General features: G+C 66.7%; 51 protein-coding genes and 1 pseudogene (1 of these 52 cut by a window edge). 18 read left to right on the plus strand and 34 right to left on the minus strand.

What is annotated here, in order from left to right; all coding sequences use genetic code 11:
• Window positions 1-143 precede the first annotated feature (143 nt).
• A complete protein-coding gene (locus MT490_RS15300; protein ID WP_363321755.1) occupies window positions 144-3,164 on the minus strand; it encodes a TonB-dependent receptor in 3,021 nt (1,006 codons plus the stop codon).
• A gap of 309 nt (window positions 3,165-3,473) precedes the next feature.
• Here MT490_RS15300 and MT490_RS15305 point away from each other — a divergent pair, with 309 nt between their 5' ends.
• Window positions 3,474-5,828: a penicillin acylase family protein gene (locus MT490_RS15305; RefSeq protein ID WP_297389534.1), complete on the plus strand. Its 2,355-nt coding sequence runs from the start codon at window positions 3,474-3,476 to the stop codon at window positions 5,826-5,828.
• Between the two features lie 13 nt (window positions 5,829-5,841).
• Here MT490_RS15305 and MT490_RS15310 read toward each other — a convergent pair whose 3' ends face one another.
• The 10 genes from MT490_RS15310 to ychF form a co-directional block, all read right to left on the minus strand.
• Window positions 5,842-6,423: an HdeD family acid-resistance protein gene (locus tag MT490_RS15310; RefSeq protein ID WP_297389537.1), complete on the minus strand. Its 582-nt coding sequence runs from the start codon at window positions 6,421-6,423 to the stop codon at window positions 5,842-5,844.
• 13 nt (window positions 6,424-6,436) lie between these two features.
• Window positions 6,437-7,033, minus strand: coding sequence for an HdeD family acid-resistance protein (locus MT490_RS15315; protein WP_297389540.1), 597 nt, complete (start codon window positions 7,031-7,033; stop codon window positions 6,437-6,439).
• A 2-nt stretch (window positions 7,034-7,035) separates the two neighbouring features.
• Complete coding sequence (locus MT490_RS15320; RefSeq protein ID WP_297389543.1) at window positions 7,036-8,277, minus strand: arginine deiminase; 1,242 nt, start codon at window positions 8,275-8,277, stop codon at window positions 7,036-7,038.
• A gap of 27 nt (window positions 8,278-8,304) precedes the next feature.
• Window positions 8,305-9,738 carry a basic amino acid/polyamine antiporter gene (locus tag MT490_RS15325; protein ID WP_297389546.1) on the minus strand — a complete coding sequence of 478 codons (1,434 nt, stop codon included), beginning with the start codon at window positions 9,736-9,738 and terminating at the stop codon, window positions 8,305-8,307.
• 43 nt (window positions 9,739-9,781) lie between these two features.
• Window positions 9,782-10,078 carry a hypothetical protein gene (locus MT490_RS15330; RefSeq protein ID WP_297389549.1) on the minus strand — a complete coding sequence of 99 codons (297 nt, stop codon included), beginning with the start codon at window positions 10,076-10,078 and terminating at the stop codon, window positions 9,782-9,784.
• 25 nt (window positions 10,079-10,103) lie between these two features.
• Window positions 10,104-10,553, minus strand: coding sequence for an META domain-containing protein (locus MT490_RS15335; RefSeq protein WP_297389552.1), 450 nt, complete (start codon window positions 10,551-10,553; stop codon window positions 10,104-10,106).
• A 2-nt stretch (window positions 10,554-10,555) separates the two neighbouring features.
• Window positions 10,556-11,122: a hypothetical protein gene (locus MT490_RS15340; RefSeq protein WP_297389555.1), complete on the minus strand. Its 567-nt coding sequence runs from the start codon at window positions 11,120-11,122 to the stop codon at window positions 10,556-10,558.
• 25 nt (window positions 11,123-11,147) lie between these two features.
• Window positions 11,148-11,546 (minus strand): hypothetical protein, encoded by a 399-nt coding sequence (locus tag MT490_RS15345; RefSeq protein WP_297389558.1) that lies wholly within the window; start codon window positions 11,544-11,546, stop codon window positions 11,148-11,150.
• Between the two features lie 465 nt (window positions 11,547-12,011).
• Window positions 12,012-13,973, minus strand: coding sequence for an ATP-binding protein (locus tag MT490_RS15350; RefSeq protein ID WP_297389561.1), 1,962 nt, complete (start codon window positions 13,971-13,973; stop codon window positions 12,012-12,014).
• A 520-nt stretch (window positions 13,974-14,493) separates the two neighbouring features.
• Entirely contained in the window at window positions 14,494-15,594 is a 1,101-nt protein-coding gene (gene ychF, locus MT490_RS15355; RefSeq protein WP_297389563.1) for a redox-regulated ATPase YchF, read from the minus strand.
• 119 nt (window positions 15,595-15,713) lie between these two features.
• Here ychF and MT490_RS15360 point away from each other — a divergent pair, with 119 nt between their 5' ends.
• Together MT490_RS15360 and MT490_RS15365 are read left to right on the plus strand one after the other, a co-directional pair.
• Complete coding sequence (locus MT490_RS15360; RefSeq protein ID WP_297389566.1) at window positions 15,714-16,601, plus strand: oxygenase MpaB family protein; 888 nt, start codon at window positions 15,714-15,716, stop codon at window positions 16,599-16,601.
• 89 nt (window positions 16,602-16,690) lie between these two features.
• Complete coding sequence (locus MT490_RS15365) at window positions 16,691-17,674, plus strand: hypothetical protein (RefSeq protein ID WP_297389569.1); 984 nt, start codon at window positions 16,691-16,693, stop codon at window positions 17,672-17,674.
• Between the two features lie 58 nt (window positions 17,675-17,732).
• On the opposite strand, the gene pth is transcribed toward MT490_RS15365, so the two are convergent.
• From pth to MT490_RS15380, 3 genes are all read right to left on the minus strand, one after another.
• The gene (pth, locus tag MT490_RS15370; protein ID WP_297389570.1) at window positions 17,733-18,302 is read right to left on the minus strand and encodes an aminoacyl-tRNA hydrolase; all 570 of its coding nucleotides are present in this window, start codon (window positions 18,300-18,302) and stop codon (window positions 17,733-17,735) included.
• Window positions 18,303-18,378: 76 nt separating this feature from the next.
• A complete protein-coding gene (locus MT490_RS15375; RefSeq protein ID WP_297389573.1) occupies window positions 18,379-19,002 on the minus strand; it encodes a 50S ribosomal protein L25/general stress protein Ctc in 624 nt (207 codons plus the stop codon).
• Window positions 19,003-19,267: 265 nt separating this feature from the next.
• Window positions 19,268-20,146, minus strand: coding sequence for a TraB/GumN family protein (locus MT490_RS15380; RefSeq protein ID WP_297389576.1), 879 nt, complete (start codon window positions 20,144-20,146; stop codon window positions 19,268-19,270).
• A gap of 66 nt (window positions 20,147-20,212) precedes the next feature.
• Here MT490_RS15380 and MT490_RS15385 point away from each other — a divergent pair, with 66 nt between their 5' ends.
• The 3 genes from MT490_RS15385 (at window position 20,213) to ppdK (ending at window position 26,484) form a co-directional block, all read left to right on the plus strand.
• On the plus strand, window positions 20,213-21,079 hold the full coding sequence (locus MT490_RS15385) for a glycine--tRNA ligase subunit alpha (protein WP_297389579.1): 867 nt from the start codon (window positions 20,213-20,215) through the stop codon (window positions 21,077-21,079).
• Window positions 21,080-21,314: 235 nt separating this feature from the next.
• Complete coding sequence (glyS, locus tag MT490_RS15390) at window positions 21,315-23,648, plus strand: glycine--tRNA ligase subunit beta (RefSeq protein ID WP_297389582.1); 2,334 nt, start codon at window positions 21,315-21,317, stop codon at window positions 23,646-23,648.
• Window positions 23,649-23,820: 172 nt separating this feature from the next.
• Window positions 23,821-26,484 (plus strand): pyruvate, phosphate dikinase, encoded by a 2,664-nt coding sequence (gene ppdK, locus MT490_RS15395; RefSeq protein WP_297389584.1) that lies wholly within the window; start codon window positions 23,821-23,823, stop codon window positions 26,482-26,484.
• Window positions 26,485-26,539: 55 nt separating this feature from the next.
• On the opposite strand, the gene MT490_RS15400 is transcribed toward ppdK, so the two are convergent.
• The 8 genes and pseudogenes from MT490_RS15400 to MT490_RS15435 form a co-directional block, all read right to left on the minus strand.
• Window positions 26,540-26,797, minus strand: coding sequence for a hypothetical protein (locus MT490_RS15400; protein ID WP_297389587.1), 258 nt, complete (start codon window positions 26,795-26,797; stop codon window positions 26,540-26,542).
• Between the two features lie 76 nt (window positions 26,798-26,873).
• Window positions 26,874-27,869, minus strand: coding sequence for a type II secretion system F family protein (locus MT490_RS15405; protein ID WP_297389590.1), 996 nt, complete (start codon window positions 27,867-27,869; stop codon window positions 26,874-26,876).
• Complete coding sequence (locus MT490_RS15410; RefSeq protein ID WP_297389593.1) at window positions 27,869-28,846, minus strand: type II secretion system F family protein; 978 nt, start codon at window positions 28,844-28,846, stop codon at window positions 27,869-27,871. The genes MT490_RS15405 and MT490_RS15410 overlap by 1 nt, the downstream gene beginning before the upstream one ends.
• A 50-nt stretch (window positions 28,847-28,896) precedes the next feature.
• Entirely contained in the window at window positions 28,897-30,174 is a 1,278-nt protein-coding gene (locus MT490_RS15415; protein WP_297389595.1) for a pilus assembly protein CpaE, read from the minus strand.
• Window positions 30,171-30,803: a CpaD family pilus assembly lipoprotein gene (locus tag MT490_RS15420; protein ID WP_297389598.1), complete on the minus strand. Its 633-nt coding sequence runs from the start codon at window positions 30,801-30,803 to the stop codon at window positions 30,171-30,173. The genes MT490_RS15415 and MT490_RS15420 overlap by 4 nt, the downstream gene beginning before the upstream one ends.
• Before the next feature lie 18 nt (window positions 30,804-30,821).
• Window positions 30,822-32,510, minus strand: a complete 1,689-nt coding sequence (locus MT490_RS15425; RefSeq protein ID WP_363321756.1) for a type II and III secretion system protein family protein — start codon at window positions 32,508-32,510, stop codon at window positions 30,822-30,824.
• A 9-nt stretch (window positions 32,511-32,519) separates the two neighbouring features.
• Window positions 32,520-33,536, minus strand: a complete 1,017-nt coding sequence (gene cpaB / locus MT490_RS15430) for a Flp pilus assembly protein CpaB (RefSeq protein ID WP_297389603.1) — start codon at window positions 33,534-33,536, stop codon at window positions 32,520-32,522.
• A gap of 364 nt (window positions 33,537-33,900) precedes the next feature.
• Window positions 33,901-34,266, minus strand: a pseudogene (locus tag MT490_RS15435) (prepilin peptidase); the annotation flags it as partial.
• 49 nt (window positions 34,267-34,315) lie between these two features.
• Between MT490_RS15435 and MT490_RS15440 the strand changes: the two are divergent.
• The 9 genes from MT490_RS15440 to MT490_RS15480 all read left to right on the plus strand — a co-directional run bounded on the left by MT490_RS15440 (window position 34,316) and on the right by MT490_RS15480 (window position 40,927).
• Window positions 34,316-35,275, plus strand: a complete 960-nt coding sequence (locus MT490_RS15440) for an alpha/beta hydrolase (protein WP_297389606.1) — start codon at window positions 34,316-34,318, stop codon at window positions 35,273-35,275.
• A complete protein-coding gene (locus MT490_RS15445; protein ID WP_297389609.1) occupies window positions 35,272-36,354 on the plus strand; it encodes an FAD-binding oxidoreductase in 1,083 nt (360 codons plus the stop codon). Before MT490_RS15440 ends, MT490_RS15445 begins: the two co-directional genes overlap by 4 nt.
• A 34-nt stretch (window positions 36,355-36,388) precedes the next feature.
• The gene (locus MT490_RS15450; RefSeq protein ID WP_297389612.1) at window positions 36,389-36,562 is read left to right on the plus strand and encodes a DUF1508 domain-containing protein; all 174 of its coding nucleotides are present in this window, start codon (window positions 36,389-36,391) and stop codon (window positions 36,560-36,562) included.
• A 154-nt stretch (window positions 36,563-36,716) separates the two neighbouring features.
• Window positions 36,717-37,124: a thioesterase family protein gene (locus tag MT490_RS15455; RefSeq protein ID WP_297389615.1), complete on the plus strand. Its 408-nt coding sequence runs from the start codon at window positions 36,717-36,719 to the stop codon at window positions 37,122-37,124.
• A 189-nt stretch (window positions 37,125-37,313) separates the two neighbouring features.
• Window positions 37,314-37,889 (plus strand): sigma-70 family RNA polymerase sigma factor, encoded by a 576-nt coding sequence (locus tag MT490_RS15460; RefSeq protein ID WP_363321757.1) that lies wholly within the window; start codon window positions 37,314-37,316, stop codon window positions 37,887-37,889.
• Between the two features lie 8 nt (window positions 37,890-37,897).
• Window positions 37,898-38,524, plus strand: a complete 627-nt coding sequence (locus MT490_RS15465) for a zf-HC2 domain-containing protein (protein ID WP_297389620.1) — start codon at window positions 37,898-37,900, stop codon at window positions 38,522-38,524.
• Window positions 38,521-39,765 (plus strand): S8 family serine peptidase, encoded by a 1,245-nt coding sequence (locus MT490_RS15470; protein WP_297389623.1) that lies wholly within the window; start codon window positions 38,521-38,523, stop codon window positions 39,763-39,765. The genes MT490_RS15465 and MT490_RS15470 overlap by 4 nt, the downstream gene beginning before the upstream one ends.
• A 61-nt stretch (window positions 39,766-39,826) precedes the next feature.
• Window positions 39,827-40,471, plus strand: a complete 645-nt coding sequence (locus MT490_RS15475) for a TorF family putative porin (protein ID WP_297389626.1) — start codon at window positions 39,827-39,829, stop codon at window positions 40,469-40,471.
• Between the two features lie 189 nt (window positions 40,472-40,660).
• The gene (locus MT490_RS15480; RefSeq protein WP_297389629.1) at window positions 40,661-40,927 is read left to right on the plus strand and encodes a cupredoxin domain-containing protein; all 267 of its coding nucleotides are present in this window, start codon (window positions 40,661-40,663) and stop codon (window positions 40,925-40,927) included.
• Between the two features lie 35 nt (window positions 40,928-40,962).
• Here MT490_RS15480 and MT490_RS15485 read toward each other — a convergent pair whose 3' ends face one another.
• Genes MT490_RS15485 through MT490_RS15515 form a run of 7 tightly spaced genes read right to left on the minus strand, consistent with a single transcriptional unit; the run spans window position 40,963 to window position 48,594 of the window.
• The gene (locus MT490_RS15485; RefSeq protein ID WP_297389631.1) at window positions 40,963-42,351 is read right to left on the minus strand and encodes a hypothetical protein; all 1,389 of its coding nucleotides are present in this window, start codon (window positions 42,349-42,351) and stop codon (window positions 40,963-40,965) included.
• Complete coding sequence (locus MT490_RS15490) at window positions 42,351-43,448, minus strand: amidohydrolase family protein (RefSeq protein WP_297389633.1); 1,098 nt, start codon at window positions 43,446-43,448, stop codon at window positions 42,351-42,353. Before MT490_RS15490 ends, MT490_RS15485 begins: the two co-directional genes overlap by 1 nt.
• Entirely contained in the window at window positions 43,448-44,119 is a 672-nt protein-coding gene (locus MT490_RS15495; RefSeq protein ID WP_297389636.1) for a class I SAM-dependent methyltransferase, read from the minus strand. The genes MT490_RS15490 and MT490_RS15495 overlap by 1 nt, the downstream gene beginning before the upstream one ends.
• Window positions 44,116-45,750: a radical SAM protein gene (locus MT490_RS15500; protein ID WP_297389639.1), complete on the minus strand. Its 1,635-nt coding sequence runs from the start codon at window positions 45,748-45,750 to the stop codon at window positions 44,116-44,118. Before MT490_RS15500 ends, MT490_RS15495 begins: the two co-directional genes overlap by 4 nt.
• Entirely contained in the window at window positions 45,633-46,445 is an 813-nt protein-coding gene (locus tag MT490_RS15505; protein WP_297389642.1) for a class I SAM-dependent methyltransferase, read from the minus strand. The genes MT490_RS15500 and MT490_RS15505 overlap by 118 nt, the downstream gene beginning before the upstream one ends.
• Window positions 46,445-47,251: a methyltransferase domain-containing protein gene (locus tag MT490_RS15510; RefSeq protein WP_297389645.1), complete on the minus strand. Its 807-nt coding sequence runs from the start codon at window positions 47,249-47,251 to the stop codon at window positions 46,445-46,447. Before MT490_RS15510 ends, MT490_RS15505 begins: the two co-directional genes overlap by 1 nt.
• Window positions 47,248-48,594 carry a radical SAM protein gene (locus tag MT490_RS15515; RefSeq protein ID WP_297389647.1) on the minus strand — a complete coding sequence of 449 codons (1,347 nt, stop codon included), beginning with the start codon at window positions 48,592-48,594 and terminating at the stop codon, window positions 47,248-47,250. Before MT490_RS15515 ends, MT490_RS15510 begins: the two co-directional genes overlap by 4 nt.
• 172 nt (window positions 48,595-48,766) lie before the next feature.
• On the opposite strand from MT490_RS15515, the gene MT490_RS15520 reads away from it, so the two are divergent.
• From MT490_RS15520 to MT490_RS15530, 3 genes are read left to right on the plus strand one after another with little or no spacing between them, the layout of a single operon-like run.
• Window positions 48,767-49,693: a hypothetical protein gene (locus tag MT490_RS15520; RefSeq protein ID WP_297389649.1), complete on the plus strand. Its 927-nt coding sequence runs from the start codon at window positions 48,767-48,769 to the stop codon at window positions 49,691-49,693.
• Window positions 49,690-50,832, plus strand: coding sequence for a glycosyltransferase family 4 protein (locus MT490_RS15525; RefSeq protein WP_297389651.1), 1,143 nt, complete (start codon window positions 49,690-49,692; stop codon window positions 50,830-50,832). The genes MT490_RS15520 and MT490_RS15525 overlap by 4 nt, the downstream gene beginning before the upstream one ends.
• Window positions 50,823-51,938: a glycosyltransferase family 4 protein gene (locus MT490_RS15530; protein WP_297389654.1), complete on the plus strand. Its 1,116-nt coding sequence runs from the start codon at window positions 50,823-50,825 to the stop codon at window positions 51,936-51,938. Before MT490_RS15525 ends, MT490_RS15530 begins: the two co-directional genes overlap by 10 nt.
• Here the strand turns inward: MT490_RS15530 and MT490_RS15535 are convergent.
• From MT490_RS15535 to ispH, 5 genes are all read right to left on the minus strand, one after another.
• Window positions 51,928-53,184, minus strand: coding sequence for a nucleotidyltransferase family protein (locus MT490_RS15535; protein WP_297389656.1), 1,257 nt, complete (start codon window positions 53,182-53,184; stop codon window positions 51,928-51,930). The genes MT490_RS15530 and MT490_RS15535 overlap by 11 nt on opposite strands.
• A gap of 128 nt (window positions 53,185-53,312) precedes the next feature.
• Complete coding sequence (locus MT490_RS15540; RefSeq protein WP_297389659.1) at window positions 53,313-54,335, minus strand: sulfotransferase; 1,023 nt, start codon at window positions 54,333-54,335, stop codon at window positions 53,313-53,315.
• Window positions 54,336-54,576: 241 nt separating this feature from the next.
• Window positions 54,577-55,017, minus strand: a complete 441-nt coding sequence (rnhA, locus tag MT490_RS15545; RefSeq protein ID WP_297389661.1) for a ribonuclease HI — start codon at window positions 55,015-55,017, stop codon at window positions 54,577-54,579.
• On the minus strand, window positions 55,014-55,970 hold the full coding sequence (gene thrB / locus MT490_RS15550) for a homoserine kinase (protein WP_297389663.1): 957 nt from the start codon (window positions 55,968-55,970) through the stop codon (window positions 55,014-55,016). The genes rnhA and thrB overlap by 4 nt, the downstream gene beginning before the upstream one ends.
• Before the next feature lie 114 nt (window positions 55,971-56,084).
• Window positions 56,085-57,033, minus strand: the 3' portion of a protein-coding gene (gene ispH, locus MT490_RS15555) for a 4-hydroxy-3-methylbut-2-enyl diphosphate reductase (RefSeq protein WP_297389666.1). The gene runs 5 nt beyond the window's last position; 949 of the gene's 954 nt are visible here — the last part of the coding sequence; its start codon lies beyond the right edge, outside the window — the gene reads right to left on this strand; it ends in the stop codon at window positions 56,085-56,087.

The following is a 57,033-nucleotide window of genomic DNA, read 5'->3' on the forward strand; positions in this document are numbered from 1 at the left end:
CCTCCTTGGGCTTCCCCTCCGCATTTACGCGGATGCCCTAGGCCGACGAATGGCATCTATCCCCGGGATTCGCGCATATTTCCCCTGAGAGGAAAGCCGGGGCCGCGGAACATTCTCCGCGGCCCCGCCAGTCGCTTGCGCGGTCAGCGCAGATTGAAGCGGATGCCGACGCGGAATTGCCGGCCGAGCAGGTCCGAATAGGTGCTGTTCGCCGCCAGGCCGGTCTCCGGCAGCAGCAACGGCCAGCGGTTGAACAGGTTCGTCACGTTGAAGAACATCTGCGCTTCGGAACCGCTCATGACGATCTTCTGCGAGAGGTTCAGGTCGACGTAGAACAGCCCCGAGACATTGTTGTCGTCATACGTCTGAGTCTGCGAGCTCGTGGTGGTGACCGGGCATCCGGTCTGGCACTCGACGCCGTTGGCATCATATCGACCTGCACTCACACCACGGCCCGTGACCGTGGCCGAGAAGTTCGGGGTAGCGTAGGTCGCGCTGCCGCGGAAGATCCAGGTCGGCGTGCTTGCCTGGCCGCCGTTCACGCCGACGGTGTTGACCGGCCTGGTGCCCGGAATGCCGGTGTTGACGATGTTCTCGATATAGCGCGTTGCGGTGCCCTTGATCGTGAAGCTGTCCTCGCTGCCGAGCGGGACGCGGTACGCAGCATCGAAGTCGATACCGCGCACCAGCCTGCTCACGAAGTTGAACGGTTGGCTGCGGATCAGCAGATAGGGCGAGTTCGGCAACGAGCGGGTCGCATCCTCCGTGATCGCGTCGCAGAAACTCTGGTTGCCCTCGGCACAGCGATTGACGATCTCCTGCGCGCTGATCGAGTCGATCGCCCCCGACAAGTCGATGCGGAAATAGTCGGCCGAGGCAGTGAAGCCCGGCAGGAAACGCGGCGAGAGCACGGCGCCGATGTTCCACGAATTGGCGACCTCGGGCTTCAGGTCGGGATTGCCGGTGACAAGGCCCGAATAGCCGAACCTCTGGGTCCCGCTCGTCCCGGTGCCGCCAGGGACGAAATTGGGGTTGGCCACCGTATCGCTGTTCGCCGTACCCGCCTGATAGAGCTCGTTGAGGTTGGGTGCGCGGATGTCGCGCGAGCGCGTCACGCGGAAGCGGATGTCCTCGATCGGCTGCCAGGTCGCACCCAGCTTCCAGGTGGTGACATAGCCCGCGTTCGAATAATCGGTGGCGCGCACCGCGCCGTTGAACTCGAGGCCGAGGCCCAGCGGAACCACCGTCTCGAGATAGGCTTCCTTGACGTTGTACTTGCCGGTGAAGGGCAGATAGTTGCCGACCGACCACTGGTTGGTCGTGCCGGTGGTGGTGACGATCGGCTGGAACTCGGTCGGCACCGAACCGCGGATCTTCTCCTCGCGATATTCGCCGCCCACCGCGATGCTGACATCGCCCGCCCAGGTGGCGAACGGCGTCAACGACAGGTTGGCGCCGGTGACGAACTGCTCCATCACCTGGTCGCGATACGGGTCGCCCAGCGCATAATCGATCGCCGCGGGGTTGGCGACGCCGACGCCCAGACGATTGAGCGGCACGCAATTCGGATCGTTGTTGGTCGTGCTGGCATCGACGTTGATCAGGCACTGGATCGAACCGGTGGCATAGCCGCCCGCATTTCCGGCCGGAGCGAAGGCCGATGCGGTCGCGTTGGCCATGCGGGTGTTGTTCATGATGTTGCGAAGCTGCTCGTGCAGGTCGGACCGGCTGTACTGCGCGAAGACGTCCCAGCGCGCATCCCGGCCGAAGGCGTCGAAATTGCCCTCCGCGCCGACCACATAGCGCTGCACCTTGCGTTCGTTGTTGATGCCGCGGAACGGCAGGTCGGCCGCCGTCGTGGTGACGCTGACGCTGGTGACGCCGGCGAGCTGCGCGGCACCCAGGGTCTGGAGCGCATAGGCGTTGCAGGTGACCGGAACCGGCACGGTCGTGCAGCCGGTGGTGTTCATCGTGAACGACGACAAATTGGGCCCGGCGTTGAAGAACACTTCCTGCCGGTTGTACGATCCTTCGGCGAAGAGCTCGACGCCGTCGGCGACCTCGAAGCTCAGGCGGCCGAACACGCCCCAGCGATCGTCCTCGGGGTTGAGCCCGATCCGGCGGCCCGAATCATTGAGCTGCCAGTCTCCCCCCACGGTCCGGGTGGGAGCGCTGCCGCTGCCCAATGCCGGAGAGGTGATGGAGCCGTACTGGAACGGAATCACCTGGCCGTTCTGGCCGAAATAGAGGCCGCGCAGCCTGTTCGCGACGCCGCCCGCCGAGCCGGTGATGAAGCCGCCTGGCGCCTGGTTCGTCTGGCCGACCGGACGGCTGGTCGTGATCCATCGCGGCGTGGTGCTGACCCCGCTGACCCAGGCGGGATCCGAATATTGCACATAGCCGGTGTGGTTCCACGGGCGATCGCCCGGATCGACCGAGAAGATGCCGTCCTGGTGCGCGATCTCGGCGTTGAAGATGACGTGGCCGCGGCCGTCGGCGAACGACGTGCCGCCCGAGATGCTGCCCGAATAGTTGAAGCCGTCGCCCGCGGAGGTGACGCCGACGTCGCCCTCGGCCCGCAGGCCCTCCAGCTTCTTGTTGAGCACGAAGTTGACCACGCCGGAAACCGCGTCCGAGCCATAAGCGGACGATGCGCCGCCGGTCACCACCTCGACGCGGTCGACCAGCGCCTGCGGGATGGTGTTGATATCGACCCAGCCATAGATGGTCGAGCCGACCGAGCGGCGGCCGTCGACCAGGATCAGCACGCGGCCTTCGCCGAGGTTGCGCATGTTGAGCGCGTTGATGCCCGCCGAACCGTTCGAGATGTTGAGGCGCGAGTTTGCCGGCTTGGTCGAACCGGCGAGCTGCGGCATCTGGTTGACGAAATCGGCGATATTGTTGGTCGGCGAGGTGTTTTCGATATCCTCCCTGGTAAGAACGGTCAGCGGCGTCGGCGCCTTGAAGCCGTCGCGAATGACGCGGGTACCGGTGACGACCACTTCCTCGCCGCCCGTCTCCGTCTGTGCCGGCGTCCCCTGTTCGGACCCCGCAGCCGACGGTGCCGTCTGCGCCGCCGCTGGCGCGGCCAAGGCAGTGGCGAGCGCGATCGCCGCCAGGCTGGAGAAGCTCGAAAGGCTGGATTGCCGGCGCGGATTCCTCATCATCGACCCCTTTTCATTGATCTCAGGACCGGCGGAGCCGGCCTGCGCGAATGCCTCCCGCGGCAACGCTCCGCACGCTCGCTGCCGCCTCGTTCGGGCCGCATGGGACAGTGCAGGCGGCAAAGGTGCGCCGTGCCCGAACGGAGCGTCAAGGCGGCGACAGGTTCTATGGCTTACCCGGGCCATAGCCGCAGACTATGGCTCCCGGCCATAACCTCGCTCTATGGGCGGGGAAGCGCTTGCCATGCGACTGGGCGGTAGTACGGACCCTAGCCTTGGGGCGAACCGCAACAGCAGGAAGTTTTGCCGATGCTCGACCGTCGTTCGTTCCTGCTCGGTTCGGTGGCGACGCTCGCACTGGCGCCGGCGGTCCGGGCGCAGGCGGCCGTCGCGCGCTCGGCGACGGTCCGCGGGCCGGGTGCGCCGATCGAGATCGTCGACGACGTGTTCGGCGTGCCGCATATCCGCGCGCGCACCATAGCCGACGCCTTTTTCGGCCAGGGCTATGTCGTCGCACGCGACCGGCTGTTCCAGATCGACCTCTCGCACCGCCGCGAGCTCGGCCGGCTCGCCGAGGCGTTCGGCGCCGGTTTCGCGCGGCACGACGCCACCGCGCGGCTGTTCCACTATCGCGGCGACATCGACGCCGAGCTGCGGCGCGTGCCCGACGAAATGCTCGATTGCGCGCGCGCCTATGTCGCCGGGATCAATGCGCGCATCGACGAGGTCGCCGCCGACCGGTCGCTGCTCCCGCTCGAATATGCGATCCTCGGCATCGCGCCGCTCCGCTGGGACGTGCGCGATCTGGTGCTCGCGCGCGGCGCGTCGATCGACAATGCCGATGACGAGGTGCGGCGCGCGCAGCTCGCCGCTTTGGGCCTGCTCGATCTCGACGCGATCATCGCGCCGCTGCGGCCGAGCTGGACGATGAAAGTGCCCGAGGGGCTCGACGTCGCGGCGGTGTCCGAGGCGGATCTGGGGATGCTCCAGCTCGGCGGGCTGCCGTTCAGCGCCGAGACGCCGGTCGCCGATCCCGCCGCCGGGCCGGCGGAGCGCGCCAATGCGGGCAGCAACGCCTGGACGGTCGCGCCTTCGCGCACCGTCACCGGGCGCCCGATCCTCGCCAATGATCCGCATCTCGGCATCGGCGGCTTCGGCCCGCGCCACGTCGTGCATCTGAGCGCGCCGGGGCTCGATGTGATCGGCGGCGGCTCGCCCGGGCTGCCCGGGATCATGCAGGGCCACACCGATCGCTTCGCTTTCGGCCGCACCAATTTCCATATCGACCAGCTCGACCTGTTCGTCCTCGAGCTCCACCCGGAGGATCCCGAGCGCTATCGGCACGATGGCGGCTGGAAGCGGTTCGACCGGGTCGAGGTCGCGATCCCCGTGAAGGGCGGCGCGGCGCGGAACGTGACCCTGCGCTATGCCGAGCAGGGGCCGGTCGTCTCGCACGATCCGGCGCGGCGGCGCGCGACCGCCGTCGCCGCGATCGCGATGCAGCCCGGCGCCAGCGGCGCCTTCGCGATGATCGCGATCAACCTCGCGAAGGACTGGAAGAGCCTGCGCAAGGCGTTCCGTTTCCATCCTTCGCCCACCAACTTCCATTATGCCGATGTCGACGGGAATACCGGCTGGCAGGTGATCGGATTCATGCCGGTGCGCAAGCGCGGCGAGGGCCTGCTGCCGGTGCCGGGCGACGGGCGCTACGACTGGACCGGCATGCGCGACTTCGCGTCGCTGCCGAGCGAGTACAACCCCGCCAAGGGCTGGTTCGCCTCGGCCAACCAGAACAATCTGCCCGCCGATTGGCCGCGCGACCGGATCCCGGCCTTCTCGTTCCGCGATCCCTATCGCTACGAGCGTATCGTCGATGTCCTCTCGCGGCAGGACCGGCATACGCTGGCGGACAGCGTCGCGCTCCACCACGACACGCTTTCGACGCCCGCGCGGGAATTGCTCGCACTGTTGCCCGACGGCCCTTCGGCTGCCGCCAGGCCCGCCGCGGACATGTTGCGTGGATGGGATGCGCGGATCGATGCGAACAGCGGCGCAGCGGCGCTATACCAGATCCTCTGGCGCGATCTCGGCAGCCGGATGCTCGCGGCGATCGTTCCGGAGCGCGCGAAGGCGCTGGTGACCGACATCGCGCCGTCGGTGCTGCTCGGCCTGCTGGTACGGCCCGACGGCCGGCTCGGCGCCGACCCGCAGGCGGCGCGCGATGCGATGCTCGATGCGGCGCTCGTCTCGGCCTGGGCGTCGGCGCGGTCGCTGCTCGGGCCCGACCCGGCACGATGGCGCTGGTCGACGCTCCATCAGGTGCGGATCCAGCACCCTCTGTCGCGCATCCCGGCGATCGCCGCCGCCTTTCCCGCGATCGAGGGTGCGGGTTCGGGCGGGGATTCGTACACGGTGATGGCGCGCTGGCTGGGCAGCGGCCCCGGTTGGCGCGTCGGCGGCGGAGCGAGCTACCTGCAGGTCATCGATGTCGGCGCGTGGGACAATTCGCTGATGCTCAACCTGCCCGGCCAGTCGAACGATCCGCGCTCGCGGCACTATGGCGATCAATATGCCTCGTGGGTCGCGGGCGAGATGCGGCCGATGCTGTTCAGCCGCGCCGCGGTCGACGCCAATGCGGCCGGGCGCACCACGCTGCGTCCGTGAAAGCGGCTCGGCGTCAGGCGGGCACGGGCTTGCGCACCCTCCAGCTCAGATAGCCGAGCGCGAGCCCCTCGGTGATCAGCCCCAGGCCCAGCAGCGCGCCGAGCAGCCAGGCCGAGGCGGCGGGGAGCCGATAGGCGAGGTAGAAGGAGAGCGCGACACTCACCGCGCCGCCGAGCGCCAGCCATGCCCAATTGGGGAAGGGCCGTATCGTCAGCGCGAGGCTGATCTTCGAGACGCCCTCGATCATGAGCAGCACGACGACCAGCATCGAGATCGCCAGAAGGCCGCCGCTGGAGTTGCGCACGAACATTGCGCCGACGATCAGGAACAGGCTCACCGACACCAGTTGGAGCCAGAATTGCGGCACCGATCCGGCTCCGATCAGGCCCAGCGCCTGGATGAGCCCGGTCACGATGAGCAGCCAGCCGAGAAAGTTGACCAGCGCCATCGACGACGTGACCGGGAAAGCGAGCGCCAGCACGCCGCTCGCGACCATCAGCACGCTCTGGATCTTGAACCAGATCGAATAGCGCGAGACCGTCTGGCGGACCGCCTCCCGCAGCACCTGCGAGGCGGCTTCGGAGGACATGGCCATGCTCCTTCTCCTATCACGTCGCGCTTGCGGCGGTCGCCGGGCCCGGGGGCTCCTGCGGTCCGGCGCGCGTGCCGATGACGAGGAACGCGCAGCCCTCGACGAGCAATGCCATGCCGAGGACGATGCCCGGTACGAAGAGGCCGGCGCTGGGGGACCAGAACAGCAGCCAGAACCCCAACAGGGTGGAGAGGACTCCCGAGACGACGAGCCACAGCCAGCCCGTGCGGCGCTTGATCGTGAAGGCCATCACGATCTCGCCGATCCCCTGGACGATCAGCAGCCAGGCGAGCATCGCGGTCAGCACCAGCGCGCCGCTCAAGGGACTGCGGAAGAAGATGATGCCCGCGCCGATATAGAGCAGGCCGAGCAGCACGTGGAGGAACAGGCCGCCCCAGGATCGCGAGAAGGCCTGGCCGATCTGGGCGATGCCCGCGGCGACCAGGGCGATGCCGACGGTGAAGGTCATCGCCAGCGTCGAGAGCATGGGGACGAGGATCGCGAAGGCGCCGCAGACGATGAAGGCGAGGCCGAGCAGCGCCGATCCCGTTCGCCGCCAGAAGGATCGCCTGGGAACCGGGTCCGCGGTGGGGGACGAAATCGTGTCGCTCATCCTCAGTCCTCCAGCGCGTCGCGGATGATCGGGCAGGTCATGCAATGCCCGCCGCCGCGCCCGCGGCCGAGCTCGGCGCCCGCGATGGTGATCACTTCGATGCCCGCCTTGCGCAGCAGGGTGTTGGTGTAGGTGTTGCGGTCATAGGCGAAGACCACACCGGGGGAGGCGCAGACCAGATTGGCACCGCTGTCCCATTGGGTACGCTCGCGCTGATAGGCGTTGCCGCCGGTCTCGACCACGCGCATCCGGTCGACCCCGAGCGCCCCTGACACGGTCTCGACCAGCGATCCCGGATCCTTGCGGAAATCGACCGTGCCCGGCCGGCTTCCCGGCCGGTAGGAGAAGCACTGGATGTTGTTGACGATGTCCGGGTAGAGCAGGACGCAGTCGCGGTCGGCGAAGGTGAAGACCGTGTCGAGGTGCATCGCCGCGCGCAGCTTGGGCATCGCCGCGACGATCACCCGCTCCGCTACGCCGCGTTCGAACAGGGTGACCGCGAGCTGGCTGATCGCCTGGCGCGAGCTGCGCTCGCTCATCCCGATCAGGACATTGCCCTTGCCGATCGGCATGACGTCGCCGCCCTCGAGCGTCGCCATCCCGTGGTCGACGAGCGGGTCGCCCCACCAGACCTCGACCTTGCCCGCGAAATCGGGATGGAAGCGGTAGATCGCCGCCGCGAGTATCGTCTCCTCGTGCCGGGCGGGCCAGAACAGCGGATTGAGCGTCACACCGCCATAGATCCAGCAGCTCGTGTCGCGGGTGTACAAGGTGTTGGGCAGCGGCGGCAGCAGATACTCCGAGGCACCGGCCGCCTCGCGCACCAGCTTGAGGAGCTCGCCGCCCAGCTCCTGCGGGAACTCCTCGGTCGAGAGCCCGCCGATCAGGAGCTCGGCGAGTTCGCGCGGGGCGAGGCCGTCGAGAAACGAACGAAGTTCGTCGACCAGATCGAGGCCGATCTCGTTAGGGACGATCTCGTTGTCGAGGATCCACGCCTTTGCATCGGGGATTGCCAGCGTCTCGGCGAGGAGATGGTGCATTTCGACGACCTCGATGCCGCGCGCGCGCATCTTCAGCACGAAATCGGCATGGTCGCGCTTGGCCACGTCGACCCAGAGCACGTCGTCGAACAGCAATGCGTCGCAATTGCTGGGGGTCAGCCGCGAATGTGCGAGGCCGGGCTCGCACACCATCACCTTGCGAAGCTGGCCGACCTCCGAATGAACGCCGAAAGCGTGAGTCATCGTCTATTCTCCCGGGCCTGGCATCGGTCAGATGTCGATATACCCCGTCGCCAGCTGGTAGATGCCGAGCAGGGCAGCCAGAATGACGACGGCGAAGATCGCCCATTCAACCGGTTTGAAGACGGGTTCGCCCCTCTCGCGCCGTGCCCAGAAATAGAGCGCGGTGCCGGGGCCGTAGAGCACGGCGGAAAGCAGCAGGAACGCCACGCCGCCTGCGATGACGAGGAACAACGTATAGGCGGCGGCGATGACCGCGAGGATCAAGTCGCGGCGGCGCTCCTCCGGTCGCACCTCATAGGTCTGGCCGTTGCGCACGAGCTTCACGCCGTAGAGCGCCACGAGCAGGAACGGGATCAGCGCCATCGAGCTCGTCAGGTTGAGCATCAGCGCGAAGGCGTCGCTCGACCAGTAGGTGCTGATCACGAACAATTGAGTCACGATATTGGTCGCCCAGAGCGCGGCGGCGGGCACCCGGTTGGCGTTCTCGCGCGCGAAGAGCGCCGGCATATCGCGCGTCCGCGCCGCCGCCGAGAGCACTTCGGCGCAGATCAGCGACCAGGCGAGATAGGCGCCGAGCACCGACACGATCAGCCCGATGGCCACGAACACCCCACCCCAGGGGCCGACGACCGCTTCGAGCACCGCGCCCATCGAGGGTTGGCGCATGCCGGCGATGTCGGCGCGATCGAGGGAGGCGTAGGGAAGCAAAGTGACCAGCACCATCAGCGTGGTGACGGTGGCGAAGCCGATCAGCGTCGCACGCCCGACATCGCTGCGCTTCTTCGCATAGCGCGAATAGACGCTCGCCCCCTCGATGCCGAGGAAGACGAAGACCGTGACCAGCATCGTGCCGCGGACCTGCTCGAACAGGCTGGTCCGCGGCATGGTCTGCCCACCCCAGAAGTTGGCGGCGAACAGGTCGGTCTTGAACGCGAAGATCAGGATCAGGATAAAGACGAGGATCGGCACGACCTTGGCGATCGTGACGACGGTGTTGATGAAGGTCGCCTGCTGCACCCCTCTCAGGATGGTGAAGTGGAACAGCCAGATGCCGATCGACGCGACGACGATCGCGACCACCGTGTTGCCGTCGCCGAAGACCGGGAAGAAGGCGCCGAGCGTCGACTTGATCAGCACCCAATAGGAGACGTTGCCGATGCACGAGCCGATCCAATAGCCGAACGCCGACAGGAAGCCGGCATAATGGCCGAAGCCTTCCTTGGCATAGGCATAGACGCCCGCGTCGAGATCGGGCTTCCGCTCGGCCAAGACCTGGAACACGCGCGCGAGCGTGAACATGCCGCCCGCGGCGATGCACCAGGCGATCATCGCGCCGAAGGGGCCGGTCGAGAGACCGAAGGTGCGCGGCAGCGAGAAGATGCCCGCGCCGATCATCGAGCCGATGACGAGCGCCGACAGCGTGAAGAGCGAAACCTTCTGGGCGGGGCTGCTGTCGGTCAAGGGCGGCTCCTATCGCGGTTGGTGGCGGGCTGGAGACATGGCGCTACCAGCGCCCCGAGATCTTGCGGCACCGCAGCGGCGTCATCCGGCCGATCGTGTAGGTCATCGTGCGCCCGCTGCCGCGGATCGAGTGGGTGGCCGATTCGTACCAGAAGCCGTTGCGGGCGCGCCTGCTGTCGAGGACGATCGGTGGCCCCCCACCGTCGAAGACGCGCGCCACGCCGCCGGAGAAGATCACCGAGACCTGCCTCCCGCCGTCGCAGCTGTAGCGCGCCCGCCGCTCGCCCGGTCCGCCCATGCAGCCGCCGACCAGCAGCGCGCCCGCGAGCGGCACGAGCATCCACGCGCGACGGAGCCCGCCGACGCTATCGCTTCGGCTCCCAAACATAATTGCCTCCGTCCAGCATCAGGTTGAGATGAAGGCGTCCGTCCGCGATCACGAAGCTCCGGATGTGCTCGAAATCGGCAGGCAGGCGCGCGATCGCGCCGGGAGGGCAGGCCGCCATGGTGACTCCCGCCGCCTTGATCTGGAGACTGCCGCGCTCCGCCTTGGCGTCGAGAGAGGTCCAGCTGCCGAAGCCGCGGTTGCACGACAATTGCATCGCGGCGCTTCCGTCGGGAGCGAGCCGCAGGGTGTAGACTTCATCCTCGCGGGGGCGGATCGTACCGATGGCGTCCTTGGAGGATTCGAAGGCAACCAGCCGCCATTCGGTGCCCAGGAGCGGCGGGCCTCCGGCGGGTTGCGGCAGGGTGGTGCAGGCGGCGGCCAGCAGCGGCGCGAGGATCGCGGGTGGCGCGAAGTGGAATCGGCGCATCGTCAGCCTCCCGTCCTGGTGCAGAGCACGTCGGCAAGGAAGTTGGTGCCGCGCACCGTTTCCTGCCGGTGATAGCTCGCCGCGGTCCAGCCATGGCTGCGGCAGAAACGGTCGGCGCTCTGCCGCGTACAGGCCGCCGCGCCCGATGCGCAGGAAGGCATGCGCCCGCCGGTCGTCATGGGCGTGGTGAAGAACTCGGCGCTCATGCCCCGCAGCGAAGGCCCTGCGCTGCCGGCGAACGAGGGGGGCTCCGGAAGGGTCACCACCTGCGAGGGGCGCACGGAGGCGATCCGCCAGTTCACGTTCGCCATGTCTTGGGCGACACGATGGCAAGGGTCGCGATGGTTGGTCCGCGTACACAGGTCCCAGGCCTCGCCGCGCGCCACGCGCACGCTTCGGACCGCCCAGGGAATGACGAGGGTGTTCCGGGAGCCGCGGACGACGAACGTCTGGCCGCGCTGATTGGGCTGACTGAACAAAGTGACTTCACCCCGCACCTGCGCCGGGGCCGGGCCGGCCAAGGTCAGTGCTGCTCCCGCCGCCACTGCGAGCATTCCGCAATTGCGCATTCGAGAACTCCTTCCGCTGACCCGCTCAGCGCGCTTCCAACCGGACGGTCGCACGGGGACCCGCATTCGACCGTGCGAGGCGAAGCTCCACGCGCCGGATGTCGCGCGGCCCGCCTCTGATCCAGGTCGCGCGCGTGCACTGCCCGGGCGACACCGTCCGGTTCAGAGGCACGGACTGCTCATGCGGCCAGCGGCCTTGCCGCATGGGGAAATCGATCGTGAAGGAGTTGATGCGCAGAGCCCGGCGCGCCACGCACAGCCGGACTTCGCGATAGCGCTGCCGGCCCGGTACCCAGATGGTTTCCCGTGTCGAGCCCACGCGGACCTCCACCGAACCCACCCGATCCCAGAGCATGCGCTGTGCCTCCGCGGACGGGCTCGCCAATAAGGGAGCGAGAGCGAGCAGGATGACATTGGTTCGCATGACAAGGTCTCCTTGGGCGAAGTTCGCGAGGATCGTCGGACGTCGCGCGCATCACTCCCGCGTCGAGCCAGCCAATGCCGGGATCGTGCGCGGATCTGTCATCATTCCAACTAGTTCCAGATCAATCGCCGGCGCCGCCAATAATGACAGGCGGATCGTCGGCGAATAAATACTCAATCAACGTCACGGGCATTAAATATAGTCTGCATGATTGCAGGCGAAGAAGTTCGAATGCATTTGGGCAACACTCAAGACTGCGTGCCTGTGACCTTTCCTGAGTCGGTATTATGTAGGAATGATGCGTATCACGTGATTCGCGATCTCGGCATCCATATTTACCCTGATCTCACCTAATCGTGGTCAGCATGCCGCGGCTGCCTGAAATCCGGAAACCGAAGGGGAGGGGAGGCCCACGCTTTCCTCGGGATTATCCCCGATTCTTCCGCGTTGGGCTCGAGGACTCGCTCAGGCGACGTCGTAGAGCAATGCCAACTCGTCGAGCGGCAAGGTGAAGCAGATCGCGGCACCGCCCAGCGGACTGATGTCGCTCCAGATGCGGCCGCCATAGGAATCGACGATCGTTCGGCAGATCGACAGGCCGATACCGAGCCCGTTGCGCGTGGTTGCGGCAAAGGGCGCGAAGATGTCGTCCGTGTCGGCGGGAAGCCCGTTGCCGTTGTCGGCGACCGTGACCCGCACCATGCCCGCCTGCTCGCGGCGGCTGGACACGACGATCCTCGGGTCCTTCACCTCCACGAGCGCCTGCGCGGCGTTCCGGATGAGGTTGAGCAATACCTGCTGAATCTGGACCTTGTCCGCCGCGACATGCCCGGTGTCGGGCTGGAGCTGGATGGTGATCGCCGCGCGCGCGACGGCGGGGTCGGCGACCTTGCTCAGCGCGATCGCTTCCTCCACGATGTCCTCGAGCGACGCCACCTCGCTCGATTCCCTGTCGGATACCATGTCGCGCGCGCGGGCCATGATCTTGCCGGCAAGTCCGATCTGCCGGTTGGCCTGGCCAAGGAGCACGGCCAGCCGCTCCTGGTCGAGCAGGGACAATTGCGTCTGTTCGGCGAGATTGCTCGCCGCGCTCAGATAATTGCCCGCAGCGGTGAGGGGCTGGGAGAGTTCGTGCGCGATCGTTGCCGCCATCACGTTCACGGCCTCGACGCGTGCGATGTGCGCCACTTCGGCGCGCAGCTGTTCGTGTCGGCGCTCGGTGGTGACGTCCTGTTCAGTACCCAACACCGTCCGCACGCAACCGTCGGGATCGACCACGGGCGACATCCGGATGCGCAACTGCGCCACGCGGCCGTCGCCCATCGTGGCAGCGACTTCGCATTGCTGCGGCTGCTTCGAAGCGATGGCCTTCCGCAGCGCCCGCAGCAGTTGCTTCCTGCCCGCAGGGGCATGATATGCCAGCGCTTCGTCTGCGGTCAGAACGTCCTCGTGGGGCGCGCGGCCGTGCATCCGGCAGATCTGGTCGGAGCAGGCGAGGAGCTTCGTCGTGAGGTCGAACTCCCAGTCGCCCATCTTGCCGATGGCCTGCGCCTCGCAGAGCCGCTCGTTGGTCGCCGCGAGATGGCGGATGATCGCCTCCCTGCGGCGCAGCCCGAACCAGAAGGCGATGGCACCGACGAGCAATGCCAGGGTTAGCGCGCCCACCGTGAAATAGAAGACGCGCGCCCGCGCATGCGAGAGGGCGAGAACGTCGTCGGTGCCCAGGCCGACGCTCACGAACAGGTCGTATCGGGGAAGGCGCCTGTGGCTGAAGATGCGGGTGATTCCGTCGATCGAACTGGGGCCGATATAGGTGCCGTCGGGGTCGGCCATCTGGCGTTGCATGACGAGCTTCCCGGCGAGGTCCTGGCCGTAGCTCACCACCGCTCCCTCCCGCCGCGCGAGAGTCAGCCCGTCGAGGCGAATGACCGAGATCAGGTCGTGCGGACGGAAATCGGCGCCCTCGTAGAAATGGGTCAGCCGGTCGACCGGGACCTTGATGACGACCGCGCCGCCGAACCCGCCGTCCGCCCGCCTGATCGCCCGGGCGAAGCCGATGGCGGGGACCTTGGACAAGGCATCCGGAGCGGGATCGGCGATGATCGGCTCGCGTGCCGGGCTCGCGCGGAGCCGGCGGAAAGCGAGCTCGTCCGCAATGCTTCGCGCCCCGGATCCGACGCTCGACCATAGGACCCGTCCTTCGGCATCGGCGATGTCGATGCGGGCGAATGCCGGGTCCATGGCGGCGGAATCGGCCAGCGATCGGGGGGCGCCGGCTTCCATGGGCGGGATCTCGCCATGGCTCCGGGCCAGGTGCCGCGCTGCGGCGTCGGCCCGATCGAGCAGGCCGCCGACGAAGTGATCATAGGCGATCACGCGGTTGCGGTTTTCCCGGACCGCGGCCGATACCAGGTTCCCGCGATGCACCTGGGTAATGTGGATCGCCGCGGCCCAGATCGCCGCGCAGACGAGCAGCGTCGCTATCGGGAGAAGAAGCGCTATCCATCTCGCAGGCGCGCGCGTCGCAACCCGAAGAGGGTAGCGAAATACCGGCTGGAGAGTCTTTGTGCGCTTCACATCATGATCAGCCCGGCAGTGTCGACGACGCTAACGTGTCACAACGTCAGAGGTCGGATTTGGTACCCCCAAGGCCGGCTCGCGGGAAAACAGCGCGCACGACGACGCACTGCGCCCCCGGGCGCCAGCCATCTATATTGTAGAGGGTTCCGGGCGTCCCTGTTCCAGGTCGTATCGACATTCAGCCTTCTCATCCTCCCCCGCCAGGGGGAGGTGGCGCCGAAGGCGACGGAGGGGGCGGAAGCACGTCGATAGTGAGTCGCCGTCCTCCCCCTCCGTCAGCCTGCGGCTGACACCTCCCCCCGGCGGGGGAGGATAAGATCGGCAAAGCTCCGCTACGCTCCAATTAGGGCTGTAATGTCGATACGGCCTAGACGTTGAAGCGGAACAGCATCACGTCGCCGTCCTGGACGACATATTCCTTGCCTTCGGAGCGCAGCTTGCCGTTGTCGCGCGCGCCGGTCTCGCCCTTGAACTGGACATAGTCGTCAAAGGCGATCGTCTCGGCGCGGATGAAGCCGCGCTCGAAATCGGTGTGGATCTCGCCTGCGGCCTGCGGTGCCTTGGCACCCACCTCGACGGTCCAGGCGCGCGCTTCCTTAGGGCCGACGGTGAAGAAGGTGAGGAGGTGGAGCAGCTTGTAGCCGGCGCGGATGACGCGGGCGAGGCCGGTCTCCTCGAGTCCCAGCTCGGAGAGGAACTCGCCGCGCTCCTCGGGTGCCATCGTCGCGATCTCGGCCTCGATCGCTGCGGAGACGACGACGGCCTCGGCGCCTTCGGCCTTGGCCTTCTCGAAAACCTTGGCGGAGAGCGCGTTGCCGTTGGCGGCGTCCTCCTCGTTGACGTTGCAGACATAGAGGACGGGCTTGCCGGTCAGCAGCTGCGCCTGGGCGAAGACCTTGGCCTCCTCGGCGTCCTTCGGTTGGGTCAGCCGCGCCGGCTTGCCGTCGCGCAGCAATTCGAGCGCCTGGCCGAGCACCGAAGCGGCGATCTTCGCCTCCTTGTCGCCCTGCTGGCCCTTCTTGATATAGTTGGGCACGCGCTTCTCGAGGCTCTCGAGATCGGCCAGCATCAGCTCCGTTTCCACGGTCTCGGCATCGGCGATCGGATCGACCTTGTTGTCGACATGCTGGATGTCGTCATTCTCGAAGCAGCGCAGCACGTGGACGATCGCGTCCACCTCGCGGATGTTGCCGAGGAACTGGTTGCCCAGGCCCTCGCCCTTGCTCGCGCCGCGGACGAGACCGGCGATGTCGACGAAGCCGAGCTGGGTCTCGATGATCTTGGCCGATCCGGCGATCTCGGCGAGCTTGGTGAGCCGCGGATCGGGCACCGCGACGTTCCCGACATTGGGCTCGATCGTGCAGAAGGGATAGTTGGCCGCCTGCGCCGCGGCGGTCTCGGTCAGCGCATTGAAGAGCGTGGACTTGCCAACGTTCGGAAGCCCGACAATGCCGCAGCGGAAACCCATGGGAAGCTCGATCCTGTGTTGAAGGGGCCGGCGGTGCCGGCAGGTTGCGCGCTCGATAGGCGTAAAGCGCCGCATTTTCCAGTGCGGAGCAAGCGCCGATCGCCGGGCGTTGATGGACCATGCTGCTCCGCCTGATCGACTCCGCGGCCGCCCGGCTGATGGGTATCGACGACGCCGATTTCCGCGAGCCCGCGGGCGAGCCGGCGCTGCTCCCGCCGGATTCGGTTTCGTGGCGCGTGTTCGGCAATCCGGTGACGCTGTATGTCGGCGGGATCGCCGCGGTGCTGCTCGAGCTGGGCGAGCCGCGCGTGCGCCACGGCGTGTGGGATCACACCAGCTTCCGCCACGATCCCGCCACGCGGATGCGGCGCACGGGCCTCGCGGCGATGATCACCGTCTATGGCGCGCGCAGCCGGTTCGAGGCGCTGGCGGCGCGCGTCCGGCGCATGCACGCGCGGGTGCAGGGCGAGACTGGCGACGGCCGCTTCTATGCCGCCGACGATCCCGAGCTGCTGCTCTGGGTGCAGGCGACCGCCAGCTGGGCGTTCCTCCAGGCCTATCATCGCTACGCAGCGCCGCTCGGCCGGCGCGACCGCGACCTCTATTATCGCGAGGCGCAAGCCGGCGCCGCGCTGTACGGCGTCGAGGCGCCGCCCGCGAGCGAGGTGGAGATGCAGGCGCTGATGGAGCGGATGCGACCCCTGCTCGAACCTTCGCCGGTGCTCGACGAGCTGATTGCGATCCTGCGCACCGCCGACATCCTGCCCTGGCCGTTGCGGCCCGCGCAGAAGCTCGGCGTGCGCGCCGCGATCGACCTGCTTCCCCCGGCGATGCGCGCGCAGCTCGGACTGGCCGCGCGCCCGCTGCGGCGCCGCGAGCGGGCGTTGCTGCGATTGCTCGCCGCGACCGCCGGCCGGCTGGAATTGCCGTCGAGCCCCGCGCGGCAGGCGGCGGCGCGCGTGGCGGCGGCCGGAGAATGCGGGCAGGCCGCCATGGCTACGTCATAGCACCGGATCGCTGCTTGACGCGCCCCCGTTCATCTGGGGTACAGGAGCGCCGGGCCTTGTCAGGCATCGAGTAATTCAAGGAGCAGGGAATGATTCGCCGTCACATGATCATGAGCGCCGCCGCGGCGACGCTGGCGCTCGCGAGCTGCAGCGGCAGCGACGATCCCACGCCCACACCCTCGCCCACGCCTACGCCCACGCCCACGCCGACCGCGTCGCCGACCTACACGGCATTCCCGCTCGCCGCCGCGGCCGAGTTCAGCACGATCAACGCCGCGACCAGCTATACCGGCGATCCCGCGGGGGCGGTGACGCTGGGCGTCGCGAGCACCGAGCAGATGACGACCCGCGTGCGTCTTGCCACCAGCAACGCGATCGTCACCGCCACCTACGTGATCAACGAGAACAACGAGGAATCGCGCTTCACCAATACCAACGTCACGGTTGCGCCGGCCCCGGCAGTGACCGAGTTCGTGTTCCGCACCGACGACACCGCGACCGCGGGCAAGTTCTCGCAGCTCGAGTTCCTCAACAACACGATCCCCTCGCAGGTCACGAGCAACGCCAACCTGGCACTGACCAATGTCAGCTATGCCAATTGGTGGCGCGGCGCTTCGACCACGGGCACGAAGCGGATCACCACCACGGTGTTCGGCTACCAGACCGTCCTCACCGACATGCCGACCACCGGCACCCAGGCCTATACCTCGACCGTGGTGGGTCGCCTGGTGAGCGTCTCCGGCGCGACGACCAGCGTGCTGCGCGTTTCGGGCACCGTCACCACCTCGGTCAACTTCTCGACCGGCCTCGTCGATCTGACGCTCAACCTGACGACGATCCCCGCGGGCGGCGGCACGCCGGTCGCCTATGCCAACTTCACGGCGCGGGGCGCGATCCCGGCCGGCCAGAACCAGTTCACCGGCAGCTTCATTGCGGGCAACCCGCTCTCGGGCACGATCGCCGGCGGGTTCTTCGGCTCGCAGGGCAAGGAGATCGGCATCACCTTCGCCGCCACGGGCACCATCGGCGGCGCCAACCAGAACCTCGTCGGCGTGGTCGTCGGCAAGAAGTAAGGCCGGCACTTTCGGACAGGGAAGGGGCTCCGGGAAACCGGGGCCCCTTTCGTTTGGCTCAGTCCTGTAGCCGCAGCGCGACGTCGCTCATGAAGCGCGCATCGTCGCCTCCGGCGAGCCACGGCGCCTCGGCCGCGATGGCGCCGAGCATGTCGGTCAACGGTTCGATCTCGGCCTTGGCGTAGTTGCCGAGCACATAGCCGGTCACGCGGTCCTTGTGCCCGGGGTGGCCGATGCCGATCCGCACGCGGCGGAAATCGGGGCCGAGATGCGCGTCGGTCGAGCGCAGCCCGTTATGGCCCGCGGTGCCGCCGCCCATCTTCACCTTCACCTTGAAGGGCACGAGGTCGAGCTCGTCGTGGAAGACGGTGACGTCGGCGGGCGTCAATTTGTAGAAGTCCATCGCCGCGCGCACCGCGCGGCCGCTCTCGTTCATGAAGGTGCCGGGCTTGAGCAGCACGACCTTCTCGGGCCCGATCCGGCCCTCCTGCGTCCAGCCCTGGAATTGCTTCTTCGGCGTCGAGAAGCCGTGCACCTCGCCGATCGCGTCCACCGCCATGAAGCCGACATTGTGCCGGTGCATCGCATATTGCGGCCCCGGATTGCCGAGGCCCACCCAGAGCTGCATGCGTCAAACCCCAAAAAAGAAAATCGCCCCCGCACCTAGGGCGCGGAGGCGATTTTTTCACCCGAGAAGTTCGGACTTATTCGCCCTCGGCCTCGCCGGCTTCGCCAGCCGCCTCGGTCTGCGTGTCGCCTTCGGTCGACTTGAGCGCCGACGGCGCGACCACGGTCGCGATGGTGAAGTCGCGGTCGGTGATCGCCGACTTCGCGCCCTTGGGCAGCGCGACCGCCGAGATGTGGATCGACTCGCCGACTTCAATGCCCTTCAGCGAGATCTCGACCTGGTCGGGGATCTCGGCCGCGTCGACGACGAGCTCGAGCTCGTGGCGGACGACGTTGAGCACGCCACCGCGCTTGATGCCGGGGGCTTCTTCCTCGTCGGTGAACACGATCGGCACCTGGACGGTGACGGTCGCATGCTCGGAGATGCGCAGGAAGTCGACGTGGAGCGGACGATCGGTCACGACGTCGAACGCGACGTCCTTGGGCAGCGTGCGCTCGCCATTGACCATCACGACCGAATTCATGAAGTGGCCGGTGTTCAGCAGCTTCATCAGCTCGCGCTCGTTGACATGGATGCCAACGGGGTCTGCCTTGTTGCCGTAGATTACGGCGGGGACGCGGCCTTCACGACGAAGCGCCCGGGAGGCTCCCTTGCCAACCCGGTCGCGCGTCTCGGCCGACAGCGTAAGCGTCTCGCTCATGTGTCGTTCCAATGCGCTAAAGTGTTTCAGTTCCCATGCCCAGCAGGCCTCCAGGGATGACCCTGCCACGGCAAGCGCGCGCCTGTAGCGGAAAGGGGTGGGGAAGGCAACCGAATCAAATCCTCCCCGGAACGGGGAGGGGGACCATCGCGCCAGCGATGGTGGAGGGGGCCCGCTCTCCACTGGCAGTGTCGCCCGCGGATGGCGGGGCCCCCTCCACCACGCCGCTTCGCGTCGCGGTCCCCCTCCCCGTACCGGGGAGGATTTAGTACTTCACTCGCTCGGCCTTCAGCCCGCGCTTCGCCAGCTCGGCCTGCACCCCTGCGCTCCCGGCCAGATGCCCCGCGCCGACCGCGACGAACACCGTTCCCGGCTTTTGCATCCGCGCCTTCAGCCAATCCGCCCATCTGGCGTTGCGCTGCGCCAGCAACGCCTCGGCCAGCTCGGGCGAGCGGCCGAGGTCCTCGTTCATCAGCCGCGCCAGGCCGTCGGCATCGCCCGCGCGCCACGCCGCCACCATCCGGTCGATCGTATCGCCGGCCCTGGGCAATTCGTCGATCGTCTCGATCAGCAGCGCGCGTTGCGCCGCCAGTGGCAGCCGGTCGAAATAGCCGAGTTGCTCGCGCGCAGTCTCCAGCCCGATCACCTTCTTGCCCGCGCGCTGCGCCGCCGCGGTCAGCACTGCCTCGGCGCCGTCCTTCTCGTCATAGCCGAGCTGGCGCAGCGGCGCGGCCGAGAGCATCGTCGCGGCCAGCCACGGCTCGGCATGGTCGAGCGCCTCGGGCGCCAGCCCCATCTCGGGCAAAGCGGCGCGGAACTTCGCCGCCTCGGCGGGTGGCAGCTGGTCGGGCAGGGCAGGGCCGCCGCTGGTCATGCCCAGCTCGCGCACCAGCGCCTGCATCTCGTCCTGGGGCGGCATCACCAGTTCGAGCACCAATTCGCTGCTCGCATCGAAGGCGCTCTTCACGCCCTCGTCGAACCAGCTGAGCCCTGGCTTCAGCATGTGCACCGTGCCGAACAGATAGATCGTCGTGTCGGCGTCCTTGACGACCCATAGCGCCGGATCTGCATCGTTGGCGGGGGGCTCCGCCGCGCACCCGCCGAGCGCCAGCAGCGCGACACCGATCAGCAATTTACGTAGCATCGCGCGACAGGAGGCGATCACTGCATCCTTGTCAACGTGCGCACGCCACGCCAAAGCACCGCGCATATGTCCGAGCCCCTCAGCTTCCAGCGCATGATCCTGAAGCTCCATGATTACTGGAGCGAGCGGGGCTGCGTGATCCTCCAGCCCTATGACATGCGCATGGGCGCCGGCACCTTCCACCCCGCGACGACGCTCAAGGCGCTCGGCCCCGATCCGTGGAACGCCGCCTTCGTCCAGCCCTGCCGCCGCCCGACCGACGGCCGCTATGGCGAGAACCCCAACCGGCTCCAGCATTATTACCAGTATCAGGTGATCCTGAAGCCGAGCCCGCCCGATCTGCAGGAGCTGTACCTGGGCTCGCTCGCCGCGATCGGCATCGATTTCACCAGGCACGACATCCGCTTCGTCGAGGACGATTGGGAATCGCCGACGCTCGGCGCCTGGGGCCTTGGCTGGGAAGTCTGGTGCGACGGGATGGAAGTGACCCAGTTCACCTATTTCCAGCAGATGGGCGGCTTCGACTGCAAGCCGGTCGCGGGCGAGCTCACCTACGGGCTCGAGCGGCTGGCGATGTACATCCAGAACGTGGACAGCGTGTACGACCTCGCGTTCAACGATAGCGGCGTCAGCTATGGCGACGTCTTCCTCGAGAACGAGAAGCAGATGTCGAAGTGGAACTTCGAGATCGCCGACACCGACGCCTTGTTCGATCTGTTCCGCAAGGCGGTCGCCGAATGCGAGAACTGCCTGAAGAACGACCTGCCGATCCCCGCCTACGAGCAGGCGATCGAGGCGAGCCATGTGTTCAATCTGCTCAACGCCCGCGGCGTGATCTCGGTCGCCGAGCGCCAGGCCTATATCGGCCGCGTGCGCGACCTGGCGAAGGGCTCGTGCGAGGCGTGGATGGCAAAGAACGGGTGGGCGGCGTGAGCTTTTTGTTCACGCAAAGGCGCAAAGGCGCGAAGAGTTTGGTTCGCGCAGAGGCGCAGAGGACGCAGAGGGGCTTGGTACAAGAACCCGCGCAGCGGCCTCAAATCGCGCTGACGCACAGCCTAGGGTCTCGCTGGCGCGAGACGATGCAGCCCGGACGCTCTCTGCGTTCTCTGCGCCTCTGCGCGCAAAAACCTTCTCTCCTTCGCGCCTTTGCGCCTTTGCGTGAACAACTATGACCGAAGACTTCCTTCTCGAACTCCGCTGCGAGGAGATCCCCGCCCGGATGCAGGAAAAGGCGCGCGCCGACCTCGCGTCGCTGTTCGAGGCGCGGCTCAAGGCGCTCAACCTGCCGTTCGAAGCCATCGAGAGCTACGCCACCCCGCGCCGCCTCGCGCTGATCGTGCGCGGCGTCGCCGAGACGACCGCGGCGATGACCGAGGAACGCAAGGGCCCCCGCGCCGATGCGCCCGACGCCGCGATCCAGGGCTTCCTCCGCTCGACCGGCCTCACCCGCGAGCAGCTCGTCGCGCGCGACGACGGCAAGGGCGGGCAGGTGCTGTTCGCGGTGATCGAGCGCCCGGGCGTGGTCGCGGGCTCGGTGCTCGCCAGCGCGATCACCAACGTCATCCACGCCTTCCCCTGGCCCAAGTCGATGCGCTGGGGCGCGGCGTCGGAGTCGACCGAGAGCCTGCGCTGGGTCCGCCCGCTGCAAGGCCTCGTCGCGCTGCTCGGCGACAAGCTCGTTCCGGTCGAGGTCGCGGGGATCCGGAGCGGCGCGCAGACCGTCGGCCACCGCTTCCACCACCCGGGCGTGATCACGATCGGCTCGGCCAACGACTATGTCGAGAAGCTCCGCGCCTGCCATGTGATCGTCGACGGCGCCGAGCGCCGCGCGATCATCGCGGTCGGCGCCAAGCTGGCCGCGCAGAAAGCGGGCCTCACGCTGATCGAGGACGAGGGGCTGCTGTTCGAGAATGCCGGGCTGACCGAATGGCCGGTGCCGTTGCTCGGCCGCTTCGATCCCGAGTTCCTATCGGTCCCGCCCGAAGTGATCCAGCTCACCGCGCGGGTGAACCAGAAATATTTCGTCTGCGCCGGCCCCGACGGCAAGCTCGCCAACGCCTTCATCTGCACTGCCAACATCGACGCGATCGATGGGGGCGAGAAGATCGTCGAGGGCAACCAGAAGGTGTTGGCGGCACGCCTGAGCGACGCGCGCTTCTTCTACGAGACGGACCTGAAGGTTCCGCTCGAGGAGCAGGCGAAGAAGCTCGAGAAGATCGTCTTCCACGAGAAGCTGGGCACGGTGGCCGACAAGGTCGATCGCGTGGCGAAGCTGGCGCGGTGGTTGGTCGAGCAGGGTATCGTCGCTGAAAAGCCCCTCCCCTTCAGGGGAGGGGTTGGGGGTGGGGCAGTGCCACAAGCTGCGTCGCCCGCGGACAGGCCCCACCCCAACCCCTCCCCTGAAGGGGAGGGGCTTGAAAAGCTCGCCGAACGCGCAGCGCGCCTCGCCAAGGCCGATCTCGTCACCGGCATGGTTGGCGAGTTCCCCGAGCTCCAGGGCCTGATGGGCGGCTATTACGCCGCCGCGCAGGGCGAGGACGTGGCTGTCGCCGAGGCGATCCGCGATCACTACAAGCCGGTCGGGCAGGGGGATGATGTCCCGACCGCGCCGGTGACGGTGGCGGTGAGCTTGGCGGACAAGCTGGATACGCTTTCCAGCTTCTTCGTCGCCGATCTACTTCCCACCGGTTCGAAGGACCCCTTCGCACTTCGTCGGGCCGCCTTGGGATTGCTGGAGTTGGTAGAGGTGAATCGCCTTCGATTTAGCCTTTCACAACCAATAACCTTCGGCATGGCGAGAGTTGCTGGCGTTGTTAGTGGTGCAGAATGGGCACAGCGATTTGAGGATCTAGTTCGAGCGCGCCATGCTGCTGGGGATCCAATGGCGGCCGATGAGTATGATCGCGCGAAGCGGGAAATCAAGGAACGGGCGACCTCACAGGAGGAATTGGAAAAGTTTGGAGCGCGAGCCGATAAGGCGACTACCCTTTTGATCGACTTCTTCGCCGACCGCCTCAAGGTCCAGCAACGCGAAGCCGGCGTCCGGCACGACCTGATCGACGCGGTGTTCGCATTGGGCGGCGAGGACGATCTCGTCCGTCTCCTCGCCCGCGTCCACGCGCTCCAGGCCTTCGTCGGCACCGAGGATGGCACCAATCTCCTCGCCGGTTACAAGCGCGCCGCGAACATCCTCAAGAAGGAAGGGTTCGACGGCACCGACACGGATGTCGGCGGCAACATCTACGAAGCCGAGCCCGCCGAATCCGCGCTGATCGAGGCGCTCGACGCCGCCGAGCCGCGCGCCGAGGCGGCGATCGCGGCCGAGGAGTTCGAAGCCGCGATGTCGGCGCTCGCCACGTTGCGCGGGCCGATCGATGCGTTCTTCGATCAGGTGACGGTCAACGACTCCGATCCCGACAAGCGCATCGCCCGGCTCGGGCTGCTCGTCCGAGTTCGTGCTGCGGTGCACCAGGTTGCCGACTTTTCGAAGATCGAAGGCTGATTTATCCGATTTATTGCGGTAGTGAAACGGGCTATTTTGGCTAGGCTTTACGAACCTTTGGCTATCCGCCGCGCATCGGCAACCTGACAACGCAATCAGAGCTTCCGCCTTGTTCGCAGCCGCGGTAGGCGCCTCCCATCCTGGGGCGATGCCTCCTGCACAAGGATCAGGGATGACGCAGTACGTGTACCGTTTCGGCGGTGGGGTTTCGGACGGCGGCAACGGCGACAAGAACCTTCTGGGAGGCAAGGGCGCCAATCTCGACGGCATGGCCTCGATCGGCCTGCCGGTCCCCCCGGGCTTCACGATCGGCACCCCGGTCTGCGCGCTCTATTACGATTCCGGCGAGAGCTTCCCGGACAGCCTCAAGGCCGAAGTCGCCACCGGCATCGCGCATATCGAGAGCGTGACCGGCAAGAAGTTCGGCGACGCCGCCGATCCCCTGCTCGTCTCGGTCCGGAGCGGCGCCCGGGTGTCGATGCCCGGCATGATGGACACAGTGCTCAACCTCGGCCTCAACGACGCGACCGTCCAGGGCCTCGCCGCCACTTCGGGCGACGATCGCTTCGCCTGGGACAGCTATCGCCGCTTCATCCAGATGTATTCGGACGTCGTCCTCGGGCTCGATCACGGCCGCTTCGAGGAAGCGCTCGAAATCGCCAAGGAGGACAATGGCTACCACCTCGATACCGAGCTGAGCGCCAAGGACTGGCAGAAGCTCGTCGCCGAGTACAAGGGCGTGGTTCAGGAGCTGTGGGGCAAGCCCTTTCCGCAGGACGTGCACGACCAGCTCTGGGGCGCGATCGGTGCGGTGTTCGGCTCGTGGCAGTCCGAGCGCGCCAAGGTCTATCGCCGGCTCAACGACATCCCCGGCGACTGGGGCACCGCGGTCAACGTCCAGGCGATGGTGTTCGGCAATATGGGCGAGACCTCGGCGACGGGGGTGGCGTTCACGCGCGATCCGTCCAAGGGCGACAACGCTTATTATGGCGAGTTCCTGATCAACGCGCAGGGCGAGGACGTGGTGGCGGGCATCCGCACGCCGCAATATCTCACCAGGGCCGCGCGCGAGGCGGCGGGGGCCAGGCCGTTGTCGATGGAAGAGGCGATGCCTGAGGTCTATGCCCAGCTCGCCGCGGTCTTCGAGACGCTCGAGACCCATTATCGCGACATGCAGGACATCGAGTTCACCGTGCAGCAGGGCAAGCTCTGGATGCTCCAGACGCGCTCGGGCAAGCGCACCGCCAGGGCCGCGCTCAAGATCGCGGTCGACATGGCGAACGAAGGGCTGATCACCCGCGACGAGGCGATCCTGCGCGTCGATCCGCAGGCGCTCGACCAGTTGCTCCACCCGACGCTCGATCCCAATGCGACGCGCGACGTGCTGACCAAGGGGCTTCCCGCCTCGCCGGGCGCCGCATCGGGCCTCGCGGTGTTCGACAGCGACACCGCCGAGACGCGCGCCGCCGCGGGCGACGCGGTGATCCTGGTCCGCGTCGAGACCTCGCCCGAGGACATTCACGGCATGCACGCCGCCAAGGGCATCCTGACCGCGCGCGGCGGCATGACCAGCCACGCGGCGGTGGTTGCCCGCGGCATGGGCCGGCCCTGCGTCTCGGGGGCGGGGACGCTCGCGATCAACGCGCGGGAAAGGCTGTTCCGCGTCGGCCAGCGCGAAGTCCGCGAGGGCGACACGATCACGATCGACGGCGCCACCGGCGAAGTGATGCTCGGCGAAGTGCCGACCGTCCAGCCCGAGCTTTCGGGCGATTTCGGCACGCTGATGGAATGGGCCGATGCGAAGCGCCGGCTCAAGGTCCGCGCCAATGCCGAGACGCCGCTCGACTGCCGCACCGCGCGCGAGTTCGGCGCCGAGGGCATCGGGCTGTGCCGCACCGAGCACATGTTCTTCGATGGCGCGCGGATCACCGCGGTGCGCCAGATGATCCTCGCCTCGGACGAGAAGGGGCGCCGGATGGCGCTCGACAAGTTGCTTCCCGAGCAGCGCAGCGACTTCGTCGAGATTTTCGAGGTGATGGCGGGGCTCCCCTGCACGATCCGCCTGCTCGATCCGCCGCTCCATGAGTTCCTCCCGCACGAGGAGAACGAGTTCGAGGAAGTCGCAAAGGCTGCCGGGCTCGACGTCGAGACGTTGAAGCGCCGGGCGGCGGAACTGCACGAGTTCAATCCAATGCTGGGGCACCGGGGTTGCCGCCTGGGCGTGACCTATCCCGAGATCTACGAGATGCAGGCGCGCGCCATCTTCGAGGCCGCGGTGCTCGTCGCGGAGAAATCGGGTGCGGCGCCGATCCCCGAGGTGATGATCCCGCTGGTCGCCACCCGGCGCGAGCTCGAGCTGATGAAGGTGGTCGTCGACAAGGCGGCGCAGTCGGTGTTCGCCGAAAAGGGGCGGACGGTCGAGTATCTGGTCGGCACGATGATCGAGCTGCCGCGCGCGGCGTTGCGCGCGGGCGAGATCGCCGAGGTCGGCGAGTTCTTCAGCTTCGGCACCAACGATCTCACGCAGACCACCCTGGGCGTGAGCCGCGACGACGCGGCGCGCTTCCTCACGACCTATGTCGAGAAGGGCATTTATGCCCGCGATCCCTTCGTCAGCCTCGACGTCGAGGGCGTGGGCGAGTTGATCGCGCTAGCGGCCGAACGGGGCAGGGCGACGCGCAGCGGCATCAAGCTCGGCATCTGCGGGGAGCATGGCGGCGACCCGGCATCGATCGCCTTCTGCGAAGCGACCGGGCTCGATTACGTCTCGGCCTCGCCCTATCGCGTGCCGATCGCGCGGTTGGCGGCGGCGCAGGCGGCGCTCAGGAGCCGATAAGCCTTAATCGTCACTCCGGCCTTCGCCGGGGTGACGGCTGTTTCAATGGATCAAGCTAGAACCGCTCGACCGGCTGGTCGGCCGCGCGGAGGCGGGCATTCTCTGCCTCGAGCTCGCGCAGCCGCCGCTGGGCTTCGCGCAACTCGGCGCCGGTCTCGTCGCGATAGGTGCGATGGCGCAATTCCTCGTCCTGGTAGCGCTCGCGCCACTTGCTCCGGCCCGAGCGCGCGGCGAGCCCGAAGAAGAACCCGGCCACCAGCGTGATGCCCAAAGCGACGAACTGCGTGACGGTGTCGAAAGGCAAGCCCTGCATCGCTCGATCTCCCTGTGACGGCGGGCAGGCTACTCCGCCTGCGTCGCCAAGGCCACAGAGACCAACGCGCGAGGTTTCACATCAGTGCGTCGTTGATCGAACAGGCCGCGGGCCCGAGGATCACGATGAACAGCACCGGCAGGATGAACAGGATCAGCGGCACGGTCATGATCGCGGGCAGGCGCGCGGCCTTTTCCTCGGCGCGCATCATGCGCTCGTTGCGGAACTCGGCCGAGAGCACGCGCAGCGCCGAGGCGAGCGGGGTGCCGTATTTCTCGGTCTGGATCATGGTCGTGACCACGCCGCGGATCGCGTCGAGATCGATGCGGTTGGCGAGATTCTCGAACGCCTGGCGCCGATCGGTGAGGAAGCCCAGCTCGATCGCGGTGAGCGAGAATTCCTCGCCCAGTTCGGGATAGGCCTTGCCCAGTTCGCGCGAGACGCGGGCGAAGGCCGCGTCGACGGTCAGGCCGGCCTCGGCGCAGATCACCAGGAGGTCGAGCGCATCGGGAAGCCCCTTGCGGATCGCGTGGCTGCGCTTGGTGATCTTGTTCTTGAGATAGATATCCGGCGCCTTGTAGCTCAGGATGAAGCTGACCGCGACGAGCCCGTATTTCTTGAGCGGGGTCCACTCGATGAACATGTCGGTGCCGTAGACCATGTACAGCACCGGCCCGCCGATCACGATCGGCAGCACCAGCCTGCCGAAGATCACCGCGACCGCCCATTCCTTCGAACGGATGCCGGCCTGGAGCAGCTTGGTCTGCGCGACCTTGACCTGGCTCTCCTGCAGTACCTTCATCGTGGAGAGGAAGGCGCGGATCCGGTCGGTCGCCTCGTTCTTCTGGACCAGCTTGGCGCGCCGCTTCGAGGTCGAGGCGGTGATGCCCGCCTTGAGCTGCTCGCGGCGGTCGTTGAGCGCCTTGACCCGCTTCGCCATCGGGTCGCGTACGGTCGTCGCGGTATAGATCGCGAAGATCATGGCCAGGGCGGCGATCGCGCTGAGGAAGGTCGCGACCCAGAGGACGTCGACGCCGAGCAGGGTTGGGCCGGTGGGGGGCGTGGTCATCATCAGATCTCGAAATTGACCATCTTGGCCATGATGAAGGCGCCGAGCCCCATCCAGATCAGCCCGCCGCCGCCGGCGACCATCAGCCGCTCATCCTTGAAGAAGTTGGCCATGTAGTTGTTGTTGATGAACCACACCAAGGTGAACACGATGAACGGCAGCGAGCCGACGATCAGCGCCGATGCCTTGGATTCGGACGACATCGCCTTGATCTTGAGCTTCATCTGCGAGCGTTTGCGCAGCACGTCGGCGAGATTGGCGAGCGTCTCGGCGAGGTTGCCGCCGGTCTCGCGCTGGATCGCGATGGTGATCGTGAAGAACTGGAATTCGGGCGTGCCCAGCCGGTCCGCGGTCTCCTGGAGCGCGGCGTCGAGCGTGCGACCGATCTTCATCTTGTCGGAGACCGAGCGGAATTCCTCGCCCACCGGCCCGTCGACTTCCTGGCCGACCACGCTCATCGTCTCGGTGATCGGAAGACCCGAGCGCAGGCCGCGCACGAGCAACTCGATCGCATCGGGGAACTTCGCGGTGAACTTGGCGATGCGCCGGCCGATGAAGAAGCTGACCACCTTGTGCGGCAGCCCGACGCCGACGAACAGGCCGAGGAACAGCGCCAGCCAGATCGGCGCGCCGTTGAGAAAGAGCAACCCGCCCGTCACGACGAGGAGTCCCAGCGTCGCCAGTCCATATTGGCTCAGCGTCCAGCTCTTGCCGGTCATGTTGAGGCGCTTCTGGAGCAGCGCGGGATTGGGCAGGAAGCGCGAGGCGGCGAGATCCATCCCCGTCGCGCTCTTGGCGGTCACGCGGCGGATCTGCGCTTCCATCGCCACCGAGCCGGTCGAGCCCGAATGCCGCTCGCGCACCCCGGTCAGCCGGCGGGCGCTCGCGCGCGCCGCCGACGGCCCGGCGAAAGCGAGCACCATCAGCGCCAGCACCACGAAGGTGCCTCCACCCAGCATCAAAACCGGCAGCAATTCCACGCCGACCTGCCTCCGAACCCGCTAATCCGCGCAGCTTATGCGCGGATTGGTTACTTCTTTGCCTTTGACGGCATCTTGACCTTGATCTTGTCGAGCAGCGAGCTGCCCTTCGAACCCTTGGCCGCCGCGGCCTTGTCGTCGCGCTCGCCCGAATCGGTGATCGAAGTGATCCGCGTCGCCAGCTCGCCCAGCGGCGCCAGCGACTTGGCCGACTTGCCTGCCTCGGCGAGCGGCTTGCCCAACTTGGCGGCTTGCGCGGCGACCTTCTGCTCGAACGGGATCAGCACGTCGATCTTGCGCTCGATCGAGCCCTCGAAATCCTTGCGGCTGATCTCGAGCACCGCCTGCGGCTGGACCCGGTTGGCGACGATGATCACCTGTGTCTGCGGCGCGTTGGACTTGAACCAGCTGAGGATGCGGATCGCGTCGCGCGCGGCGGCGAGCGTGAGCTCGGTGACCAGCACCGCGACCTGCACGTCGGTGATCAGGTGCGGGTGGTTGACCAGCATGTTGCGCGGCAGATCGACGACGGTGCATTCGAACGCCCCGCGCATCTCCTCCTGCAGCTGGTAGAAAGCCGCGCCGTCGGTAAGCACGGGCGCGTTGATCGGGGCCTCGGCCGAAAGCACGGCGAGACGCTCCGACGCCCGCACCATCGCGCGTTCGATGAACAGCCCGTCGATGCGGCTCGGATTCTCGATCGCGTCGGTCAGGCCGCGGCCCGGCTCGAGATCGAGCGCGAGCGCGCCGGTGCCGAAATGCACGTCGAGGTCGAGCAGGGCGGTGGTGCGCGTGTGCTTCTCGCTGAGGAGCCAGGCGAGCGAGGTCGCGATCGTCGACGCGCCGCAGCCGCCGCGCGTGCCGATCACCGCGACCGCGCAATGCGGCACGTCGCTGCCCGGTTCGGCCAGCTTGGGCGCGTTGAGCGCGGCCTGGGCCTGGGCGAAGGTGTCGCGCAGGGCGTCAGGATTGAGCGGCTTGAGCAGATAGTCGTGGATGCCGCTCGCGATCAGATCGCGATAGAGGCGCACGTCGTTGACCTGGCCCGACGCGATCACGATCGTGCCGGGCTCGCAGACCTCGGCCAGCGCGTTGATGTCGTTGAGCGGGTCGCCCGATTCGGAGAGGTCGACGAACAGCACGTTGGGGCTCGCCGAGACCGACAGGGTCTGGACCGCGTTGCGCAGCCCGCCCTTGTTGACCTTTTCGGGGGACCAGCCGAGCTCGACGGCGATCGGGCGCAGCGCCTCCGCCGTCGCCTCGTCGCAGACAAAGGCGACGAAGGGTTCGCGATGGCCGGTCCGCGAGGGATTGAAGGGCGCGTTCACTGCTTGCCTCCGGTGCTGTCGGACTTGACCGTGGTGCCGCCGCCGCCGGTCGGCGCGGCGCCGCGCAACGCGTTGATCGCCTTGCCGCCGGTACGCGGATCGGTGACCGTCGAGCCGCTGGCGCCACGGACGAGGTCGCCCGGATCGGCGACCATCGCCGCGAGGTTGCTGTTGATTGCGCAGCCGTAATTGGAGGTCGTGCTCGCCGACCAGTCGGGCTGGTAGACGCGCGAATAATCGGGGCAGTTGGGTACGCTGGCGGTCATCCGGGTGACCACCACGCGGACTGTGCCCGGGGCGATCTGGCCGACGGTGACCGGGGCCTGGTCGGACAGCATCATGCCGTAAAGATTGGCCTGGGCGGCGATCTCGTCACGGGCGCTGGTGCCGTTGCCGCCATCGTCGATCGCGATGCGGTCGCCGTAGCGCAGGCCCATCGATTCGAGCCAGCCGGCGAGGCGCTGGCCTTCGCCGGGCGCGAGGCCATAGCCCGCGGTCCGGACGTCGAAGACATAGTCGTTGCGCTCGACCACCGGCTGATAGACCGATTCGACGCCGCCATTATAGGTTCCGCACGCGCTCAGCAGCAGCGCGGGAGCGAGGAGGAGGGGAGTGAAGCGCGGCAACATTGCGATCTCCTCAGGACATCAGAAGCCGAAGCCGGGAGCGGCGGCGCCGCCCTTTTTCGGCCGCGAGGGGGCGGGAGCGGCCTTTGCAGGCTGCGGAGCGGAAGGGGTGGGGAGCGCGGGCCCGGGCGCGAAGGCGCCCACGGTCGGCGTCGCGCCGCTCGGCGCCATCGTCGGCTTGGGACGGTCCCCGCCGGCCTTGTTGCCGACCAGGTCGCCGCCGATGATCCGCTCGAAGTCGTTCGGCGCCTTGTAGCCGTCGGTCGGCAGCACGATCTGGTTCGCGTTGACCGGCTTGACCAGATACGGCGTGATCACGATCACCAGCTCGGTCTCGTTGCGGCGGAATCCGTTGGAGCGGAACAATGCGCCGAGCACGGGCACGTCGCCGAGCCCGGGGGTCTTGTCGATCGAATTGTCGTGGCTGTTCTGCAGCAGCCCGCCGATCACCATGCTCTCGCCCGAACCGAGCTCGACCGTCGTTTCGGCGCGCCGCGTGGTGAGCGCCGGGACCTGGTTGCCGCTGAGGGTGATCGCGCCCGCCGTCGTCAGCGCCGAGACTTCGGGCCGCACGCGCAGCGAGATGCGGCCGTCCGAGAGCACGGTCGGCGTGAAGGCGAGGCTGACGCCGTAGGGCTTGTATTCGACCGAGACGGCGCCGAGCCCCTGGCTCACCAGGATCGGGATCTCGCCGCCGGCGAGGAAGGTGCTGGTCTCGCCCGAGAGCGCGGTCAGGTTCGGATTGGTGAGCGTCGTCACCTGGCCGATCCGCTCGCCCAGATCGAGCGCGCCGAGCACGTCGAGGCCCAGCAGCTTGCCGGCGAGGCCGATCGTGCTGAACTTGTCGCCCTTGGTGATGTTGTAGGTCGAGCCCGTGCCCGGAAGGACGAAGTCGCCCTTGGCGGGATCGAAGGGGAGGCTGATCGTCCCGGCGGGAAAGCCGAAGCGCGACGAAGCGTCCAGCACCGGCAGGTTCGAAAGGTTGGGCGTGCCGATGGTGCCCGGAATGCGCGAGCCCGAAGACACGCCGAACTGGAAGCCGCCGGTCTGGTCGCGCGTGAGCAGGTTGACGCCGACGTCCTTGACGAAGCTGCGGCTCACTTCGGCGAAGCGCACCTGCAGGTTCACCTGCAGCGGAGTCGCGGTCTTGAGGCGATTGATCACGGGGATCTTGAGCTGCGCGGCCGGATCCGAGACGTTGACCCCCGGATTGAGCGCGGCGAGCACCAGCCGCTGCGCCTGTTCGCTGTCGTCGGGCGATGCGACGGTGCCGGTGAGCACGGCGAGCTGCCCCACAGTGGTGACGCGGATGTCCGCTTCGGGCATCGCCGCCTTCATCATGCGATCGATCGACGTGATGTTCTGCGCGACGCGGACATTGGTCGAATAGACCACGCTGCCGCCCGCGGTGGTCGCGAAGACCGTCGCCTCGCCGAACTCCTTGCCGAACAAGTGGATCTGGCGGGGATTGGCGACATAGACGTCCGCCACGCCGGGATTGGACGTCCAGACGTTGGTGACGTTCGCGGGGAGCGTGATGAGCTCGCCCTGGCCGATCGACAGCAGCACTTCGCTGGTCGGCCGCTGGGCGCCGACGGGCAGGTTCGCCACACGCGCCTTCTGGCGCGTCTGGGCCATCGCCCCGGTGGGCAGGCTCATCGCCAGCGCCGCCGTCACCGTTGCGCCGAGCGCCCGGTTCAGGAGTGTCATGGTGCGCATCTAGTTCTTACCCCCGACCTCGATCTCGGTCACGCTGTTGCCCCGGGCGACGTTGATCACCGGGCCCTTCTTGACGGCGGCGGCGCCCGGATAAGTGCCGGTCGTCGTGCCGTTATTGTCCTTCGGCTTGCCCGGGACGGTGCTGCGCTGGAAGCGCGACACGTCGGCGCCGGTGGCGAAGCCGCCGCGGCCTTCCATCGGGCGGGCGGCGACGCGCGCCATCATTTCCTTTTCCTTCGCCGGATCGCCGTCCGCCGGCACCTCGACGTCGCCATTGGCGATGGCCTGCTCGAGATCGCCCTGATTGTCGGCGATCGAGCGGAGCGACAGCGAGAGCTGGCCGACGGTCTGCGCGACGGCGATCTTCTCGGCGATCTTGGGCGTCGCCTCGACGGTGACGGTCGAATAAGTGGTGACGACGGTGTTGCCCTTGTCGTCGGACTGCTTGTCGGTCTTCTGGTCGGTGGCGAGCACGCGCAGGTTGCGCAGGATCGTCTCCGAAGCCTTGAGCGGGGGGCCGTCGCCGCCGCCGGCGACCGACTGGGTCAGCACCAGGTCGACGCGGTCGCCCGGGAAGACGAAGCCCGCGACCGCGCTCTGGGTGGAAACGGGAACGGTGACGGCGCGCATGCCCGCCCCGAGCGCGGCGGCGAGGAAGCCGCGGTCGCCGGGCTTGACCAATGCGCCCTGGGTGATCGGCTGGCCCGCTGGAATCGCGAATCGGACGACGGTGCCCTGCAGCTTGCCCGGCTCGCTCTCGCCCTTCACGAAATAGGCGCCCTCGATCAGCTCCTTCGGCCAGGCGACGAACTTGACCGACGTGGCGTCGAGGATCGTCCCCACCGGCAGGGCGCGCGTGGCGACCATCACTTCGGTGGTGTTCTGCGGCGCGGCTGCGACCGGCGCGGCACCTGCGGTGGGCGCGGACGCGCCCATGAAGATGTTGCGTGCCATGAACGCGGTGATCGCGGCGACCACGAGCGCGCCTACGAGCAGAATGAGCTTGCGTGCATCCATTTCGCTTCAAGCCTTTTCAATTACATGGCCGGTACGGTTGCGCCGGCGTTAAGCATCACGTGAACTGGTTAAGAATCGGTTCGCGAAGAACGAGCAGTGTCGAAATCGCAATCGCGACGCCGTACGGCGTCTCGGGAACGATCCCGCGCTTGCGTGCCGCGCGGGCCCCCGCCAGCAGCACCACGCCGATCGCAGCAACCAACGTCATCGCCGCAGCCGCGGCGGCTATCGGTTGCCCGACAAAGGCCGCTGCGATCCCGCCGCGACCCGCATAGACGAGCCAGGCGAGCGCCAGCGCGCCCAAAGCGAGAGGCCCGATCGTCCGCCACGGCAGCGCCCGAAGGCCGCCGCGTAGCTGCGTCCAGCGCTCCGCCACCATGACGATCGTCAGCGCGCCGCCGACGAGCGACATCAGTATCAGCATGCCGACCAGCGGCTGCACCGGCAGCCACAGCGCCAGCGCGCCGAGGAGCTTGACGTCGCCGCCGCCCATCTGGCCGATCGCAAAGGCGCCGACGAAGAAACCGAAGACCAGCACGGCGAGGCCGAGCTGGATCGCGACCTCCGGCCAGAGCGCGAGCCCATTGGCCCACCACCAGAGCGGCGCGAGCAATGCGATCGCGGCATTCTTCCAGTTGGCGATGTTGCGCGAGCGCGCGTCCTCGATCCCGGCCGAGACCAGGAGCAGGCCGAGCGCGCTCAGCAGAAAGGTTAGAAAGACGTCCCCCATCCCGCCTAACACCTAGACGGCATGGCTTATCAAAACGTAACCAACCCCCATGGCAACTTCCCCTATGGACCGCCGGGCCATTCCCGCCGGCGCGCGCATCGATCGCTGGCTCGCTCCCGATGGCTGGGACCACCGCGTGTTCGACTGGCGGGCTGATGTGCGCGGATCGAACCACGCCCCACGTGGTTCGATCCTGTTCCAGGGCGGGCGCGGCGACATCTTCGAGAAGTATCTCGAGAGCTTCGCGCATTGGCACGAAGCGGGCTGGAACGTCACATGGTTCGACTGGCGCGGGCAGGGCGGTTCGGGCCGGCTGACCCCCGCCGCGAATTGCGGCCATATCGAGGATTATGCCGATTATGTCCGCGACCTGCGCGACTTCTGGGCCGCCTGGGTCGTAGCGAACCCCGGCCCGCACGTCGCGATGGGGCATTCGATGGGCGGCCATCTGGTGCTGCGCGCGCTGACCGAGGGCGCGATCGCGCCCGACGCTACCGTGCTCGTCGCGCCGATGCTGGGCTTCAAGCCGGGCATCTTCGGACCCTTCGCCGAACGCGCCGCGAAGTTCCTCGGCGGGCTCGGCGATACCGCGCGCCCGGCCTGGAAGGGCAATGAGAAGCCCTACACCACCGAGACCCGCGCCTCGCTGCTCACGCATGACCGCGATCGCTATGCCGACGAGATTTGGTGGCAGACCCATGACCCGTCGATCGTCACCGGTCCGCCGAGCTGGCGCTGGGTGATCGAGGGCTTCCGCTCGATCCGCGAGCTCGCCGCCGATCCGCGGCTCCGGGAGATGCGCGTGCCCACGCTGATGCTCGTCGCCGAGAATGACGGGCTGATCGACGGCAAGGCCGCGCTCAGGCTTGCTCCGAGCCTGCCCGACGTCCGCGTCGTCCGCTTCGGCAGGGAGAGCGCGCACGAGATATTGCGCGAGGCCGACCCCGTGCGCGACCGCGCGATCGAAGCGATCGATTCGTTCCTCGCGGACCGAGCGCCCGGGGCGTGACACGCTACGACATCGCGATCGTCGGCGCCGGGATCGCCGGGGCGAGCCTCGCCGCCGAAGTGGCGCCGCATGCCCGCGTGCTGCTGCTCGAGGCCGAGGAGCGCCCCGGCTACCATGCCACCGGACGCTCGGCGGCCTTCTGGTCGGAGACCTATGGCGGGCCCGACATCCAGCCGCTCACCACCGCCTCGGGGCCGTTGCTCCGCGCGGGCGGCTTCCTCGAGCCGCTCGGCTCGCTCCATATCGGCCGTGCCGCGGAGCAGGCGCAGGTCGATGCCTTTCTCGCCGAGTTCGAAGGCAGCGGTGTCGAGCTCCGCGCCGTCGATCCGCGCGAGACGCTGCCGGGCCTCCGTCCCGAATGGACGCTGGGCGTGCATGAGCCGAGCTGCGAATATATCGATGTGGGCGGGCTCCACGCGGCATATCTAGCGGCGGTCCGCCGCGCGGGAGGCGAGGTGGTGGTATCGGCCGCGCTCGAGGCGGCGACCCGCGGGAACGACCGCTGGTCGCTCGACACGCGTGCGGGCCGCTTCGAGGCGGATATCCTCGTCGACGCAGCCGGGGCCTGGGCCGATCCGGTCGCGGTCATGGCGGGCGCGAGGCCGGTCGGCGTCCAGCCCTATCGGCGCACGATGCTGCAGCTCCGCACCGATCCCGCGCCGCCGCCCGGCTGCCCGCACGTCGCGCATATCGGCGGCAGCTTCTACTTCAAGCCCGAGGCGGGCGGGCGATTGTGGCTCAGCCCGCATGACGAGATCGCCAGCGATCCCTGCGACGCCGCCCCCGAGGAGCTCGACGTGGCGATCGCGATCGACCGCTTCGAGCATGTCGTCGATTGGCGCGTCGCGGCGCTCGAACACAAATGGGCGGGGCTCCGGAGCTTCGCGCCCGACCGGCTGCCGGTCTACGGCTTCGATCCGGCGGTGGAGGGCTTCTTCTGGTGCGCAGGGCAGGGCGGCTTCGGCATCCAGACCGCACCCGCCGCGGCGAAGCTGGCGGCGGCCCTGCTGCTGGGCCAGCCGCCGGGCGCGGAAGTCGCGCAGATCGACGCAGGGCGATATTCACCGCGGCGCTTTTGATCTATGTTGCAGCTCCGCAACGAAAGGTTGGACCATGGCCCATAAATTCGTGATCGAGCAGAACAAGGCGGGCGAGTATGTCGCCAAGTTCAAGCACAATGCCGAGACGATCTTCTGGACCGAAGGCTATGCGTCGAAGGCATCCGCCAAGAACGCGATCGAATCGATCCTGAAGAACGGCCCCGCCGCGCCCGTCGAAGAAGGCTGATCCGCACGGCTCCGCGCCGTCCCGTCTCCGCTGCCACGCGTCAGCCGGCGATTGCCGCTACGGAAACCGACACCTGCGAAGGGGTGCAGGATTTCCGCGGTTTCCGATGGATTTCGCTCGCCGTGAATCGCGTCCGGTGGTAGTTTCACGCATCATGCAAGGCACTGCTCTTCCCTATGAATTTCCCATCGACGTCGCTCGCGAGGACATCGATTTCATGGGACACGTCAACAATGCCAGCTACCTGAAATGGGTGCAGGAGGCGGTGATCAGCCACTGGCGCGGGATCGCCCCGCCCGAGGCGGTGGCGCGGCATCTCTGGGTCGCGCTCAAGCACGAGATCACCTATCGCCGGCCGGCCTTTCTCGACGACGACGTCGTCGCGACGGTGCTTCTCGAAAAGGTCCAGGGCGCGCGCGCCTTCTACGAGACGGTGATCAAGCGCGGCTCGGAAGTGCTCGCCGAGGTCAAGTCGAGCTGGTGCTGCCTCGACGCCGAGACGCTGCGGCCGGCACGAATCGCGCAGGGCGTGATCGACCGCTTCTTCGTCAAGTCCGACTGACTCCTAGGCGATGTGGGGAGCGCGCTAGACGGCCCGGAGCATCGGATCGCCCTGCCTCCACCAAGCCCATCCTCCGCTATTTGCGTGATCTCGCCGGCCCGCGGGCTGCGCATTGAACCATTTCGCGTTCGTGTTGGACCAATGCGATATCTAGATGTGATCGGAGGCGACCAGAAGTTGGGCGTGCGAATGGTTCGAACAAACGCCGCGGAGAGACGTTCGAGCGAGGACCTCCGGCTGATAGAGCGCGTCCGAGGCGGGGATTTGCTCGCGTTCGAGGAGCTCTATCGCATCTATCACTCGGGAATGACGCGGTTCGTGGCAAATTTGGTTCGTCGCCCGACGTTGATCGAGGAAGTGGTGAACGACACGATGATGGTGGTCTGGGAGAAGGCAGGCAGCTTCAATGGCGCGAGCAAACTTTCGACATGGATGTTCGCAATCGCCTATCGCAAGGCGATGCGCGCATTGCGACGTCATGACGAGGCGATGGAGGATGCCCAGTCCGAAAAGCGGCCTTCGCTCAATCCGTCGCCCGAAGAGGAGATGATCCAGGCGCGCGCGGGCAAGCTGTTGGCGAACGCAATGCAATCGCTCTCGGCAGATCATCGGACAGTCGTGAACCTCACTTATTTTCACGAAATGGACTATCGGGAGATCGCGGCTGTCATGGGGTGCCCGATCGACACGGTGAAGACACGGATGTTTCATGCCCGAAGGCACTTGCGCCGGCTGCTCGGCGGTGAACTTGCGGATTGGATCTAGGAACGGCGATGGGAAATCTTGTCCACTTGCACGGCGACGCGCACGAGCAAACGCTCAAGCTGCTGCCTTGGTATCTGAACGGCACCTTGGACGAAGCCGAGGCCGCGATGGTCGAGGCGCATCTGGTGGAATGCCCGTTGTGCAGCCGTGAGGCCGAGGGCGAGATTGCGCTCCGCAACGGTGTGACGAGCCTCGCGAACGATGTAGACCATGGCTGGGCGGCGATGCGCCAGAAACTGGAGACCGCCGAAACACCATCGCCCCAACGAACGCCCGTCTGGCGGCGGCGTGTCGGTCTGGGCTGGGCGGGCGCGGGCGCGCTCGCCGCGTCGGTCACGGCTGTCGCGCTCGCGTCGCTGCAACCCCATAGCCCTGACAATATCTATCACGCGCTTGGCGCGGCGCCGCTACCCAGCACTGCGAATGCGATCGTGCTGTTCAGTCCGGACACGTCGTCCCAGGTCATGCGCGATGCGCTCGCGGGTGTGGGCGCCCGCATAACCGATGGCCCGCTGGCGAGCGGCGGATACATGTTGCACCTTCCACCTTTGGAACGCGGCCGCCGCCTCGATCAGCTTCGTACCAAATCCGGCGTCGTGATGGCGGAACCGATAGACGCGCCGCCGGGACCATGATCAGAGCCCGCACATCCATGCTGGCGCTGGGATTGCTGCTCCCATCGTTGGCGGCGCAGGCTTCGCCGGCGCGCGCCAGCTACGCGCCTTCGCAGAAGCCCGCACAGGTCCTCGTCATGTTGCGCCTGCCGCCGCCGCATCTGCGGGCCGGAGCTAGCAATTCGGGCAGCTATGGCGATGCGAGCTCGCAGGCGGCCCGCCGGCGCACAGCCGAGCGCGCGGCGCGCGAGCGCGGAATGCGTGTATCGGACGGCTGGCCGATGCCGCTGCTGGGGGTCGATTGCTTCGTGTTCGATTTGCCCGCCGGGCTCAGCGTGGAGCGGGCGATCGAGCTGCTTTCGCAAGACAAGGCCGTGCTCTGGGCGCAGCCGATGCAGACGTACAAGGTTCGCGGCGGGCAACGCGATACCGATCCGCTCTATCCGATACAGCCCGCCGCGATGGCCTGGCGTCTGTCCGACCTGCACCGCTTTGCAACTGGACGCGGAATAACCGTCGCTGTGATCGACAGCAGGGTCGAGACGAGCCATCCCGACCTCGCCGGTCAGTTCAGCTTAAGTCAGGATTTCGTTGGGGGGCCATCGCGTGTCGCCGAGCAGCACGGGACTGGAGTCGCGGGCGTCATCGCGGCGAAGGCAAATAACGGCCTGGGGATCGCCGGCGTGGCACCCCAGGTCCGCTTGATGGCGTTGCGTGCGTGCTGGGAAAGCGGATCCGGTAGCGCGCCGACCCTGTGCAACACGCTCAGCCTTGCCAAGGCACTTCATTTTGCGATCGATCACAACGCCAACATCATCAACATGAGCCTTAGCGGACCGTCGGACCCGTTGCTGGGCAAGTTGCTGGATGTCGCTGCAGCGCGCCGTATCGCGGTCGTCGCGGCTTATGACGCGGATGCGGGGAATGGCGGCTTTCCGGCGTCCAAGCCCGGCGTCATCGCGGTTGCCGATGAATCTTTGCGATCAAGGCCTGCGACAGTGTACGGTGCGCCTGGTCGGGATATTCCCACTACGAAGCCGGGGGGTCGATGGTACGTCGTGAACGGCAGCTCCTACGCGGTGGCCCATGTCAGCGGGCTGCTTGCGCTCGTCCGGGAGCGGCGCCGTGGCCTGCCCATGCGCCTGGCGGTTCGAGGGAGAGGCAACGTCGTGGACGCCTGTGCGACGCTTCTGTCGGTTACGCGTTCTTGTGATTGCAGCTGTACGTTCCGCATCATGGCGAAGACTTCCGCAAAGCGCTGAGTTGATCGGGAAGTGGCTAGGCGCGTGCAGTGTCGCGCTGTTCGGCGGGCTTGTCTTTGCTATGCCCGCACAAGCGCAGCTGGCTGTGCGGGTATCGGCGGACAGCGACTATCGGCGGCGTGGCTATTCGGTCACCGATGGCCAGCCCGCGGTCACTGGCGCGCTGAGCTATGACGACCCTTCGGGCATCTATGCCAACGGCTTGATTGTAGTCGCACCGGACGATGCGGCCCCCGGCATCGGCGGCTTCGAGGCCGGTCTAGGCTATGCCACCCGAATCTCACGCACGGTTTCGGTCGAAGGCGGGGCAATCCACACGCGATATGCCCGTTCACCGGGCGGTCCGCTCGATCTGCGATATACTGAAGTCTATGCCGGCGTTTCCGTGAACGGGATCTCGGCGCGGGTCTATTATTCGCCCGACTATCTCGCACGGGACCTTCCCACGTTCTATGCCGAGCTTCAGGCGGGCATTCGCCTGCGGCGCGACTGGCACCTTGGCCTGCATCTCGGCGCCCTTACCTATCTGGACGGCCTTCCGCGCTATACCGCGCGGAGCCGCTATGACTGGCGCGCTACCGTATCGCGTAATCTGGGCCAGTTCGAAATCTATGCGGGGCTTTCGGGTCGCGGTCCGGGTGGCCGCTATTACGAACACCACAAAGGGCGTGCGGTTGCGACGGTCGGTGCGGCCTTTTCCTTCTGAACGACCAACGCCAGCGCCGGCGTTGAACCTGCGAGCCGTTCGCTTGCTCTAATCCTTTCGTAACCGGCTAGCGCGGCGACGCGTATGGCCTTTGGTACGAGGGAACGCGAAATGAGAGCAAGAACCAGAACTTTGGCTATAGCTCTGGCCGGGATCGCTGCCACGGGGGCCGTGGCGCACACGCTAGCAGTGCCTGTCGTCGCTCCGCGCGAGTTCACGGTGACCATGGCGAACATGTCCTTCGGCAAGCTTCCGAGCGGCGTTAAGGTCGGCGACGTGATCGTGTGGGTGAACCGGGATACCGTCCCGCATTCCGCGACCGCGCGGGACCGCAGCTTCGATGTGCGGCTGGGTCAGGGACAGCAAGTCCGCATGACAGTCAAGAAAGCCGGAACCTTCGCGATTTACTGCATTTATCACCCCGCTATGCGCGGAACGCTGACTGTCGCGCCCTAAAAGGCCCGCCGCAGCGCCTGCGGTGGGCGAGGTGCCTATAGCCGCAGGCGCAACGAGGCCTGGATCACCGTCTGAGCCTGGAAGGGTGTTTCGCCAGTTCGAATGCGGACCTCGCGCCGGCTCCGGACGTGCATCACCTCGACGAAGCCGGTGAGCATGTCGTTCAGCCGCCAACGCCCGGCAAGCGTGGCGGCGCCGCCGTCTTCGCTCTCCTCGGGAGCCATGCGGCTGCCGCGCTCGCGCGTATCGAACATCTCCAGCCGTCCGCTGATCTGGCCGCGGCCCTGTGCCACGTCCTGCGCGACCAGCACGAAGGCCGATCGATATTTGGTGTCGACCCAATAACGCGTCAGCCCGTGCGGGATGATGCCCATTTGGGTGGTGCCGTACATCGCCTGTGCGAGGATTCGGGTGCGCTCGCCGGGATAGGCTGAAATTCCGACATTCGCGAAGCGTGTACGCCAGCCCCATTGGAGCGAAGGGTTGAATGCCTCCGGATCGCCGCGATTGTCGTAGTAGAAGGCGTTGACCGAGAACGGCGCAGGCGGCCGCCATTCGAGCCGCCCATAGAAGCCGACGCGATCGTCGATCTCGAGCAGTGACCGCGTCGTCGGCGCCTGGGCGCGCGTCATGAAGGTGTTGAGCACCGGCAACTGAATATGCCCGAAAGCGGTGGCCTTCAGGTCGTGCAGCCCCCAGCCGCGGAACGACAGCAACGTGCCCGAGGTATCGTTGAAGCCGAAGGCGCCCCCGGTGAGCGACACATCATGCTTGCCGAACGTAGCGGTCAACGTGGCCTCGACCCCGACCACCTTCACTTCTTCGCCGATCCAAGCATTGATCGCCGAGGGAGTGATCGTGTGCACCGTGCTCCACGCACCGCCCGTCGCATGTTCGAGCGATATCTCTGGCCAATAAAGGCCGGCCTTGGCTGAGAAGCTCAGATGCTCGCCGCGGGAAGGGAGGAAGGTGACGAAGGCTTCGAGGAGATCGACCGCGTTCTCCTGATCGCGCTGCCAGCTCGCCGAGACGTTTCCGGCGAGCGAACTGGTGAAGCGGGGCGTCCAGATCAGATCCGCCTCAATGGGCAGCGGTACGATCCGGAAATCATTGTCGGCCGCTCCCGAAAATCGCGTCTTGCCCATGCCGCGATCGAGGAACGACCGTTCGCCATCGACCGCGACGATTCGGCCATCGAGCAGGATCGAGAGCGTTCGCCCCGACAGGATATCGGTAGAGGGCGGGCTTGGCGGTTCCTGATCCGGAACCGTCGCGGTCCCGGTCTGCGCGGGTTCGGCGGCGTCGTCCTGCGCCGCTGCGGTTTCGGTGATGGGAGGCAGGGCGTCCTGCGCGCTCGCCCTGGCTCCATGCACACCCAGAATTATCGCTGCGAGGCTGGCGCTGCGACGGGCCAATAAACGCATCAAAATGTCTCCTGCCTGATCGGTGCGATGCACTCGGACCTTGGTGCCAGATGGACGTCGTCAGGTTCAGTGTGATCGCTCGTCCATCGCGTCACGCCGCCCATTGCGCGCATCGCACCGAGAGGCAGCTTCGGCGCAAAGGCCGCGACGAGTTCGGGATGAAGGACGCGAAGTCTCCCGCCGGCCATCACCATCTGCACGTCGCTCGCACGCGCGCCGAGCAATGGCCGGGCCATCAGCACCAGATCGGCGGACGCGCCGCGAGCGAGCGTCGGCTCGGGCAGTCCGAGCACGCGCGCTGCAGTTGCGCCCACGGCGCCAGCGAGCCGCGCATCGGAAACCATCCCCAACTCACGCGCGCAGCGTAACTCGTCGAGCAGGTCGCCATCGCCGGTGAGCATCGAATCGCTCCCCAGCAGCAGATCGAGGCCCTCGGCGAGCAGTCCCGCCGGGGCGGTCCGGCCGAACAGGAACAGATTTGAGCTGGGACACCAGACCAGCGCCGCGCCCGATGCGCGAAACCGGTCGATCGCATCCCGGTCCATGCCCACCCCATGGACCGCAATCAGCCGGCTGGAAAGCTGTCCCGCATCGTCGAGCGTGCGGATCTCGTCAGCCGCTGCTGCGTCCATGCCCTCGGCCAGATGGAGGCAGAAGCGTTGCGCGGGCTTGAACCCGGTAGGCAATCCACCCATGCCGAGCGAATCGGCTTGTGCGATCCGCACCACCCGCAGCGGAAAGCTCCGCTCGAAATCGGCTTCCCAACGATCGTGATGCACGACGCTAGTGACTCCGGCGAAAAGATTCTTCCATGCTCCATCGAGCAGGGCCTCCCGTCTGGGCCGGCCCCTTCCCGCGGCGATGGCTGCGGCATCGCGGCGTTGAATATCCACGGCCCAGGCATAGGCGTTCGGGTAGGGCGGGCGGCCGAGCCGGCCATAATGGTTGCGGTGCAGGTGATCGTGCGCGTTGATGAGGCCGGGCAGGAGCTCGGATCCGGGCGCGTCGATCACCACGTCGAACGGACCTTCGGCCGCGACGATCCTGCCGCCGGCAACAGCCAGTGCCCGATTGCGCGCTCGGACCAGGAGGCGCATCAGTCTCGACGTCGAAAGCCGAGCGCGAGGACCAGCTTCAAGCCCAGATGCTCGTCGAAGAGAGCGGCGCGGCCTGCCGCCTCGTAGAACCGCCACTCGTCGGTGCTTATGCTGCCATGCACGACCTCCTCAGGATGCAGCCCGGCGTCCGTCGCGGCGGCGATGTGGTCCTCGAGCCGATGAAGATAATGCTCGACTTCGTGCACCACGCCTCCGGCGCGGAAGGTTCGCCGATGTCCCGCGGCATATGCCTCGGGATGGAAATCGGTGACGATGACCCGACCCCCGGGGACGGTGACCCGCGCCAGCTCGCGATAGACGGGCGCGCACTCCGGGAGATGGCCGATGACGAGCCGGCACCAAGTCACGTCGCTGCTGGCATCAGCGAGCGGCATGGCGCGGACATCGCTCGCGACGAAACGCATTGCCGGCGGGCAGGTGTGCCGCGCAAAGGCGAGCATCTCCTCCGACAGATCGACACCGGTCGCGCTCTTGGCGCCTGCTGCAAGCAGGCGTCGGCCGGTACCGCATCCGGCGTCGAGCAGCCGCGCCTCCCTCATTGAAGGTGTCATCGCCCGTACCAGTCGTTCCTCGACCGCACTGACCGCATTCTCGGTCGAGTAGCTCGGCGCCCAGAGCCGGTACGCGCTGCGCGCGTCGAGCGCCATCATGCCGGGACCTCGGTTTCTGCCGGCGGGCGGAGATGGCCATAGGCCTGCCGATCGTCCGGGGTCCGTCGCGCGAGCCGCTGCACGTGACGCAGCAGGCGTGGTTGCGCATAGTCCTCGCGCGCCCAGCGGCCGCGGGCGAGCCAGCTTCCGAGGACTTTTCCCCAAGGCCGCAGTTCGTTGTCGTGTATCGATGGAAAGCGGCTCATCAGGACGGTTCTGAAGTCGTCGACCCGATCCTTGAGGCGGCGGTCGAGCCAGGGGAGGTGCGGATCTTCATGGGTCATCCAGTGGACCCATTCCGGCTCCATCCAGGTATCGAGTTCGGTTGGCGTGCCCGTGAGCGGGTCGACATCGCCATAGGTGCCCGCGCGCTGCGGCGTCGGCGTGTAGAAATAGGTGATAAGCTCCATCGCCGGATTGATCGCCTTGAGCCGGCGAATGAAGTGTAGCGTGTTGTCGATTTCGCGCTCGGGGTCCTCGGGATCGCCGAACACGAAGGAGAATTCCGGGATGATCCCATATTCGCGCGTGCGCGCGGCGACTTCGGCGATCTGCGCAGTCGTCGTGCCCTTGGACATCTTTCGAAGCACTTCGTCGGAGCCCGATTCCGCTCCGCAGAAGATCATGCGCAACCCGGCGGCCTTGAGCATGCGCCATGTCTCGTCGGAGAAGCGGCAAAGCGCGTCCACCCGCGCCTCGCACCACCAGCTCAGGCCCAGCGGCAGCATGGCTTTGGCGATCTCGCGCGCATGCGCTTCGTTCAGGAAGAAGTTGTTGTCGTAGAAGTGCAGCGAATCCATGCCGTGCGCGGTCGCGAGGAAGCTGAGATGCTCCCGCATCCGCTCGGGTGACTGCACTTTCTCGCGTCGCCCATAAACCGATATCACGCCGCAGAAGCTGCAGGCATAGGGGCATCCTATGGAAGCCTGATAGACCCCTGAGCGCCGGCCCAGGATCGTCGGCTGAAGGTAGGCCGCGACGTCGATCTTGTGATAGGGCGGATCGGGCAGCTCGGCCGGGCCGACCCATTTGCGCTCGGGGGCGAGAAAGTGCGAGCCGTCAGGCCGGCGGAATCCCAGCCCCAGCACGCTTTCCGGGTCGCGCTTGCCGCGCACCACCTCGAGCAATTCGAGGAACGTCGTCTCGCCCTGGCCTTGCACGATCCAATCGACATGATCGGCATTCAGCACTGGGGCGGGGTAGAGGCTCGGGAAATAGCCGCCCCAGACGATCGGGATCGAGGGATAGCGCTGCTTGAGCGCCTTCGACAGCGGGACGGCGCTCACCAGTTGCGGCCCGGGAAGCACCGTGAGCGCGATCAATTCCACCGGATCGCCGCCTCCGGCCTGGCCGTCTATCCATCGGCAGATTTCCGCAAATACGTCGGCACCCGGCAAATTGCCGTCGACGATCTCCCAGGTTGTATCGGGCGGCAGGGCCGCGCCCAACGACATGATGCTGAGCGGAAAGCGCCGGTTCTTCGCCCGGGTGGCGCGAGAGTTGACAAAAAGAATCACGAAACCTCCGCCGTCCAAAAGTCGAAACGCGAAGGCGCGCGCGCGCCTTTTGCCGCGGCCAGCAGCGGGCGGAGCTCGTACCAAAGCGGGTAGAGCACGCGCGTCCGCCGCCACGTCAGGCCCAGCTGCACGGAAGCCGCGGATAGCCTCTCGCGCGTGAGGAATTCGATGAAGGGAAGCGAGAGCAGTGTGCCAGCCCGTTCGCCGAACGTGCTGGTCCCCGACAGGTATTTCTGCGCCACCATCGCCGCGCCGGCCCGGGCGCTGGCGTAGAAGGGCGAATCGAGAATCGCGATGCGTCCGCCGGGGCGGGTTACGCGTACCGCCTCCGCCAATGCCGCCGGCAGATCGGTGGCGTAATGAAGCGAGGCGTTGAACACTGCGATGTCCGCGGAATCTACTTCGATCGGCAGTGCGTCGAATGGGGCAACGAGCGGCGTGAAATGGGCGCGGGCGAGAAAGGCCCGCGCGGCGCCGAGCCCATCGATCTCATCGTCGCGAATATCGACAGCGGTACAGGAATGTCCGTCGAGTGCGAGACGGTAGCTCAACCAGCCATTGCCCGCACCGAGATCGAGGACGCGCAACGATCGGCCCTTTTCAGCGGCAAGCGGACGGACGACCCGCCTGTGAAAAGCATCGAACGTCGCCGCACGGACCTGCCATTGCCGCGCAAACGGACCGGAGGTGAGATAGGGCAGGCTAAGCAGCTGTTCCCCGCTATAGCCGCGCCCTTCCGCCGCGCGATGCGCGGCATATGCGGCACGGAAGCCGTCATGGGCGTCGGCGGTGATCGTCTCGCCGCCCATCACGCCGGATCCTCGACGCGCGTGAAGTGATAGAGAATATGATCGCCGAGAAACGCGAGCGGCCGCGCCAAGGCTCGATCCGCGGCTACCAAGGTGGAGAGCAGCCGGGGATGTTGCGATATCCAGGGTTCCGCCGCGCTCGGCGGAACGCACAGACCAAGCGCCGTAGATCGACGAAGGCGAAACCAGGGTGCCATCGCTCGCACGATATCCGCGCGACTGTGGTAGCGGACGGTGAACGCGAGTCCGCCCAATCGGGCCGGGACGTCGCTGCGCGACAGGCGCCGGAACATGTTGGCGAAACGCCCACGGGCGGCCTCCACGATCATCTCGCCCGGGCAGAAGCGGCCGAACAGCACGAGCAGGACGCTGCCGCCGGGGCGGATCAGTTGCGCAAGGCCATGTCCGACGGGTGCGAGATCGGAGACGCAATTCAGGGCCGCGAAGTTCGAATAGGCACCATCGAACCGCCCTGCACGGTCGAGGAGCCGATCCAGATGCTCGGCAGCAACCACCTCTGCCAATTCCACGCCCGGTCGTCGCCGGGCGATGTCGACCATCGAGGGTGAGGCGTCGGTCAACAGCACCGTTCGCTTGCGCGTCGCGATCCAGGCCGCGTCGAGGCCCGTTCCCCCTCCGATCTCGAGGAGGTGCGATCCTTCAGCGAATGCGTCGAGAAGCGCGGCGCGCACCACGCGGCGTTGCGCTTCGACACTTTTCCACTCGCCGAAGCGCTCGTCAAAATGGGGCGCGAGCGCGTCAAAGGCAGCCGCCGCCGGCAGCAGCGCCGGGACGTCGGCGTTCATGCGTGGCGTTCCATGCGGATTGGAGCGGGCGATCGGTGCTGCGCCGCGCGGCGCGCCAGATCGTGCCAGCGGAGATCCCCCGCCGCGCCCTGCGGCACTTCGGCATGGAGTGCGTCCCGCACCAGCCGGTAGAATTCGGTGTCGAACGTGCCCTGGAAGAGCATCGCCAGTTCCTCGGTATCGCGCCAGTTGCTGCGGCTGCCGAGCTCGTCGGCTACGCGCGCGTGAAACAGCGTACCAGGCAAGGGATAGGCAACCGAAACGCCGATCTCGTCCGGTGCTTCCTCGCGCACCAGATCGCGCGTCGCGATGATGTCCAACCATTCTTCGCCCGGATAGCCGAGCTGCAGGAACCAACCGACCGCAATGCCTTGGGCGCGGAGCAGGCGGGTCGCCGTGCGTGCCGAATCGACCTGCGTTCCCTTGTCCATCGCGTCGAGGATGCGCTGCGATCCCGATTCGATGCCAAGCCACACCTGCGCCGCGCCGGCCCGGCCAAGTCCGGCGGCGGTCTCCGGCGTGATGAGATTGGTACGGGACTGGATCATGAAAGGAATTCGGGCATTTCGGCGCGCGACTTCGTCAGCGAATTCATCGATCCATCTTGGCGTCATTCCGAAGATGTCGTCGGCGAACCAAATATGGTCGGGCTGGATTTCTCGCTTCACGCGCACGAGTTCGTCCGCGACCGAGGCTGGCAGGCGCTGGTTGTATCGGCGGCCGAATGTCGGCTTCGCGCACCAGTTGCATGCATAAGGGCATCCGCGCGACGTAGCCATGCTCCACGAAAAATAGCCGTGGGCGCTCCGCCAGGCGTCCCGATAGGCCCGAACATCAACCAAATCCCACGCCGGGAGCGGCAAGCTATCGATGGTGCGAGGCTGTTGGCCTGGAATGTCCTTGCGATCGCGCTTCCGCAACTGCGCAACGACAGCGGAAACGCCGAATTCGCCCTCGCCGGGGATCACCATCTCCGCACCGGCACCGTGGTAGAGTTCAGGGTGGTCCGAGGCATCCGGACCGTTGACCGCGACCGAGCATCCCCGTCGCTTGGCGATCTCGATCATCGCCAGCGCGTCCTGACGCCGGGTCTCGGTGCACATCTTGGTGAGGAAATTGAAGTTGTCCTCTATGAGCAGGACGATATCGGGTCGATGCCGGTCGAGCGCAGCTTCGAAAGCGGAAGACGCATCCGCGAATGTCGCGTCGAACAGCGCGATCTCATGCCCATCGTCGCGCAGGATCGCCGCCGCGAGCAAGGTCGTCAGCGGCGCATAGGGCTTTTGCCGTTCATGCTGCTTGTGATCGCGCTGGAGAAAGAAAGAGTGGGCGATCAGGATCACGTGAAATTTCCCGCTACGACACGACTGGGTTAGAGCCGCGCGCGTCCGGATGCGTTCAATGTGGGGAACCGATGCGGGGGATTTGAACCTGCCCCTGGCTTGGGGCCACCTATCGAGAGGTGACGGAGCATCGCAATTGAACCGGGGCGAGCAAGCGTTGGAAACGAGGGTCATGGCGCGCGTGGCACCCCGCGCGCCGGTTCGAACCGTCACAAACCTGTTGGCGGTTCCGCTATCGATTGCGTGCGAAGACGAGGCGGTGCTTGCCCGAATCGACGCGCTGTGCAGGCGCTGGCAGTCGCCCGGCAGCGACGATGGGAGGCGAGGCCTGCAGCTGGAGGTAGAGGTCGACGAACCGGCTCGGTCGGGAGGTGCCATCAGCCTGAACGTGCGCCATGCGCGGCTGCAATTGAGTGGATCGGAAGCACAAGGCTGGGCCGATGCCCGACTGGGCCTCGCGAAATGCGTGGTGGCGAGGAACTGGGTCGATTCCCACCGGTTCCTCGACGAAATCATCGAGCCGTTGCTGCTCTTCCTGCTCAGCCACGAAGACCGGACACCGATTCATGCGTCGGCATGCATGATCGACGGTATGGCGATGATCCTGGCCGGGCCCTCGGGATCGGGCAAGAGCTGCCTTGCCCATGCCGCTCGCCAGGCCGACCTTCCCGTGCTTTCCGACGACACGGTCCATGTGCAGCTTCGTCCGCATTTGCGGCTATGGGGCCTGCCGCGCCCGATCCACCTCTATCCGGGCGATGCGCCGGACGACGATAGCCCGCTGCGATGGCGCAACGGCAAGCTGAAGCGCTCGATCGCGAGCGCCGACTGTCGACCGCTCATGGCCGTACGCGCCGTGCTGTGTTTGCTCGAGCGCGGCGATACGGTCGTGCTCGAAATCCGCGAACCGCACGAGGCGTCTCCGCTCCTGCCAGACCTTGAGCCGGGCTTCGATCTTCTGGCGGCGCAGAGCCGCGAAGCCTATGCAGCGCTCTCTGCGCGCGGCTATGCCCGGCTCACGCTCGGCACCGATCCGGCTCAGGCGATCGCGGTGTTGCGCTCTCATGCCGGAGCGCTGGCGCAAATCGCCGCGCCATGAGCATCCGCGTGGTACAGATTTCCTGCACGCCTTCCGGCCCGGGATGGAGTCTCGACGAGCGCTTGCACCGCTGGCCCACGACCGCCGATATCGCCAACGCCGTTGCCGGTGCGGGCGCCGACGTCACGGTGCTGCTGGCGGGAACCGAGCGGGAGGATCTTCGCCGAGGCAATATACTTTATCGCCAGTTCCCCCAGCTGCGCTGGCCGATGCTCGCCGACCCGTTCTGGTCACGCGCCGCGGGCCTGGCGCTGGCGCATCGCCCGGATATCATCCATGTCGCCGGGCTAGAGGCTCCGGTGCCGACGCGCGCGCTTTGCGCTTCTGGCATCCCGGTGCTCGTACAGGATCACGCCAGCAGGCCGAAGCGCCGGACGGCCGCGCTCTGGCGCTGGGGTCATAGCAGGATTGCGGGCGCGGCATTCACCGCCCGCGCCCAGGCGGATCCGTTCCTGAAGCGCAGGCAACTCCCCGCGCATGCCCAAATCTTCGTGATCCCAGAAAGCTCGAGCCGCTTCTCGATGGGGCGGCGCGATGAAGCGCGTGCGCGTTCCAACATCTTCGGCGCGCCCGCATTGTTGTGGGTCGGGCATCTGAACGCCAACAAGGATCCGCTGACGGTGCTCCGGGCGATCCGGCTGGCAAGGCCTTATCTGCCCGATCTCCAGCTCTGGTGCGCCTTTGGCGACGCGCCGCTCCTGCCGGAGATCAACGCGATGCTCGCCGACGATCCGAACCTCGGATCGCGAGTCCATCTGATGGGACGGCTTCCCCATAGCGAGATGGAAACACTCTATCGGGCGTGCGACGGGTTCGTCAGCGCAAGCCGGAGGGAAGGCTCTGGCTATGCGTTGATTGAAGCGCTTGCCTGTGGCCTTCGAGCTATCGTGACCGATATCCCGTCCTTTCGTGAGTTGACCGGCAATGGGGTCGTTGGATCACTTGTGCCGATCGGCGATGCGGATGCGATGGCCGAGGCGCTCGTGTCGGAGTTCGGCGGAAGCGCGCATCGCAGCGAGGCGGGAAGCCGCGAGGTTCGCAGGCATTTCGATACGCATCTCAGCTTCGCGGCGATCGGCGCAAAGCTGATGCACGCCTATGCGGTACTCGCCGCCGGATCGCGCCGCGCATGCGAATAGCGCTGCTCGTTCCCGGCGGCGTCGATCGCACCGGCACGGAGCGGGTGATCCCGTGCCTGCTCTGGTTGATCGAAGGGCTGGTCGCCGCCGGGCACGAGGTGATGGTGTTCGCCGCGCGTCAGGAGCGTCTGCCGGCGCAATGGGAGCTGCTCGGTGCGCGCGTCCACAATATCGGGCGCCGCCCCGGGGCCCCGCGCATGCTGGCGGCGTTGTTCGCCGAGCATCGCAGGGCACGTTTCGACGCGATCCACGCCTTTTGGGCCCAGGGATGCGGGGTTGCGGGCGGCATCGCGGGACGGGTTCTCGGCATTCGCAGCGTCCTAACGCTGCCGGGCGGCGATCTCGAGGCGCTTCGCGATATCGGCTACGGCGGCAGATTGACCCTGCGCGGCCGCTTCGAGGGGTGGCTGGCCACGCGGCTTGCCGACAAGGTCACGGCTCCGAGCAATCATCTATGCGATCGCGCCGCGCGTCTCGGGATCAGTGCCACCTTCCTCCCTCTCGGCGTTGCCTTGGATCATTGGCCGCCGCGGTCGCCGCGCGCTCGCGAGCCTTCGGAACCGATCGCCCTTCTTCACGTCGCCAGCCTCAATCGGGTCAAGGACCAATCGATGCTGCTGCGGGCCATGCAGGCGCTTTCGGCTTCCGGGCAGCCTTTCGTGCTGACGGTGATCGGAGAGGACACGCTCGACGGCCAGATCCAGCGATTGGCGATGGCCCTCGGCATCGGCGCGTTCGTGCGCTTCATCGGTTTCGTGCCGCACCATGATCTACGCGCCTGGGTCGAACGCGCCGATCTGCTGGTGATGACGTCGCGTCATGAGGCGGGTCCGCTCGTGACGCTGGAAGCGGCCATTGCGGGCGTTCCCACAATTGGTACCGAGGTCGGGCATATCGCGGACTTCGCACCGACCGCCGCGGTCGCCATAGGCGTAGGCGATCACGACGCGCTGGCTGCGAATATTCGGCGCCTCGCCCAGGACGAGGCATTGCGGATGTCGATCGCCAGTGAAGCGCAGCGCCGCGCGCTCGCTTATGACGCCCAGAGGACGGTGCGGGGGTTCTGCGCGCTCTATATCGGCGGGGAGGGGGAAATCAGCGCGTAAAGCCTCTACGGAGCGCGCGGCGGATGAATTCGCCATAGCGCGCCGGGATCTGCCGCCAGGGAAGATCGGGCACGAGATCCGCTCCGATCTGTCGCACATGCTCCAGTGCCCCGCTCGCCCACATGTAATGCACCCGTAACGAACTGCTATCCAGGCATTGCGCGCCGGCGGGCGTGCGGTCGCGCACCCATTGCCGCACGCGCGGGGGCGATGCCTGGGCGCAGATCTCGATCACGCTTGCGGGAACGGTTCCCGGAGCCAGCTTCTCGACCAGGGCCAGCGCCGGGAAAGCGATCCCCAGCGCCTGGCTCCTGGTTCCCAGCTCGATGAAGGCATCCCAATCGAGATTTCCCGTCCGGGAATCCTGGCGGATCACCAGTACCAGATCGACAAGGCGAACAAGCGAAAGGTTCACTCGGACGGCCGCGCCGATATGCGAAGCCAGATGCAGCAGCAAGGCAGGCTGCGCGAGTGTCGTGGCATTGCGATCGAGCGGCCAATCCGATGCGCGAAACGGGCCCACCAGCTGGTCGAGCGATGTCTTGGATGCCCCGCTCGCCGGTTTCTGGTCGATGGAATGGTGCAGGTCTATCGACCACGGGTCTTCGGCATGTGCGAGCAACAGCGAACGAACCGCACGGGAAATGCCCGCCAAGGCCCAGGTCGTCTCCTTGTAGTTTCGGGAAATCAACTCGAACCCGTTGGATGCGAGAACTTCCTCGGCAACTTCCTGATCGGCGCCACCACCAGTCAGTAGGTCGATATCCGAAACCGGCCGGGTGCCGGGCTCGGGAAAATAGGCGAAGGCGAGATGCATGCCCTTGAGCACGGTGACGTCCACGCCGGACGCTGCCAGCAAGCCGACGACATCGCGCGCCCGTTTCGCAAGCATGGCCATCCGACGACGATTATGATCGAGATGAAGCGCGAGAAGTGCGGCCGCATCGGTATCGGCCAGGACCAGGCCTTTTTCGATCCAGTAGCCGACGAGCGGACCTACGCCGCTCGTATAGGCGGCCAGGCTGAGCGCTGGAATGTCGTGCAGCGCCTCCAGCCTGGCAGGAGCGCCGGAGAGCACTTGCCGAATGACTGCTTCCAGCGCTTCCAATGCGCCGCGCCAGGCGCGTGGCGCGATGTCCGGCCATAGCCACAGCACCTTGCCGTTGCGGCGCGCCCATATCTGGCGCGCCTCGAACGTTTCTGGTGAGATCTCGAAATCCCTAGCGTCCATCGGCGCGATGCCCAATCGCCAACCACGACTTTGTGCTCATCTTCGCAACCGCCCGCCGCCGCAATTTCATGACCGGCGCACACATGGACGAAACTGTGGACTTCCTCGCCATGTCGGTGAGTGACGGCCAGATGCCCGAAGGTTCAAGCCAGGTCGCGCACCACCTTCCGATAATAGATCCGGGCGACTTCGAGACAGACTCTTTCGAATGCGGACCAAGGCGGGGGTCGAGAGAATGGCGCCGCGTAAGAGCTGTTGGGAGACGCGGGCAAGCCGGCGACCGATTGTTCCTGGAGCGCGGGGTGATCGGCGATCCCGAGAAAGCGCGCCACCCGCCGCATCGTGCCGACTCGATCCCCGACGAGGGCGTCATATGACACTATGAGATATTGATCGTCCGGCGCCGCCCGCATGAAGTGGCGGCAGATGCGATATGAGCGGATCATTTCGCGAAACGCTGCTGTCATGGACGCGGCGTCGGCATTCGAATGCGGCAACAACGCCCGATATGATGCAGCCGCGCCCTTCGGGTCTCGCACGACATGGATGACCCTGGCTTGTGGGAACATCTGCCAGATTCTCGGCAAATGGCGCTCGGTTCCCGGTGTTTTCTCGATCCACCAGGCCAGATCGTCGAAGACCTGCCCACGCGTCTTGGCGAATGCGCAGGCTATCGCCGCGAGGTCCGCAGCCGGCACCAGGGCATCGCGCAGCAGCGTCGCATGGTTCGCATAGCAGCGCGCGAAGTCCGCGTAGGGAGATATGCTTTCGGTGCTCCGTCCCAACAACCAAAAAGGCGGCTGATTGATCGGATTGACCAATCGACGCAGCCATTCGCGCCCGACGAAGGAAAGCCTTTGGTCCCATGTGCGCGACGCGACCTTTCTTTCCATCGCGCCGAAATAGCTCGCTTCCGCAGGTAGGACGCAGAGTGCAGGGTGCCCGTCAAGAAGGTCCCGGACCAACGTCGTACCACTCCGATGCGCCCCGCAGATGAATGTTGGCTGCCGGGCGAACGCGATTGTCGCGTCGATGACGGCGTCATCTAGCGGATTCGGTGCCTTCTCGACAAACTCCCAGACCGCATCGCTCCATCGTTCGCCTGCGTGCTGCCACTCGGGTGCGAACTGCTGCTGCGTGCGATGATCCACCAGGCGCGCGTCCAACTCCGCTTCAAGCGGGAGCAGGCGCGAAAAGTCCCGTGTGTCGCTATTCGCTAAGTCCGACAGGGAAGAGTCCTCCAAGATACCAGGTCGCGGCCTAGCAGGGCTTCGATCTTCACCATTTGCGGCAAGAAACGCATACAGGGCGAAATAGCAAAATCGACCTTCGCGACAAAGTGCCGCGATATGTCCGCTTGGCTTCTAGTTCTCATTCATCCCCGCGGAGCGCGGTTCTCATCGCGCTTCACATCCGCAGCGCGGCGTCGCTGGCGAGCTTGTCCGCGCGCTCATTGTCCGGATGGCCGGCGTGACCCTTGACCCACACCCATTCGACGCGGTGCGGCTTGGCGGCGGCGAGCAGTTCCTGCCACAGATCGGCGTTCTTGACCGGCTTCTTGTCCGCGGTCCTCCAGCCGTTCTTGAGCCAGCCGTGGATCCACTTGGTCAGGCCGTCCATCACGTAGCGGCTGTCGGTGGAGAGCGTCACGCGGCACGGGCGCTTGAGCGCACCCAGCCCCTGGATCGCCGCCATCAGCTCCATGCGATTGTTGGTCGTGTGCGGCTCGCCGCCCGACAATTCCTTCTCGACGCCGCCCATGCGCAGCACCGCGCCCCAGCCGCCGCGCCCGGGATTGCCCTTGCACGCGCCGTCGGTGGCGATCTCGACATGCTGGAGTTCGGTCACGCGAAGATCCTTGCCCCCTGTTCGGCATAGAAATCGAGCCGGCGCAGATAGGCGAGCGGATCCTTCCGCGTCACCAGCGCGTCGGCGGGCGTGTTGAGCCAGTCCCAGGCGCGGGTGAGCAGGAAGCGGATCGCCGCGCCCTCGGCGAGCACCGGCAAAGCGGCGCGCTCCTCGGGGAGCAAAGCGAAATTGGCCGCATAGCCCTCGACCAGCGCGCGCCCGACCGCGTCGTCATACTGCGCGCCGGTGGCATCGAACGCCCAGGCGCCGTGCATCACCGCGAGATCGTAGGCCCGCACCTCGGTGCAGGCGAAATAGAAGTCGATCAGCCCGGTGACCCGGTCGCCGAGCATCAGCACGTTGTCGGGAAACAGATCGGCGTGGATCGCAGCGCGCGGCAGGTCGCGCGGCCAGCTTGCCAACAATTTGTCCAGAGCCTTGTCCACATGGTCGTAGAGGCCGGGCCGGATCGAATCCATCGCGCGCCCGCAGCGCTCGAACAAAGGGCGCCAGTCGTCGGGGCCGAGCGAATTGGCGCGCTCGGGCGCGAAGTCTCGCAGCGCCTCGTGCATCCGCCCCATCGCAGCGCCGGCGGCGTGCGCCTGGCGCGACGTCGGGTGCGACACCGACACGCCGGAGAGGAACTGGATCAGGCAGGCGGGGCGCCCCTCGATCTCGTGGATGGTGCGGCCCGTGCGGTCGGGCACCGCCGGAGGGACGGGCAGGCCGCGATCGGCGAGATGGTCGAGTAGCGCGAGGAAGAAGGGCAGGTCCTCCGCGGACACCCGCTTCTCGTACAGCGTCAGGATGAAGCGGCTCTTGGTGGTGTCGACGAGGTAGTTGGAATTCTCCACCCCCTCGGCGATGCCCTTGGCCGAGACGAGCTCGCCCATGTCGAACTTCGCGAGAAAGTCCGAAAGCGCCTCGGCCGAGACCTGTGTGTAGACCGCCAACCGCTCCCCCTCTTCGTCATCCCCGCGAAAGCGGGGACCCATCTCCCGGATGGGCCGCGGATACAACCGCAGTTGTGCTTGGGGAAGCGATAGGAGATGGGATGACGGTAAGGACTATGCCGCTTCCAGGCCGCGGGGAAGCTTGAAGACGACGCTCTCGGCGATCGTCTCGACTTCGCGCTCGGCCACGTCGAAGCGCGTGCCGAGCCGCTCGACGACCTCGCGCACCAGCAGTTCCGGCGCCGAGGCTCCCGCGGTGAGCCCGACCGTGCGCACGCCTTCGAACCAGGCGAAGTCGATGTCGTCGGCGCGCTGGATCAGCGTCGCTTCGGTCCCGTTCCGCACCGCGACTTCGACGAGGCGCATCGAGTTGGACGATTTGGGCGAGCCGATCACCAGCACCAGATCGACCTGCTCGGCGAGCGCCTTGACCGCGCTCTGGCGGTTCGAAGTGGCGTAGCAGATGTCGTCGGCGCCGGGCGCGAGGATCGCGGGGAAACGGCGCTTGAGCACCGCGAGCACGGCCGCGGTATCGTCGACCGAGAGCGTGGTCTGGGTGAGGAACGCCAGATTGTCCGGATCGGCGATCGCGACCGCCTCCGCGTCCTCCACCGTCTCGACCAGCGTCATCGCGCCTTCGGGCACCTGGCCGAAGGTACCGATCACCTCGGGATGCCCGGCATGGCCGATGAACAGGATGTGCCGCCCGGACGCGACCAGCCGCTCGGCCTGGCGGTGGACCTTCGAGACCAGGGGGCAGGTCGCGTCGAGATAGGAGAGACCGCGCTCGGTCGCCTTGGCGGGCACCGCCTTGGGCACGCCGTGCGCCGAGAACACCACCGGCACGTCGTCGGGTACCTGGTCGAGCTCCTCGACGAAGATCGCGCCCTTCGCCTTGAGGCTGTCGACGACATATTTGTTGTGGACGATCTCGTGGCGCACATAGACCGGCGCGCCGTATTTCTCGATCGCCAGTTCGACGATGCGGATCGCGCGGTCGACGCCCGCGCAGAAGCCGCGCGGCGCGGCGATGAGCAGTTCGAGCGGCGGTTTCCGGGTCGCG

Origin of the sequence: Sphingomonas sp., from assembly GCF_026460985.1 — a bacterium.
Classification (GTDB): domain Bacteria; phylum Pseudomonadota; class Alphaproteobacteria; order Sphingomonadales; family Sphingomonadaceae; genus Sphingomonas.

What these genes read in the sequence shown, in the direction of transcription:
- MT490_RS15300 (WP_363321755.1), bottom strand. Translation starts at nt 3,164, where the DNA reads ATGAGGAATCCGCGCCGGCAATCCAGCCTTTCGAGCTTCTCCAGCCTG.
- MT490_RS15305 (WP_297389534.1), top strand. Translation starts at nt 3,474, where the DNA reads ATGCTCGACCGTCGTTCGTTCCTGCTCGGTTCGGTGGCGACGCTCGCA.
- MT490_RS15310 (WP_297389537.1), bottom strand. Translation starts at nt 6,423, where the DNA reads ATGGCCATGTCCTCCGAAGCCGCCTCGCAGGTGCTGCGGGAGGCGGTC.
- MT490_RS15315 (WP_297389540.1), bottom strand. Translation starts at nt 7,033, where the DNA reads ATGAGCGACACGATTTCGTCCCCCACCGCGGACCCGGTTCCCAGGCGA.
- MT490_RS15320 (WP_297389543.1), bottom strand. Translation starts at nt 8,277, where the DNA reads ATGACTCACGCTTTCGGCGTTCATTCGGAGGTCGGCCAGCTTCGCAAG.
- MT490_RS15330 (WP_297389549.1), bottom strand. Translation starts at nt 10,078, where the DNA reads ATGCTCGTGCCGCTCGCGGGCGCGCTGCTGGTCGGCGGCTGCATGGGC.
- MT490_RS15335 (WP_297389552.1), bottom strand. Translation starts at nt 10,553, where the DNA reads ATGCGCCGATTCCACTTCGCGCCACCCGCGATCCTCGCGCCGCTGCTG.
- MT490_RS15340 (WP_297389555.1), bottom strand. Translation starts at nt 11,122, where the DNA reads ATGCGCAATTGCGGAATGCTCGCAGTGGCGGCGGGAGCAGCACTGACC.
- MT490_RS15345 (WP_297389558.1), bottom strand. Translation starts at nt 11,546, where the DNA reads ATGCGAACCAATGTCATCCTGCTCGCTCTCGCTCCCTTATTGGCGAGC.
- ychF (WP_297389563.1), bottom strand. Translation starts at nt 15,594, where the DNA reads ATGGGTTTCCGCTGCGGCATTGTCGGGCTTCCGAACGTTGGCAAGTCC.
- MT490_RS15360 (WP_297389566.1), top strand. Translation starts at nt 15,714, where the DNA reads ATGCTGCTCCGCCTGATCGACTCCGCGGCCGCCCGGCTGATGGGTATC.
- MT490_RS15365 (WP_297389569.1), top strand. Translation starts at nt 16,691, where the DNA reads ATGATTCGCCGTCACATGATCATGAGCGCCGCCGCGGCGACGCTGGCG.
- pth (WP_297389570.1), bottom strand. Translation starts at nt 18,302, where the DNA reads ATGCAGCTCTGGGTGGGCCTCGGCAATCCGGGGCCGCAATATGCGATG.
- MT490_RS15375 (WP_297389573.1), bottom strand. Translation starts at nt 19,002, where the DNA reads ATGAGCGAGACGCTTACGCTGTCGGCCGAGACGCGCGACCGGGTTGGC.
- MT490_RS15380 (WP_297389576.1), bottom strand. Translation starts at nt 20,146, where the DNA reads ATGCTACGTAAATTGCTGATCGGTGTCGCGCTGCTGGCGCTCGGCGGG.
- MT490_RS15385 (WP_297389579.1), top strand. Translation starts at nt 20,213, where the DNA reads ATGTCCGAGCCCCTCAGCTTCCAGCGCATGATCCTGAAGCTCCATGAT.
- glyS (WP_297389582.1), top strand. Translation starts at nt 21,315, where the DNA reads ATGACCGAAGACTTCCTTCTCGAACTCCGCTGCGAGGAGATCCCCGCC.
- ppdK (WP_297389584.1), top strand. Translation starts at nt 23,821, where the DNA reads ATGACGCAGTACGTGTACCGTTTCGGCGGTGGGGTTTCGGACGGCGGC.
- MT490_RS15400 (WP_297389587.1), bottom strand. Translation starts at nt 26,797, where the DNA reads ATGCAGGGCTTGCCTTTCGACACCGTCACGCAGTTCGTCGCTTTGGGC.
- MT490_RS15405 (WP_297389590.1), bottom strand. Translation starts at nt 27,869, where the DNA reads ATGATGACCACGCCCCCCACCGGCCCAACCCTGCTCGGCGTCGACGTC.
- MT490_RS15420 (WP_297389598.1), bottom strand. Translation starts at nt 30,803, where the DNA reads ATGTTGCCGCGCTTCACTCCCCTCCTCCTCGCTCCCGCGCTGCTGCTG.
- MT490_RS15425 (WP_363321756.1), bottom strand. Translation starts at nt 32,510, where the DNA reads ATGACACTCCTGAACCGGGCGCTCGGCGCAACGGTGACGGCGGCGCTG.
- cpaB (WP_297389603.1), bottom strand. Translation starts at nt 33,536, where the DNA reads ATGGATGCACGCAAGCTCATTCTGCTCGTAGGCGCGCTCGTGGTCGCC.
- MT490_RS15440 (WP_297389606.1), top strand. Translation starts at nt 34,316, where the DNA reads ATGGCAACTTCCCCTATGGACCGCCGGGCCATTCCCGCCGGCGCGCGC.
- MT490_RS15450 (WP_297389612.1), top strand. Translation starts at nt 36,389, where the DNA reads ATGGCCCATAAATTCGTGATCGAGCAGAACAAGGCGGGCGAGTATGTC.
- MT490_RS15455 (WP_297389615.1), top strand. Translation starts at nt 36,717, where the DNA reads ATGCAAGGCACTGCTCTTCCCTATGAATTTCCCATCGACGTCGCTCGC.
- MT490_RS15460 (WP_363321757.1), top strand. Translation starts at nt 37,314, where the DNA reads ATGGTTCGAACAAACGCCGCGGAGAGACGTTCGAGCGAGGACCTCCGG.
- MT490_RS15465 (WP_297389620.1), top strand. Translation starts at nt 37,898, where the DNA reads ATGGGAAATCTTGTCCACTTGCACGGCGACGCGCACGAGCAAACGCTC.
- MT490_RS15470 (WP_297389623.1), top strand. Translation starts at nt 38,521, where the DNA reads ATGATCAGAGCCCGCACATCCATGCTGGCGCTGGGATTGCTGCTCCCA.
- MT490_RS15475 (WP_297389626.1), top strand. Translation starts at nt 39,827, where the DNA reads ATGCCCGCACAAGCGCAGCTGGCTGTGCGGGTATCGGCGGACAGCGAC.
- MT490_RS15485 (WP_297389631.1), bottom strand. Translation starts at nt 42,351, where the DNA reads ATGCGTTTATTGGCCCGTCGCAGCGCCAGCCTCGCAGCGATAATTCTG.
- MT490_RS15490 (WP_297389633.1), bottom strand. Translation starts at nt 43,448, where the DNA reads ATGCGCCTCCTGGTCCGAGCGCGCAATCGGGCACTGGCTGTTGCCGGC.
- MT490_RS15495 (WP_297389636.1), bottom strand. Translation starts at nt 44,119, where the DNA reads ATGATGGCGCTCGACGCGCGCAGCGCGTACCGGCTCTGGGCGCCGAGC.
- MT490_RS15505 (WP_297389642.1), bottom strand. Translation starts at nt 46,445, where the DNA reads ATGGGCGGCGAGACGATCACCGCCGACGCCCATGACGGCTTCCGTGCC.
- MT490_RS15510 (WP_297389645.1), bottom strand. Translation starts at nt 47,251, where the DNA reads ATGAACGCCGACGTCCCGGCGCTGCTGCCGGCGGCGGCTGCCTTTGAC.
- MT490_RS15520 (WP_297389649.1), top strand. Translation starts at nt 48,767, where the DNA reads ATGGCGCGCGTGGCACCCCGCGCGCCGGTTCGAACCGTCACAAACCTG.
- MT490_RS15525 (WP_297389651.1), top strand. Translation starts at nt 49,690, where the DNA reads ATGAGCATCCGCGTGGTACAGATTTCCTGCACGCCTTCCGGCCCGGGA.
- MT490_RS15530 (WP_297389654.1), top strand. Translation starts at nt 50,823, where the DNA reads ATGCGAATAGCGCTGCTCGTTCCCGGCGGCGTCGATCGCACCGGCACG.